Here is a 55,697-nt window from a genome sequence, read left to right as displayed (position 1 = left end):
GGTCAGGGTCCGGCTGATCACCCGCTCGCTCGACGACGACCCGCCCGGCGACCGCGCCGGAGCGGACCGTCCCGGGCAGGACGACCCGAGGGAGGAGACCCGATGAGCGACCCCCTGGTCGTCCTCCTCGTCACCGCGCTGCTGATCGTCCTCAGCGCCTTCTTCGTCATCATCGAGTTCGCCCTGCTCGGCGCCCGCCGCCACCGGCTCGAGGCCGAGGCCGCCACCTCCCGGTCCGCGAGGGCAGCGCTCAAGGGCGTCAACGAGCTCACCCTCATGCTCGCCGGCGCCCAGCTCGGGATCACCGCGGCCACCTTCGCGCTCGGGGCGATCACCAAGCCGGCCGTGGACCGGTGGCTCGGCCCCGCCCTGCAGACCCTGGGGGTCCCCGGCTGGCTGGCTGGCGGGACCTCGTTCGCCCTCTCCCTGCTGCTGGTGACCTTCCTGCACCTGGTCGTCGGCGAGATGGCCCCCAAGTCCTGGGCGATCGCCCACCCGGAGAGGGCGGCCAAGCTGGTCGCCATTCCCGGCCGCGCCTTCATCTGGGTCGTCCGGCCTCTGCTCGTGGGAGTGAACAACCTGGCCAACCGGCTCGTGCGGGCCAGCGGGGTCACTCCGGTGGACCGTGCCGCCGTCGGCGGTCAGGACGCGGAGACGATCCGTCACCTCGTCGAGCAGTCGGCGGCCAAGGGCGCGCTCGACGAGTCCTTCCAGACCCAGATCTCCGACGTCCTCGAGCTGGAGCGGCTCACGGTGGGCGACCTGGTGCCCGAGGGCCAGGAACCCGTGACCGTCGGGGTCGACGCCACCGTGGACGAGGTCCAGGTGGCCGCGGCCACCAGCGGGCACATGCGCATCCTGCTGTCGACCGCGGACGGTGGGCTCCCGGGTGTGGTGCACGTGCGCGACACCCTGACCCAGGACCCCGGACAGCCGGTCCGCCCGACGGCCCGGCCGGCGTTCGTGCTGGCCGGGGACGTCCCGGTCTACGAGGCGCTCGGTCGCATGAGGGACAGCGCCGAGCAGCTCGCGGTCGTCGCCGACGGGAACCGTGTCGTCGGGCTGGTCAGCGTGGCGGACATCCTCCACCGGGTGCTGCCCGCGCCCCGGTCGCCCGCCGACACGTGACGTCCGGCACGGGACACGACGGCCCCCCGACGGGCACGATGGCCCCATGGACCTGACCATCGTCGGCTGCTCCGGCTCCCTGCCGGGACCCTCCTCGCCGGCCAGCTGCTACCTGGTGAGCACCCGGGCGGAGGGGAGGGTCTGGCGGCTGCTGCTCGACCTGGGACCCGGGGCCCTCGGCGCGCTGCAGCGGCACATCGACCCGTTGGGGCTGGACGCCGTCGTCCTGTCGCACCTGCACCCCGACCACTGCCTCGACCTGACCGGGCTCCGGGTGCTCCGCTCCTACGGGCCCTCCCCGGCCACCCAGGACCTGCCCGTGCACGCGCCGGCCGGTGCCGCGGAGCGGATGGCCCGGGCCTACGGGGTCGCCGGACCCGAGCCGGTCACGGGGATGGACTTCGTCGACCTGGTCGACGGCCGGCCGTTCGCCGTCGGCCCGTTCACCGTCACCCCCTACGCCGTCCTGCACCCCGTCCCCGCCTACGGCCTGCGGGTCGAGGCCGACGGCCTCGTCCTCGCCTACACCGGGGACACCGACACCTGCCCCGGCCTGGAGCCGATCATGGCCGGTGCCGACCTGGTGCTGGCGGAGGCGTCCTACCTGGAGGGCCGCGATCCCGGACGTGGAGTCCACCTGACCGCCCACCGGGCCGCGCAGGCCGCGCGCGACGCCGGCGCCCGCCGGTTGATGCTCACCCACCTGCCGCCCTGGACCGACCCCCAGGAGGCGCGTGCCGAGGCAGCACGGGTGTGGCCGGGGGAGGTCGAGCTGGCCGTGCCCGACGCCACGGTCCCGGTCGCCGGCACCCCGCGCGCCGGGCGGTGACGGAGGTGGAGGGGCCGGGACCGTGGCTGGAGGGGCACCGCCGGGTGGTCGGGCTGGGCGGGGCCGCCGCGGCGCTGACCCTCGCCGGGATCTGGACGGTGGTCGTGCCCGACCGGGCGGACACCGCCGCCGGCCTCCAGGCCCTGGCCGTGCGCTGGGGGCATCCGCTGTGCTGGCTCCTGCTCGCGGTCAGCGGGGTCCTGTATGCCGTGCGCGCCCCCTCCGCGGCCGTCGCCGGGGCCGCCTGGGCGGCGCTCGCGGCATACCTGGTCTTCCTGGGCACGACCCTCCTCTGAGCGGCGGCAATCCATGGAGGTCCCCCCGGACGTACTCTCAGACATGGCCGCCGTCTCCCGGGCGGACCGCGCCGACGACGGCGCGCTGCTGGCCGGGCTCGCACTGGACGACCCGGCGGTGTCCGCCGCCTTCGTCCGGCGCTTCCAGGCGCCCGTCTTCGGCATGGCGGTGGGGATCACCCACGACCCCGCGCTGGCCGAGGACGTCTGCCAGGAGGTCTTCGTACGGGCCTGGGGCGCGGCCGCCGGCTACGACCCCCGACGGGCCTCGGTGCTCACGTGGCTGCTGACGATCACCCGCAACGCGGCCATCGACGCCGTGCGTGCGCGCCGCAGCAGCCCCACCGACGACGAGATCCTCAACCAGCTGCTGCAGGACTCGCTGCGCTCCTCCCCGGACCTGCAGGAGGGCGCCCTGCACCGGATCGAGGCCGAGCAGGCGGTCCGTCAGCTGCACCGGGTGGCCCCGGAGCAGGCCCGGGCCGTCGTGCTGGCCGTGCTCGGGGGCTGCACCGCGGCCGAGGTGGGGGAGCGGGAGGGCATCCCGCTGGGGACCGCCAAGACCCGCATCCGCACCGGGTTGCGCCGCCTGCGCGCCGCCAAGGAGATGGAGCATGACTGAGCCGTCCGTCGGTCAGGACCTGCACCCCGAGGAGGACCTCCTCGTCGCGGTCGTGCTGGGACAGGCCGATCACGCCGCCCGCGACGAGGTGGTGCGGCACCTGGGCGTGTGCCGCTCCTGCCGCCGCGACTACGACGACCTCGCCGGGGCCGTCGAGCTGGTGCTGCCCGCGGTCCCCCGGCTGGCTCCGCCCCCCACCTTCGAGTCCAGGGTGCTGGCCCGGCTCGACGCTCTGCGCCACCCGGTGACGGTGGACGCGGTGGACGCGGCGGAGCAGGTCGGCGCAGGTGCGGCCCCCCGACCCGGCCGCCGCGCGGTCCTGCAGCTGGCGGCGGCCGGTCTGATCGGCCTGGTGGCGGGAGCAGGCGTCACGGCCGCCCTGGTGCGGCCGGACGAGGAGCCGGCCGACACCCCGTGGTCCGCCGCACTGGTCACGGGGGAGGGGGTCCGGGTGGGCAGGGTCTCCCAGAGCTACGACAGCACGGGGGACGTGCTCGTCGTGGAGGTCGAGGACGGCCCGGTGGGACGGCGCTACACCTGCCGCCTGCTCCTCGCCGACGGGTCCGTCGAGGACGTCGCCGAGTGGAGCCTGTCGGCCGACCACGCCAACAGCTGGGTCGTCCCGGTCGCCGGCACCGAGCCGGTCGCGGTCGAGCTCGTCGCCGAGTCCGGCCGGGTCTGGGCGACCGCCGACGTCGGGCGCAATCCCGACTGAGGCGTGGGACGTACCACCCCCATGAACGCCAACGCCCAGCCCCAGGTCCGCAGCCTTCCCCGCCTCCCCGTCCGTGCCGGCGCGTTCGCGCTCGCGCTCGGCCTGCTCACCGCGTGCGGCGGTGACTCCTCCACCCCCACCGCCGAGGAGGACACCCCGTCGGCCTCCACCCCCGCGGCCACCGAGGACACGACCGCCGAGGAGACGGGCGAGGAGTCGATGACGGAGGACTCCAGCGCCGAGGAGACCACCGAGGAGTCCACGCAGGGCGCGGCAGCGACCAGCGACGACGACGATGATGACGACGACGACGACCTCATCATCGTCATCGAGGACTTCGAGTACGAGGTGCCCGACTCGGTGATGCCCGGGGCCGAGATCACCGTCCGCAACGAGGACGGCGTGGGCCACACCGTCACCGCCGACGAGGGGGACGCCTTCGACGTGGTGGTCGGGCCGGGCGAGGAGGTCACCTTCACCGTGCCGGACGAGGCGGGGGAGTACCCCTTCCACTGCACGCCGCACCCGAACATGACCGACACGCTCGTCGTGGAGGGGTGAGCAGGATGCGCACGCTCGCCCGGTCGCCGGGACGCACCGAGACCCCGGGCACGACCCGCCGCACCGAGCTCGTCGTGCGGGCGCTGGTCGTCCTCGGGCTGGCGGTGGACGCCTTCGTCCACCTGCGGATGGCCCCGGTGATGGACATCGCCGCGCCGGGCGGGATCGGCGGCGGCAACCTCTTCCGTGCCCAGGGTGCCGCGGCTGCCGTGGTCGCGGTGCTGGTGCTGGTCACCGGCCGGTGGTGGGCCTACGCGGTCGCTCTCCTGGTCGCGCTGTCGGCGCTGGGACCGGTGCTGCTCTACCACTTCGTCGACGTGCCGGCCATCGGCCCGATCCCCTCGATGTACGACCCGCTCTGGTCGCCGGAGAAGGTCGTCAGCATCCTCGGTGAGGCGCTGGCGGCAGGAGCGGCCGCGGTCGGCCTCATGCTGACCCGCCCGCAGGGCGGGACGAGCCGCTCCTGAGCGGGACGAGCCGCTCCTGAGCGGGACCCGCCGTTCCTGAGCGGGTGGGGCCTGCGCCCCCGGTCGTTCCCGCGACGGCCTACGCTGGCTCCATGACCACCGGAACCCGCCACGACGGCCGCGCCCCCGACGAGCTGCGGGAGATCAGGATCACCCGCAACTGGCTCGACCACGCCGAGGGCAGCGTGCTCGTGGAGTTCGGAAAGACCCGCGTGCTGTGCGCCGCGTCGTTCACCCAGGGCGTCCCGCGCTGGCGCAAGGGCAGCGGCAAGGGCTGGACCACGGCGGAGTACGCCATGCTGCCGCGGGCCACGCACACCCGCTCCGACCGTGAGTCGGTCAAGGGCCGGATCGGGGGCCGCACGCACGAGATCAGCAGGTTGATCGGGCGCTCCCTGCGCGCGGTGGTCGACCTCGGCGCCCTGGGTGAGAACACGATCCAGATCGACTGCGACGTCCTGCAGGCCGACGGCGGGACCCGCACCGCGGCCATCACGGGTGCCTTCGTGGCGCTCGTGGACGCCGTCGAGTCGGCCCGCAGCCAGGGCCTCATCAAGGCCACGGCCGAGCCGGTCGTGGGGTCCATCTGCGCGGTCAGCGTCGGCGTGGTGGACGGTGAACCCGTCCTGGACCTGGACTACGAGGAGGACGCGACCGCAGACACCGACATGAACGTCGTGATGACCGGCGACGGCCGCTACGTCGAGGTCCAGGGCACCGCTGAGGGGGTCCCCTTCGACCGCGAGCTGCTCGACGCGCTGCTGGACGTCGCCGCCGAGGGCTGCGCCGAGCTGACGGCCCGGCAGCAGGCGGCGTTCGGGGCCGACGACATGGGCGGGTCGGACTCCCACGAGGCCGGGGCCGACGTCGACCAGGGCCCTCCGACCTGGTGAGCGGTCCGGAGCGTCGCCTCGTCCTGGCGACCCGCAACGGGCACAAGGTCGTCGAGCTGCGCGAGATCCTGCGCGACGCCCTGGACCGGACCGGCCTGGAACTGGTCGGGCTGGACGCCTTCGAGGGGCTGGCCGACGTCGTCGAGTCGGGGGTCACGTTCGCGGAGAACGCCCTGCTGAAGGCCCGGTATGCCGCCTCCGCCACCGGGCTCCCGGCGCTCGCCGACGACTCCGGGCTGGCCGTGGACGTCCTGGGCGGGTCCCCTGGCGTGTTCTCCGCGCGCTGGGCCGGGCCGCTGGCCCGCTCTGCCGGCATCCCGGTCGACGAGGCCAACAACCAGCTCCTGCTCGCGCAGCTGGCCGACGTGCCCGACGAGCACCGGGCGGCGGGGTTCGTGTGCGCCGCCGCGTTGGTGCTCCCCGGGGAGCGCTCGGGCACGAGCGGTCACCACGTGGTGAGGGAGGGTCACTGCCGCGGTGTCCTGGGCCGGGAGCCGGTGGGGGACAACGGTTTCGGCTACGATCCTCTGCTGGTGCGCCCCGACGGTCGCACGCTCGCCGAGCACTCGGCGCAGGAGAAGAACGCCGTCAGTCACCGGGGCGAGGCCTTCCGGGCCCTGGCTCAGGACGTCGAGACCCTCCTGGCATAGCCCGGCCGCCGCAGCGGGGGTCTGTCGGGTTCGGCCGCGGCGTGGCAGGGTGGGGTGGTATGCGTGTCCTGCTCCTGGGGGAGCGGGCCGTCGTCCCCGAGGACGGTGACCCGGTGACCTCGCTGCGGGCCGTCTCGCTCATCGCCTACCTGGCGGCGCACGCCGAGATCCCGCAGCACAGGGCGGCGGTGGCGGCCGCCCTGTGGCCGGACACCCCGAGCGCCCAGGCACTGACCAATCTGCGTCGCGAGCTGCACCACCTGCGTCGCCACCTGGCTGAGAACGCTTGCCTGGAGGTGGGCTCGACCCACCTCACCTGGCACGACAGCCCGGGATGCCCGGTGGACCTGGTCGAGCTGCGTCGGACCCGCCGGGTGCTGGTGCTCGCGGGGGACGACTCCAGCACCTCGGAGGAGGCTCTTGCCGCGCACGGCCGCGCGCTGCTGTCCCTCTACCGGGGGGAGCTGCTGCCTGGGGTGGACCAGTCGTGGGCGGTCGACCTGCGGGAGCAGGTGGAACGGGAGTTCGTCGACGCGTGTGACGCCTTGGTCGCGGCGGGAGCCGTGTCGTCCCCTTCCTCGCCCCTGCAGGCGCCGGCGCTGGACGCGGCGCGACGGCGCGTGGGGCTGCGTCCGCTCGAGGAGCGCGGCCATCTCGCGCTGATCGACCTGCTGCGCCGCCGCGGCGACCTGCCCGGGGCGCTGGAGGCGTACCACCGGTGCGTCCGGGTGCTGCGGGAGGAGCTGGGGGTGGATCCGGCACCGCCCACCAGGGCTCTGCTGGAGGAGCTGCTCGACCAGGACGAGGCCGCCGGCGGAAGCGGTGCTGCCGACCGCCGACCGGACCGTCGCGCGATGCAGGGCCGCACCTCCGGGACGGCATGTGCGGAGAGTTGGGAGGATCCGGACCCCATGGTGGGGCGGCGGCAGGAGCTGGCGGTGCTCAGCGCCGAGCTGGACGCCGCCCTGGCCGGTGGGCTCAGAGTTGCCGTCGTCCACGGTGAGGCCGGGTCGGGGAAGAGCCGGATGGTGGAGGAGCTGCTCGGGTGGGCTCACGACCGCGGCCTGCGCACGGCGGTCGGGGGCGGCCACGAGATGGCCGGCGCCGTCGCGCTCGCCCCGGTCCTCGACTGGCTGGGTGGGGACGGGTTCGGGGTCCGGGAGGACTCCGAGGAAAGGGATCAGGCCCGTGCCTGGGGTCGGCTCATGTTTGTCCGCGACCTCGCGCACCAGGTCGCGACGATCGCTCCCGGGATGCTGGTCCTGGAGGACGTCCAGTGGGTCGATCACGACACCCTGGACCTGGTCTCCGCGCTCGCCCGTTGGGAGGCGGAGGCGCCGCTCCTCCTCGTGGTCACGGCACGCTCGAGCGCCCTCGAAGAGCGGACCGACCTGAGCCGGTGGGTGACGGGCCTGCAGGCTCCCGTCAGCAGCGTCCGGACCGGGCCCCTGTCCCTGGGCGACGGAGCCGTCCTGCTGCGCCGCCACGGTGACCCGGGGTGGGACGACGGACGCTGCTCGGACCTGCACTCCGCCACCGGCGGTTTCCCCCTGCACCTGACCGAGGTGGCCCGGCTCGTGGCCCGGCACGAGCGGATCGGCGCACACCCCTCGACACACCTGCCGCCCGGGGGTCTGAGCGGAGTGCTCGCCTCGCGCCTCACCTCACTCAGTGAAGCAGCTCAGCAGCTCGCCGGTGTCGCGGCAGCCGTGGGCCGGTCGGCCCCGCTGGCGCTGCTGCGTCTGGCCGGCGGCCTGGAGGACACGGCCACGGTGCGGGCCGTCGACGAGCTGTGCCGGGCGGCCGTGCTGGCCGAGCGCAGCGGGGGGTACGACTTCGTCCACGACCTGGTGCGGGATGCCGCCTACGAGCTGCAGCCGCCCGCCCTGCGCGCGCTGCTGCACCTGCGCGTGGGCGAAGCGCTCGAGGAGCTGCACGGCGCGCACCTGGACGACGTCTCGGCCCTGCTGGGTGAGCAGTTCTCCCGGGCGGGCCTGCCCGAACGGGCGGTCGGCCACCTGCGGTCGGCTGCCCGTGGGGCCCAGCGCGTGTTCGCCGCCGACCGGTGCATCGAGCTGCTCCGGGCCGCCGTGGCCCAGCTGCGGTCCCTGCCCCCCGGCCCGGCGCGCGACGCCGAGGAGCTGGAGTGCCTGCACGACCTGGCCGCGGTGCTCAACGCCCGCGACGGCTGGACCGCGCCCTCGTTGCGCTCCACCCTGGAGCGCGCGCAAGAACTGGCAGAGCGCCTGCACGACGACCCGGCGCTGGCCGACGTGCTGACCAGCCTGTGGGGCACCGAGTACGTCGGCGGGGCCAACAGGGCGGCCCTGGCGGCGGCACGGGCGGCGCAGACCGCCGCGCTGCGCACCGGCGACCGGGCCCGGGCGGCCGTGGGGCGGTTCGCGGTCGGCGCGACCCTGCTGCAGATGGGGCGCCCGCGGGAGGGTCTGGCCGAGCTGGAGGGGGCGATCGCGGTCGACATGTCCGCCCTCCGGCTGGCGATCGGCTCCCGGCCCGAGGTGCACGCCCGTGCCTGGGCCGCGCACGCCCACGCCCTGATCGCCGATTCCGCGAGCGCTGGGTCACTGAGCGGGGAGGCGCTCGAGCGGGCAGGGACCCACCCCTACGACCGGGCGCTGGCGCTCGCCTACGCGGCCGTCACCGCCCACCTCCTGGGCGACCGCGACGGACTCGGGTCGTTGGTGGACGAGCTCGCGCACCAGTGCGCGCGGTACGAGCTGGGCTACTACGGCAGCTGGGGGGAGGCGCTGCACGGCTGGCTGGAGGGCGGCCCGGACGGAGCCGTCCAGGTCCGCCGGGCCATCAGCGAGCTGCGGGCCACGGGAGCGGGTGCCCGGTCGAGCTACTTCCTGTGCCTGCTGGCCGACGCGCTCGAGGACCCCCCGGAGGCGCGTGCCGTGCTCGACGCGGCCGCCGCGACCGCCCGGGCCCAGGAGGACCTGTGGTGGTTGCCGGAGATCGAGCGGCGGCGCGCGCTGCTCCGGCCGGAGGGGGAGCGCCGCCCCCACCTCGAGACCGCCCTCGACCAGGCGCTCGATCAGGAGAGCTCCCTGCTCGTCGAGCGCTGCCGACGGTCGCTGTCAGCACTGCCCGGCGACTGAGGGACGTCGGACGAACGCTGGGCGAACGCTGCCCTCCCTAGCGTCGCACGTGGGCACGTCCGACCGACCCGGTCGGCCCCCGACCCGTCCGGGAGGACACCATGACCGCGACCCAGACCGCCGTTCCGCTGCACACCCTCGCCCCGCTGCTGCGCGGCACGGTGGTCCTCCCCGCGGACGCGGAGTACGACGCTGCCCGGGCCGTGCACAACGGCATGATCGACCGTCACCCCGCGGTGATCGCCCGGTGCGTCGACGAGGTCGACGTCGGCCGGGCGGTCCTCTTCGCCCGGGAGCACGCGCTTCCGGTCGCCGTCCGTGGGGGCGGGCACAACGCGGGCGGGCTGGGCGTCTGGGACGACGCGCTCGTCGTCGACCTGTCCGGCCTGCGTGGCGTCCACCTGGACCGGACTGACGGCACCGTCCTCGTGCAGGGCGGTGCCACCTGGGGCGACGTGGACCACGTGACCGTTCCGGCCGGTCGGGCCGTTCCGTCGGGGCTGGTGAGCACCACGGGGGTCGGCGGCCTGACGCTCGGGGGCGGCATCGGCTATCTCTCCCGCCGCTACGGTCTGACGGTCGACAACCTCCTCCAGGCCCAGGTCGTGCTGGCCGACGGGTCGCTGGTCACCACCTCCGAGGAGGAGCACCCCGACCTGTTCTGGGCGCTGCGCGGCGGTGGCGGCAACTTCGGTGTGGTCACCAGCTTCCGCTTCCGGTCCCACCCCGTGGGGGAGGACGGCGTGATCCTCGGCGGCCCGGTGCTCTACGACTCGGCGGACGCCGGCGCGGTGATGCGGTGGTACCGCGAGGTGCTCCCCGCCCTTCCCGAGGAGATCAGCGGCTGGCTGGGGATGCTGCGGGTCCCCCCGGGACCACCGTTCCCCGAGGGGCTCTGGGACCGTCCCGTCTGCGGCATCGTCTGGTGCTGGACGGGGGCGCACGACCGGGGCCAGGAGGTGCTCGACGAGCTGGCCACCTTCGGGGAGCCGCTCCTCGTCGGCCTGCACGAGATGCCGTTCAGCCAGCTGCAGAGCGCCTTCGACGGCCTCTACCCGCCGGGCTACCAGTGGTACTGGAAGGCCGACTTCTACGACCGGATCACGGACGAGGCGGTCGAGACGCACCGGCAGCACGGCAGCCGTCCCCCCACCGCCCTGTCGACCATGCACCTCTACCCCGTCGACGGTGCCGTCACGAGGGTGGCCGAGGACGCCACCGCCTTTCCCCACCGCTCCGGCGGCTGGGCCGGCGTGATCGTGGGGATCGACCCCGACCCCGCCAACCGGGAGCTGATCACCCGGTGGAGCCGGGACTACTGGGAGGCGCTGCGCCCCTCGGCGGCCGGCGGTGCCTACGTCAACTTCCTCATGGAGGAGGGGGATGACCGGGTCCGGGCCGCCTACCGCAGCAACTACGACCGCCTCGCGCGTGTCAAGGCGCGCTACGACCCGGAGAACGTCTTCCGGGTCAACCAGAACATCCCCCCGGCGACGGGGGAGACGTCCCGGTGACGGGGCAGCTCCTGCCGCAGGGGCAGGAGCCCGGACGGCCCGGGACCGGGCCGGAGCAGCACGAAGGAAGGATCGACCATGCAGACCACCCAGCAGACCGGTCGTCGGCGCACCGCCGGCGTCGCCGCCGTGGCCCTGGCCGCCTCCGCGGGTCTGGCCTCCCTGGGCGCCGCCGGGGCGTCGGCCGACGACCCGGGGGCCTCGGCCGTCAGCACGGGGCCGGAGGTCACGGTCCTGGCGGGGCGGGCGGACTTCCCCGACGACATCGACGTCAGGATCAAGCGCTCGCTGGACGGAGGGCCCACCGAGGTGCTCAACCTCAAGGACCCGGGGGACATCATCGTGGCCCGGGTCGACCTGGCCCCGGGGGCAGCCTTCCCGTGGCACACCCACCCGGGACCGGTCGTCGTCTCCGTCGCGCAGGGGCAGCTGACGTACCAGCAGAGCACCGACTGCGTCGAACGGCTCTACGACGCCGACGAGGCGTTCGTGGACCCCGGCAACATCGTGCACACGGCGTGGAACGCGGGCAGCACCGACATCGTGCTGTACGCGACCTTCTACGACGTGCCCGCCGGGGTGCCGCCCACGATCCCGGAGGACCGTCAGGACGGGTGGTGCGACTGAGGGACCGAGCACGCGAGCCGGGAGGGGCCGGACGGGCGCATGGGCCCGCCCGGCCCTCGTCCGGACCACGCCCGCGCACGGCATACCCTTGTGCTGCCCCCTCCCCAGGACCCTCGAGGACAGCCCATGGCGCACCAGTGGCGCGGCGTGATCGCCGAGTACGCCGACCGACTCCCCGCGACGGTCACCGAGACCGTCGTCACCCTGCGCGAGGGCGGCACCCCGCTCATCCCCGCCGAGCACCTCTCCGAGCTGGTGGGAGCGCAGGTGCACGTGAAGTACGAGGGGCTCAACCCCACGGGCTCCTTCAAGGACCGGGGCATGACCGCGGCGATCAGCGACGCCGCACGCCAGGGGGCCAGGGCGGTCATCTGCGCCTCGACCGGCAACACCTCCGCCAGTGCGGCGGCCTACGCGACCAAGGCCGGGATGACCTGCGGCGTGCTGGTCCCCGAGGGCAAGATCGCGATGGGCAAGCTCTCCCAGGCGATCGCGCACGGCGCCACCCTGATCCAGGTCGACGGCAACTTCGACGACTGCCTGACCGTGGCCCGCAAGCTCGCCGAGGCCTACCCGGTCGAGCTGGTCAACAGCGTCAACCCCGCCCGGATCGAGGGGCAGAAGACCGCCGCCTTCGAGGTCGTCGACGCCCTGGGGGACGCCCCCGAGATCCACTGCCTGCCCGTCGGCAACGCCGGCAACATCACCGCCTACTGGCGGGGCTACACCGAGTACGCCGACCCCACCGCCCCTGGTGCTGACGGCACCGCGCCGGCCACCCGGAGGCCGCGGATGTTCGGTTTCCAGGCCGCCGGGTCCGCCCCGATCGTGCTGGGCCACCCGGTCGACCACCCCGAGACCATCGCCACCGCGATCCGGATCGGCAACCCCGCGTCCTGGGCGCAGGCCGAGGCGGCGCGGGACGAGTCCGGAGGGCTCATCGACAGCGTCACCGACGAGGAGATCCTCGCCGCGCACCGCCTGCTGTCCGCGCGGGAGGGGATCTTCGTGGAGCCCGCCTCGGCGGCGTCCGTCGCCGGGCTGCTCAAGGCGCACGCGGCCGGGCTCGTGCCGGCCGGGTCCACCGTCGTGTGCACGGTGACCGGCCACGGGCTGAAGGACCCGCAGTGGGCCCTCAAGGGGGCCGACGGTTCCGACGTCGACCCGGTGCGGGTTCCGGTCGACGTGGTGAGCGCCGCCCGCGCGCTCGAGCTGGAGTGATGGGCGCGCTGACCCCGGGGTCGACGGTGCGCGTCTCGGTCCCCGCGAGCACCGCCAACCTCGGTCCCGGGTTCGACGCCGTCGGTCTGGGGCTGGGGATCCGCGACGGGTATGCCGTGCAGGTGCTGCCCGCGGGCGCGGGCCTGGAGGTGGTGCTCGAGGGGGAGGGTGCCCAGGACCTGCCCGCCGACGGGCGTCACCTGGTCGCCCGCCACCTGCGGGAGGCCGTGGAGACCAGCGGGCACGGGTGGCTGGAGGGGTACGGGCTGCGGCTGACCTGCCGCAACCGGATCCCCATGTCCGCCGGCCTGGGGTCGTCGGCCACGGCCATCGTGGGCGGCCTGGGGCTGGGGTTCGCGCTGGCCAGGGGCGGTGAGCTCACCGAGGCCGACCTGGCGCTGGTGAACACGCACGCCGGGATCGCCGAGGGGCACCCGGACAACTCCTCGGCCTCGGTCTACGGGGGATTGACGGTCTCGTGGATGCCGAGCGCCGCGGTCGTGCGGACCGCGCGACCGGTGCCCCACCCGGACCTGGTGCCCGTCGTGCTCGTCCCCCGGGACACCCGGGTGGACACCGCCACGGCCCGCGCGGTGCTGGGGCCCCAGGTCCCTCGCCCGGACGCCGTGCGGCAGGCCGGGCGGGCCGCGCTGCTCGTGCACGCGCTGACCGCTGACCCGTCGGTGCTCCTCGACGCGACGCAGGACTGGCTGCACCAGGAGCAGCGACGGGACGTCTACCCGGTGACGATGGCGGCCGTCGACACGCTGCGCTCGCAGGGGCACGCCGCCGTCGTCTCCGGTGCGGGACCGACGGTGCTGTGCCTGACCACGACCGACCTGGTCGACGTGGTCGTGGCCGAGGCGCGCTCGTGGGGCCGGGGATGGAAGGTGCGCACGCCCGGCGTGGCCAGGCACGGCCTGACCGTCGTCGACCCGCCCGGCGCCGGAGCGGACACGGACCGGGAGGGAGCCCGGTGGTGACGGGTCCGCGGACCGGGGCCGGCCAGCGCCGGTTCAGCCAGGTCGACGTCTTCAGTGCCCACGGGCTGCGGGGCAACCCGTTGGCCGTCGTGCACGACGCAGACGGGCTGGACGAGGAGACCCTGGCGCAGTTCGCCCGGTGGACCAACCTGTCCGAGACCACCTTCCTGCTGCCGCCGACGGACCCGGCGGCCGACTACCGCGTGCGCATCTTCACGACCGGGGGCGAGCTGCCCTTCGCCGGGCATCCCACGCTCGGCAGCGCGCACGCGTGGCTCGAGGCCGGTGGCACCCCAGGCCGACCGGACGTGGTCGTGCAGGAGTGCGGCCTCGGTCTGGTGACGGTCCGTCGGGGGGAGCGGCTGGCGTTCGCCGCCCCGCCCCTGATCAGGGCTGGGGACGTCGAGCCCGCCCGGGCCCGGGAGATCCTGGCCGCACTGGACCTCGACCCCGCCCGGGTGCGTGGGATGGCGTGGATCGACAACGGCCCGGGCTGGATCGGCCTCGAGCTGGCGTCGGCGGAGGAGGTGCTCGCGGTCGAGCCGGTCCCGGCGCTCGCCGGCCTGCTCAAGGTCGGGCTGGTCGGGCGGTGGGCGGACCCCGGCACGGCCGGGAAGGACGTGGAGGTCCGGGCCTTCTACGGCGACGGCACGGACTTCGGGGAGGACCCCGTGACCGGGAGCCTCAACGCGGGGCTGGCCCAGTGGCTCGTCGGCTCGGGCCGGCTGCCGGACCGCTACGTGGCCGGTCAGGGAGTGCGGCGCCACCGTGACGGCCGGGTGCACGTCGAGCGGCGCGACGGGCAGGTCTGGGTCGGTGGCGACACGGTCACGACCGTCTCCGGCACGGTCCGGCTGCCCGGCTGAGCTTCGCCGCACCCCTCTCGCGTCGGTGCGCCCGGCGGGACTCGAACCCGCACGCCGGAGCACAGGAACCTAAATCCTGCGTGTCTACCAGTTCCACCACGAGCGCGCGGGGACAGCCTAACGGTGGGGCCCCGGCCAGGGGCCGGGGCCGGTGCGCGGGGGGGTCAGCCCAGCTCGACCCCCAGCTGCCTGGCCAGCATGGCGACGTGCCCCTTGGCCTTGACGTTGTAGCGGGCCAGCTCGATCCGGCCCTCCTCGTCGATCACGAACGTGGAGCGGATGACACCCATGACGGTGCGGCCGTAGTTCTGCTTCTCCCCGTAGGCACCGTAGGCGGTGAGCACCTCCTTGGACTCGTCGGCGACGAGCGGGAAGGTCAGCCCCTCCTGCTCGGCGAACCGCGCAAGCTTGTCGGGGGAGTCCGGCGAGATCCCGACGACGGCGTACCCGGCCTTCTCGAACACGCCGAGGTTGTCCCGGAAGTCGCACGCCTGGGTGGTGCACCCCGGGGTCATCGCCGCGGGGTAGACGTAGAGCACCACCTTGCGACCGGCGAGGTCGGAGAGGCTCAGCTGTCCGCCGTCGGCGGTGGGGAGGGTCCAGGCGGGAGCCGGCCGGCCGGCGTCGAGACGGGTCATGACGTGCACCTCCGAGATTCGGGAACAGGGGTTCTGAGTTATCGTCTCAGGTGATCAGCATGCCCACCCACACCAGGATGAGGACGACGCACATGGCCGACAAGAAGTCCGCGCGCTCCCCCAAGGAGATCGAGGCCGACATCGCGGCGACCCGCAGCCGGATGTCCCGCACCGTCGACGAGCTCACCTACCGGGTGAATCCTCAGACCCTCAAGGCCAACGCGGTCGCCTCCCTCAAGGGCAGGGCGAACGACGCGGCCTTCCAGGCCGACGGCACCCCCCGCTACGACCGCCTCGCGATCACCCTCGGCGGCGTCTCGGGCAGCGCACTGCTCCTGGGCGTGCTGCGCCGCACCTTCAACAAGGGCTGAGCATCGGGTGGGCCGGCCTGCCGTCGGCGGGGGCGTGCGGTGATCGTCGACCAGGCGGTCTACCGGTCGGGGGACCGGCACCCCTGCGGTGATCTCAGCGAGGAGCTGGCGGCCCTGCGCCAGGAGCACCGGCCCGACACCGACTTCCTCTGGGTGGGTCTGAAGGACCCCACCGCCGAGGAGTTCGACGTGGTCCGGCAGGAGCTGCAGCTCCACCCGCTGGCGGTGGAGGACGTGCTCCATGGCGACCAGCGCGCGAAGGTGGAGAGCTACGACGGCACCGTCTTCGCGGTCGTGAAGACCCTGCGCTACGTCGAGGCCACCTCCGACATCGAGACCGGCGAGGTCATGGCCGTCATCGGCGACCACTTCGTCGTCACGCTGCGCCACGGGGACGCTGCCCCGCTGCACAGCGTGCGAGCCCGGCTCGAGCGGCACGAGCAGCAGCTGCTGCGGGAGGGGCCCCTGGCCGTCCTCCACGCCCTGCTCGACAAGGTGGTCGACACCTACCGCGAGATCGACGTGGAGGTCAGCCAGGACCTGGAGGAGATCGAGCGCGACGTCTTCGGCGGGGGCAACCGCACGCACTCCAGCACGATCTACCGCCTCAAGCGCGAGGTGCTGGAGTTCCGGCGCGCCGCGCTGCCGCTGCGGGTCCCCCTCGCGATGCTGAGCGAGCCGGACGGGCCCGTGCGCTCCTCCGAGCTTCAGCTGCACTTCCGGGACGTGGCCGACCACCTCGACACCACCCTCGCCAGCATCGACAGCTACGACGCGCTCCTGTCCGACGTGCTCTCGGCGCACCTGTCCCAGATCGGGGTGCAGCAGAACGCCGACATGCGCCAGATCTCGGCGTGGGCCGCGATGATCGCCGTCCCCACCCTCATCGCCGGGATCTACGGCATGAACTTCGACCACATGCCCGAGCTGCACTGGGTGCTCGGGTACCCCCTGGCCGTGGTGCTCATGGCCACGGCCGTGCTGCTGCTGCGCCGGTCCTTCAAGCGGTCCGGCTGGCTCTGAGACACTGGGTCCCGTGACCACCAGCACGGACAGCACGCCGACCACCGCGAGCGGGATCGCCTACCGCGTGCAGGGCGCGCCGGACGGCATCCCCGTCGTGGCGCTGCACGGCACCCCCGGTTCCCGCTTCAGCGCGACCCCGGCCCGGGACGCCCTGCACGCGCTGGGACTGCGGGTGCTCACCCTCGACAGGCCGGGGTATGGCGACACGCCCGGCGGCGAGGCCCGCCCGGCCAGGGAGCTGGCCCAGGACGTGCTCGACGTGCTGGCGCACGCCGGTGTGGACGGGCCGGTCGGTCTGCTCGCCGCCGGCGGCGCCACCCCCGCCGCCGTGGCGCTGGCGGCGCTGCACCCGCAGAGGGTGGGCGCCCTGACCCTGGTGTGGCCGCAGGCCCCGGTCGCCGCGGACGCGGGCAGCCCGGCGATGGAGCAGCACGAGTGGCTGCGCGACATGGACGAGCAGCAACGGATGCTGCACTCGCTGGCGCTGCAGGACCCGGTCTTCCTGCGCGACCAGCTCGAGCTGGGACTGGGTGCCTACGCCGGTGCCGAGGGGGTTGTGCTGGACCTGGCCCAGGCGCAGGAGCCGTGGGGCGTCGACCCCGCCGAGGTGCGCGGCCCCGTCGACGTGTGGTGGGGCACCGACTCCGCCGTGAGCCCCGCCGGCCACGCCGCCTGGCTGGCCGACCGGTTCACCCGGGCCCAGGTGCACCGGCACGAGCTGGACGAGCACCAGTGGCACGTGCGCCGGCTGGTCGAGGTGTTCGCCCGGCTGGGGGAGTGGCTGGGTGCCCGGCCACTGACGGACCAGGAGCTGCGGGCGGCCTCGGCCGCCGTCGACACCGACGGCTGCGGGGGCGGTGGGAACGGGGCCCTCGGCGGCTGCGCCTGCGGGGCGGGTGGCTGCGGGGCCTGAGGTCAGCCGACCTTCTCTCGCGCCGAGACGAACGCGGCCACGCAGGCGCGCACGTCCTCCTCGGAGTGGGCGGCGGAGAGCTGGACCCGGATGCGGGCCCTGCCCCGGGGGACGACGGGGTAGGAGAAGGCGATGACGTAGACGCCCTCGGCGAGCATGGCGTCGGCCACCTGGCTGGCGCGGCGGGCGCCGTCCTCGCCGGGGAACATGACCGGGACGATGGGGTGCTCTCCGGGCAGCAGCTCGAAGCCCTCCTCGCTCATGAGCGTGCGGAAGAGCTCGGCGTTGCGGCGCAGGTCCCTGCGCGGCTCGTCGGAGTCGCGGGCCAGCCGCAGCGCGGCCAGTGAGCCGGCGACGACCGAGGGGGCGACCGCGTTGGAGAACAGGTAGGGCCGGGCGCGCTGCTTGAGCAGCTCCACGATCTCGGTGGGGGCCGCGACGAAGCCGCCGGAACCACCGCCGAGCGCCTTGCCCAGGGTTCCGGTGACGACGTCGACGCGGTCCATGACGTCGAAGTGCTCGGGCGTGCCGCGGCCGCCGGCGCCGATGAAGCCGGTGGCGTGGGAGTCGTCGACCATGACCAGGGCGCCGAACTCCTCGGCCAGGTCGCAGATCTGCGGCAGCGGCGCGAGGTAGCCGTCCATCGAGAACGCGCCGTCGGTGACGACCAGGGTCCGTCGGGCTCCCTGGTCGGTGGCGGCCTGCAGCTGGGCGCGCAGGTCGTCCATGTCCCGGTTCTTGTAGCGGTAGCGGCTGGCCTTGCACAACCGCACCCCGTCGATGATCGAGGCGTGGTTGAGCTCGTCGGAGATCACCGCGTCCTCGGCCCCGAGCAGCACCTCGAAGATGCCGCCGTTGGCGTCGAAGCAGGAGGGGAACAGGATCGAGTCCTGCGTGCCGAGGAAGTCGGCGATCTCGCTCTCCAGCTCGCGGTGCTGGGTCTGGGTGCCGCAGATGAAGCGCACCGAGGCCATCCCGAAGCCCCAGTCGTCCAGGGCGGCCCGGGCCGCGTCCACGATCTGCGGGTGGTCGGCCAGGCCCAGGTAGTTGTTGGCGCAGAAGTTCAGCGCCTCGCCCTGGGTCGTGCCGATGTGGGCGGACTGCGGCGTGGTGATCAGCCGCTCGTGCTTGGTGAGCCCGTCGGCCTCGATCGCTTCGAGCTCGGCGCGCAGCTGGTCCTTGACGGCGTACATGGGTTCTCCTTCAGCTCCAGTCCAGAATGACCTTGCCGACCTCGCCGGAGCGGGCCGCGTCGAAGGCGTCCTGCCACTGCTCGGCCGGAAAACGGTGGGTGATGACCGAGCGGACCCGGTCCCGCAGCACCTGCGAGGTCTGCAGCATGGCGGTCATCTTGTACCAGGTCTCGTACATCTCCCGGCCGTAGATGCCCTTGAGCGTGATCATGTGCGTGATCACCTTGCCCCAGTCGATCGCGTAGGGCTCCGAGGGCAGGCCCAGCATCGCCACCCGGGCCCCGTGGGTGCAGTTGTCGATCAGCTCGGCCATCGCCTGCGGGTTGCCGGACATCTCCAGCACCACGTCGAAGCCCTCGGTCATCCCCAGCCGCTCCTGGGCCTCGGCGATCCGTTCCCGCGACACGTCCAGGACCAGGTCCGCGCCCGCCGCGGCGGCCAGCTCCAGCCGGGGGGCGGAGACGTCGGTGACGACCACGTGCCGGGCTCCGGCGTGCCGCACGACCGCCGCGGCCATCACCCCGATCGGGCCGGCCCCGGTGATGAGCACGTCCTCACCCTCCAGCGGGAAGGACAGGGCCGTGTGCACCGCGTTGCCCAGCGGGTCGAACACCGCACCCAGGTCGGGGTCGATGAGGTCCGGCTGCACCCACACGTTGGAGTGCGGCACCACGACGAAGTCGGCGAAGCACCCGTCCCGGTTGACCCCTAGGTTGGAGGTGTTGACGCACATGTGCCGCCGCCCCGCCCGGCAGTTGCGGCAGTGCCCGCACACCACGTGCCCCTCCACCGAGACCCGCTGACCGGGCCGCAGCCCGTACCGCTCGTCCGCCGGCACCCCCTCGCCGACCTCGACGACCTCACCGTAGAACTCGTGCCCCACGACCAGGGGCGGGCGCAGCATCGAGGCCGCCCACTCGTCCCAGCTCTCGATGTGCAGGTCGGTGCCGCACAACCCGGCCCGCAGCACCCGGATCTTCACCTCGCCCAGCCCGGGGGAGGGCTCGGGCACCTCCACCAGCTCCAGACCGGGACCGGGACGGGGCTTGACCAGGGCGCGCATGCGCCCATCCTTGCGTATGCCGTTCCGCGCGCGGGTGCGGGTGCGCCCTCGGCCGTTTTGAGCAGGGGCTGCCCCCGGTGCTAAAGTCGTCGGCTGTCGCGCCTATAGCTCAATTGGCAGAGCAGCTGACTCTTAATCAGCGGGTTCGGGGTTCGAGTCCCTGTGGGCGCACCGCGAGAAGGGCCAGGTCCGCACCGGACCTGGCCCTTCGGCATACCCGAGGGCGGGGCGGACCGACCTGCCGGGGTCGGACCCGCGTGCCACACTGGGCGCGTGAGTGAGACGCAGCACCGGAAGACGATCGAGCGCGACCAACAGGAGGGGGAGTTCGAGCAGGCCGGCGAGCAGGGACCCGACAGCCCCACCGAGCTGGACAAGCCGGACTGGAAGGCGGTGGCCAAACGCGTCTTCGCCGAGTTCGGCGAGGACGGCGGGCCGGACCTGGCCGCCGCGCTGACCTATTTTGCGATCATGTCGCTGGCGCCGATGCTGCTGGCCCTGTCCACGGCGCTGGGCTTCCTCGGTCAGAGCGAGGCGACCCAGACCGCCATCGAGGACCTGGGTGCCGAGCTGGGGCTGCAGGCCGGCACGGTCGACACGGTCGTGAGCTACCTCAACAGCATGGGGGAGGCCGGTGGCGCCGGGATCCTGCTGGTCGTCGGTCTGCTCGGTGCCCTCTGGTCGGCGTCCAACTACGTCAACGCGTTCAGCCGGATGATGAACAACGTCTACGAGGTCGAGGAGGGCCGGCCGGTCTGGAAGCTGCGTCCCTGGCTCGTGGGGCTGACCGTGGTGATCCTCCTGCTGCTCATCACCATCGTGCTGTCGGTGACCCTCTCCGGGACCGTCTCGGAGCTGGTGTTCGGGGCGATCGGTCTCTCCGGGACCGCCACCACGGTGTGGAACATCGCCAAGTGGCCGGTGATCCTGCTCATCCTCGTCGTCATCGTGGCGCTGCTCTACTGGGGCACCCCCAACATCAAGCAGCCCAAGTTCCGCTGGCTCAGCCCGGGTGCGGGTCTGGCCGTGGTCGTGTCGATCCTGGCGGCGGCCGGCTTCGGCTTCTACGTGGCCAACTTCGGCAGCTACAACGAGACCTACGGCGCCATCGGTGGTGTCATCGTCCTGCTGCTGCTGATCTTCATCATCAACAACGTCCTGGTCCTCGGCGCCGAGCTGGACTCCGAGCTGGAGCGCGGCCGGGAGCTGGCCGCCGGGATGGCCGCGGAGGAGACGATCCTGCTGCCCCCGCGTGACAGCAAGGGCACCGAGAAGAAGGCGGAGAAGTCGGCCAAGCTGGTGCGGGAGGCCCGCGAGCTGCGGATGAAGGCCGCCCGGGGGCTGCGGGACTCGGGCAAGAAGTCCGGCCTCCCGGGACGGGGACGCGACCCCAAGGCCTGACGACGACGGAGCGCGCACCACGAGAAGGACCCCCGGGCCGGAGGGCTCGGGGGTCCTTGCGTGTCCTCGTCGAGGACCTCGGGGTGAGTGACGGGAGTATAACCCGCAGTCGCCTGACCTGTGAATATAGGCGAAACGCTCCGAGTGTGCCAGCAGTGTGACAGTTGAGACTGCTACTGACGCCCGTCGCCATGGTGACTGTCACAGCGCACGGCGTGCCCGCTTTCGGGCCAGCAGGATCAAGAGCCACCCTCGACCAGGAGCCGATGCCCTGCGCTTCCCGTCGGTGGCCCGGTCACACTGGCCCCTGCAGCCGACCAGGTTGCGTACCGTCTTGGCGCAAACCCAGCGCCTCCGCCGGCCGTCAGGACCTCAAATCCATGACGTGGACGAGAGTGCTAGCGTCCCAGGCCACGCTTAGATCGGCGTAATCGGCGGCTTTTGGCGCAACCAGTGTCGGAGGGGGCCATGCTGTGTTGGCCAAATGGTGGCCACGATGGACTTTGCACAGCCATTCCCTGGGTCAGGCGGGCAGGTGCTCCTGGACCTGCACGAGCAGGTCGGTCGGTGACAGCCACATGGAGGGGTACTCCCCGTACCAGCGCTGCTGGCCGTCACGGTCGATGAGGACGAAGCTGTGGCCGGGCAGGCCGGCGTGCATGCCCTTGCCCAGGGTGCCGTAGGCGTCGGACACGGTGCCGTCGTCGAGGAGGAACGGTGTGCGCACCCCGTTGCGCTGCATGTCGCGGGTGATCTGGTCGCGGGTGTTCATGACGATGGGCAGGACGGTGAGGTCCAGGTCCGCGAACAGGTCCTCGTCCTTCTCGATCTCGGCCATCTGAACCAGGCAGGACTGGCAACCTGCCCCCTCGTTGAAGTAGAGGAGAACGTTGCTCCCGCGGAACTGCTCCAGGCTGACCACCTGGCCGTCGGTGTCGGTCAGGGCGAAGGTGGGCGCCGGGCGGGTCTGGGCGTCGGAGGCTGGGCGTGAGGTCAGCAGCATGGCCGAGACCACGGTGACCAGTGCCAGGAGCGCGACGCTGACGACGGTGAACCTGCGGCGTCGTCGGCGCTTCTCGGCCTCTTGCTCCTGCGCCTCGATCCTGGCGAGACGGGACTCGCGGGCTGCTCGGGTGGACATGTCTTCTCCTCAGCGGTGCTCTGCGTCGTCGGGGACGGCACCGGTACGCAGCGCCGGCGCGTGGTGGCAGGTGTCGGCGGCGGCGCCGAATCCGGTGGTGTGGTCGTCGGGACCGGGGGGACCCTGGGGGCGGCGGCGGTCTCGCAGGGTGGCGACGACGAAGACGGCCGCCAGCACCATCACGCCCATGCCCAGCAGGGGCTCCGGCAGCGGGGAGACCCACTGCTCGAAGCGGTCGAACAGACCGGCGAGACCCTGGCCGATCTCGACCTGGAACTGCGGGCCGCTGGTCATCGTCCCGGTGCCGGCGAGGTAGATCACGAAGACGCCCATCGCGGTGAAGGTGGCCGCCACCACGATGTTGATCGAGTTGGTGAACAGGACCCGGCCGCCGAGCTGCAGCCGGACGGGGCGTGCCTGTAGGAAGCGTCGCTCCCCCAGGCGGAAGCGGTCCCAGAACAGGGCCATGACGAACAGGGGGGAGACCATCCCGAAGGTGTAGGCAAGACCGAGGGCGAAACCTCCGACGGCGGATCCGGAGAGAGCCGAGAGGGTCATGACCCCGGCCAGGACGGGGGCGCAGCAGCTGCTGGCGATGCCGGAGAACACGCCGAGGCTGAAGAAGCTGAGCCCGTCGCCACTTCGGGTGTCGGGGGCGCGCAGTGATGCGGGGAGGGTGAGCATGCGCCCGGAGATGCTGATTGCGGCGAGTGCCAGCATGAGCGCGCCGCCGGCGTAATACAGCGGGGTGTGGTAGTTCGCGACCGCGGAGGCGACCAGGCCGATGCCCAGGGTGATCGGCACCATGACCAGGCCCAGGCCGGCTGCGAACAGGAAGGTGAGGGGCAGCAGCCGCCACCGCCGGTTCTTGACGGCCGCGGCGAGGTAGCTGGGGGCCAGGAACACGATGCAGCAGGGGGCGAACAGGGCCACCCCTCCTGCCAGGAACGCGGCCAGCACCGAGCCGGTGGTGAGCAGCTCGCCCATCTCAGCTCTCCAGCAGGGTGATCAGCTCGCGGCGCGAGACCCCGCCCTGGCTGAAGAAGGCCCCGTCGACGAGCACCAGCGGGGTGAGCCCGGCCCGGTGCTCCTGCATGAGGTCCTGCCCCTGCGGGGTGCGCGCGTCGAAGGACCTGACCTCGATGAGGTACCCGTCCTCCTCGAGCGCGGCCAGCACGCGGTGCGTCTCGTCGCACGAGTGGCATCCAGGGCTGTCCACGACCTCGATCTGCACGGGTCGGGATGTACTGGTGGTCGTCACGCGTGTTCCTCTCTGCGCCTCAGGCTGGACACGGACCAGCCTCACGTGCCGAGGCAGCGGATCTGCGGCGATCCCATGGAGAATTGATGTGCGGTCCGCAGGTGCCTCCAACCGACCTCCACAAAGTCACAGCACCGCTACCGGCGCCGGCACCGCCTACGGCTGCCAGACGAGTGGGAAGTCCGAGATAGGCAGTCGGCTGCATTCGTGGCTGACCGTAGCTCCTCGTGCAGCGGCCGGACGGCGACCGGAGCTTCCCGCGGCGCGTCGACCATCACCCTGGGCGGGGCCGGACGGGGACGCGGAAAGCGTCCTTGAACCCGATCACGAAGGTTTGATGGAGAAACCTGTCCACGGCCCACCTAACACCGCCGGGGATGTCACGATCGGGTGGTGGCGGCGGATCGTCTGCCACCCATTCATGGAAAGGGAACCGATGCACAAGCTCGTCAAGCTCATGGCTGTCTCCGCACTGGCCGTCCCCGGGCTGCTCCTCGCCGGACCCGCCCAGGCGGACGGCGACAATTCCGCATTCGGCCAGCACGTGCAGATGCACGCCAAGGGCGACATGGGGTTCGACGGCTCGCACAATCCAGGTATGCACCAGGGCAAGTCGGGCTGGGAGCCCCACACGCACCCGATGATGCCCTGACCCTGCCCGCGCACCCTGCACCGCCCTCACCCGGGGCGGTGCAGGCCCGGCACCCCGGACGCTCGAATGGCCGGATTCTCCAGGCAAACGCCACAGAAGCGCCATACCGACACCGTGTGTGTCCCGCACACTGGTGCCATGTCAGCACCAGCGGCCTCCCTGTCGGTGCAACCCCATGGCGGACGTCGCAACCTCTGGGCCACGATCCGTGCGGGCTTCGGTGTCGCACTGGGGATCCTGCCTCACCTCCTGCACCACGTCGGTCTGGTCGCCGGAGCCGCCCTCCTGACCGGAGCGTTCGGCAACGGGGTCCTCTTCCTCGTTGGCCTGCTGTTGAGCATCCCGCTCCTTCGACGGCTGCGGTTGAGGTTCCACAGCCGCTGGGCACCCGCGACCGGGGTCGCGGTCTTCACTGCTCTCTTCGCGCTGTCGGCTTTCGTCATCGGTCCAAGGATCGGCAACATCGGATCATTGGAGCAGACACCCTCCGCCCCCTCGCCGTCGGTGACGAAGCCGGCCGACCACGAGGAGCATCACTGAGGGGCGTCGGCATGCGCGGAGGCGCGGGCAAGGCACGGAGGATGAGGCGCGCCTCGCGCTTGTCCCGACCCTGGGATCTCCATCGAATCTCCATCGAACCTGATGCTCTTCGGCAGGTGAGCGGTGCAGGGTGGACCCTCGTGACCTTCTCAGCACCGCGACCAGTCCTGACCGCCGCCCTCGCGCTGACCCTGGCGCTCGGTGCCTGCAGCACCAGCACCGAGCCGGTGTCCGAACCGCCGGCGAGCCCCACGACCTCGAGCCCGACGAGGGATCTCGAGGGCACCACCGCAGAAGATCCGGCAGGAGCGACGGCGGCGCAGACCTCGCACAACTCGATGGACACCCAGTTCGCCCAGCAGATGATCGTGCACCACGAGGGCGCCGTCGAGATGGCCCAGCTGGCCCAGGAACGCGCCATCACTCCTCAGGTGCAGGACCTGGCCGGGCAGATCGAGGCGGCTCAGGACCCCGAGATCGAGCTTATGCACACCTGGCTGCAGGCATGGGGTGAGCCTTCCATGCCCGAGGACGACATGGCCGACATGGGCCACGGAGACATGGGCACGACGATGCAGATGGAGGGGATGACCCAGCAGGAAGCGATGGCCGAGCTGGAGTCGCACTCCGGGCAGGAGTTCGACCGCCGGTTCCTGGAGCTGATGATCGAGCACCACCGTGGAGCCATCCTGATGGCCGAGGGGGCTCTGACCGAGGGACAGGACCCGCAGGCTCAGGAGCTGGCGCAGCAGGTGGTGGCCGACCAGGAGGCCGAGATCGATGTGATGGAACAGATGCTGGAGGACCTGTGAAAGGACCTGACATGCATTGTGGAGCACTTCGGCGACGGCGGAGCCTGACCCGGTGACCTGGATCTGGCTCATGCTGCTGGTCGTGGGTCTGGTGCTGTTGGGGTACACGGTGGTGCGGGTGCTGCTCGGTGGCCTGGCAGACGGTTCCGGCGGCGCGGACCTGCGGGCTCCTTCCAGCTGGCCGCGGGCGCAGCAGGTCCTGGACGAGCGTTACTCGGCCGGGGTGCTGAGCACGCAGGAGTACGAGCACCGGCGGGGCGTGCTGGCCCGGGGCGAGGACGGGTCGTGAGGCCGGTCAGCCGTCGCACCGCGCTGACGATGGGTGGCGTGGGACTGGCGGGGACGCTCGTCGGTGGGACGGGTTTGTGGCGCGAGCTGTCCGCCCCCGACGCCGACGGGGCCTTCGGGGGTCGGGGCGACGAAGGCGGGGACGACGAGCTCGTTGAGCCCGAGGTGCTCAGCAGCAGCGACGGGCGGCTCGAGGTGCAGCTCCAGGCCCGGTTCGGCACGCACGAGGTCGCCGGACGGTCGGCCAGGACGATGGGTTACAACGGGGGCGTGCCGGGCCCGACGCTGCGGCTGCGGCCCGGGGACCTGCTGCGGATCGCGCTGGAGAATCAGCTGGACCACGTCACCAACCTGCACGTGCACGGGCTGCACGTCACCCCCGAGGGGAACGGTGACAACGTCTTCCTCGAGATCGGGCCCGGGGAGAGCCGCCAGTACGAGTACCGGCTGCCCGAGGACCATCCGCCGGGCGTCTACTGGTACCACCCGCACCATCACGGCACCGTGGCCGACCAGCTGTTCGCCGGGCTCTACGGGGCCATCGTCGTGGAGGAGGACGATCCTCCGGCCCTCGACCGCGAGCGAGTCCTGGTCGTCTCGGACATCACCCTGACCGGGGACGGGTCCGTCGAAGCTCCCTCGATGCCGGAGCGGATGATGGGCCGCGAGGGCGAGCTGGTCCTGGTCGACGGCCAGGTCGAGCCCCTGCTGCGCGGCCGGGCGGGTGAGCGGGAGCGCTGGCGGGTCGTCAACGCCTGCTCCTCGCGCTACCTGTCGCTGCGTCTGGCGGGTGAGGGCACCGACGTGCAGGTCCTTGGCCGTGACGTGGGCCGCCTTGCCCGGCCGGTCGACCTGGACCAGGTGGTGCTGGCCCCCGGCAACCGGCTGGACCTGCTGGTCGACCTGGCCGAGGGCGGGAGCGAGCTGGTCGCCGTGCCCGTGGACCGCGGTCAGATGATGGGCGGGATGATGGGCGACGACGTCGGCCCGGAGGACGCCGAGCGGGTCCTGGCGCGGCTGGAGGTCGGGCGGGGAGGCGGGTCGAGCGCCGGTGGCTCCGGCGACGGCACCGCCGGTGGGGCTCCTGGTCCCGACGGACCGCTGGCGGACCTGCGCGAGGCCCGCGTCGACCGGCGACGGGAGCTGACCATGGAGATGTCCATGGGCGGGATGATGGGCGGCGGTGGAGGCGGCAAGATGATGGACTTCACCATCGACGGGCGGTCCTTCGACGTCGACCGCGTCGACCAGCAGGTGCGGCTGGGCACCGTGGAGGAGTGGACGATCGGCAACGTCGGTCCCCTGGACCACCCGTTCCACCTGCACGTGTGGCCGATGCAGGTCATGGACGTGGACGGACGCCGCCCCCAGGACCCGCTGTGGCTGGACGTGGTGAACGTCCCCGCCGAGGGCAGCGTGACCGTGCGGATCAGGTTCGCCGACTTCGGCGGGCGGACCGTGTACCACTGCCACATCCTCGACCACGAGGACCTCGGCATGATGGGGACGATCCTCGTCGAGTGATCCCACCGATCGACAGCTGACCCGACCACCACCGGAAGGAGAAATCATGTACGGCAACGGATGGGGCATGGGTATGGGCATGGGCTGGATGTGGCTCGTGTGGCTCCTGGTCATCATCGCCGTCGTCGCCCTCGTGGCGCTGCTGGTCCGCTCCGGCGGCGACCGGGCCCGCACGCGCGGGCCGGTCGACCAGCCACACCCGCAGCCACCCGCGCACGAGGCCGACGAGGCGAGCACGTCCGGCGGCAGGTCCGCGGCGCGGCGGATCCTCGACGAGAGGTATGCCCGTGGGGAGATCGACGAGCAGGACTACCAGGAACGGCGCCGACGCCTCAACGAGCCGGACGGCTGAGACCACCTGCCACCCTGCCCTCGCGCCGTCCCCCCCTGACCGCACACCCTGACCGAACCACCCCTGACCGATCAGGAAGGAACCGATGATGTCCAGCCCGCACGAGCAGCACGACCAGCACGAGTCCTCCGGGCAGTCCGAGCAGGATCACCAGCAGCACAGGAAGCACGAGCGGAAGATGTACCTGATCTTCGCCGCGATGATCACCACCTCGACGGTGACGATGTTCCTGCTGACCTACACCAACGCCTGGACCTGGGGGCACATGACGTTCAGCGAGGAGCGGGTCTACATGGCCCTGCTGATGGGCTCGGCCATGGCCATCATCATGCTCGCCTTCATGTGGGGGATGATGTACAAGAACGTCACGGTCAACCTGGCGATCATCGCCGGCGCGCTCGTCCTGGGCCTGACCGCGCTGTGGCTCTCCCGCTCGCAGACCTTCGTGGAGGACCAGGCGTACATGAACGGGATGATCCCGCACCACTCGATCGCCATCCTCACCAGCGAGCGTGCTGACATCGACGATGTGCGCGTGCGCGAGCTGGCCGACGAGATCATCGAGGCCCAGCGCAAGGAGATCGCCGAGATGAAGTGGCTCGTGGAGGACATCGAGCAGAACGGCGCGGTCACCACCACCGAGGAGGCCGAGCAGCGGCCGGTACCGGAGCTCGGGACCAACCCGTGAGGTTCAGCTCCCGCGGGACAGGGGATGTGCCCTTCCTCCGCCCCTGCCGACGACAGACCGGGGGGCCTACCACCGGGGGAGGCGCCTGGTGATGGAGGTGGTGGCGACCGTCGCCGGGATCGTGGTGATCGTGATCGGTCTCCACGACATGTTCCACACCCTGCTGCACCCGACCGGGCAGGGGCGTCTGAGCCGCTTGGTGCTGGTCGGGGCGTGGCGGATCTCCAGGGCGACCGGGCACCGCCTGGGCTCGACCGTGGGGCCCCTGGCGATGGTCGTGGTCATCCTGCTGTGGGTGCTGCTGCAGCTGCTCGGGTGGGCATTGATTTATCTGCCGCACGTCCCCGAGGGGTTCATGTACTCCTCCGGGGTGGATCCCTCGGACTACCCGGACGTCCTGGAGGCCGTGTACCTCTCGGCGGTCACGCTGTCCACCCTGGGCTACGGGGACATGGTGGCGACCGACCTGTGGATCCGGACGGCTGCACCCCTGCAGGCCCTCACCGGGTTCGCCCTGCTCACCGCCGCCCTGACGTGGTTCACCCAGATCTACCCGCCCCTCTCCCGTCGCCGCTCCCTTGCCCTGGAGCTCAAGGGCCTGGCCGACAGCGACTGGGCGCAGAGCGTGGACGCGGAGGACCCGGCGGTGCTGAGCCGGGTGCTCGACACTCTCGCAGCCGAAATGCTTAAGGTGCGCATCGACTTCGCCCAGCACAGTGAGGGCTTCTACTTCCAGGAACGCGAGCCCGACTTCGCCCTGGCACGTCAGCTGCCCTACGCGCTTCAGCTGCGCGACGTTGCCCTGGCCTCGTCGCAGACGGTGGTGCGACGCAGCGGGCGTCAGCTGTCACTGGCCATCGAGGAGCTCAGCTCGGAGCTCGACGACAACTTCTTGCACACCGGGGGCGACCCCGAGAAGGTGTTCGCCGCCTACGCGGCCGACCATGGCCAGGAACCGCGCGCCTGAGTCCGTACCGCTCCCGTGGGAGCAACCCCCACGGGAGCGGGCCCCGGGGCGCCGGCACGATCGCCCGTAGCCCTGTTCAGCTCAGGGTGGTGAGCAGGTCGGCGCACGCCTGCTCGCAGCGGCGGCAGGCCTCGGCGCAGACCCGGCAGTGCTCGTGCATCTGGGCGTGCTGCTCGCACTCCTCGCCGCATACCGTGCAGGCGGTGCGGCAGGCCTCCAGCGCGGCCCGGGTCGTCTCCACGGTGTTCCCGGTCTGCCGTGACAGGACGTTGCCGGTGGCGGCGCACACGTCGGCGCAGTCGAGGTTCTTGCGGATGCAGGTGACCAGGTCGGCCACCATGTCCTCGGCCAGGCAGGCGTCCGCGCAGGCGGTGCAGGTCTGGGCGCACTCGAAGCACGCCTCGATGCACTCGGCGAGCTTCTGCTGGTCGACCGACCCCAGGTCCTTGGGGTAGGTCTGCAGCATCGTGGTCACGTGGTGGGTCATCGTGTTGCTCCCTTGCGTCGTGTCCGGCGTCGGTGCCGGTGTCTGGATCTGGTGCAGGGCCGGCCTGGGAGCCGGCCACGTCCGACGGTAGGCCCGGGGCTAGGAGGTCGCGACCGGAACCGGCCCGTGCGGGGCGAGGGGGCCGTGGGATCTGCTCGTCGAGCCGTCGGCCTCGCACCGTCCGGTTTCACGGCTGCCGGACTCGAGGTGCGCAGGGGGAGGCTCACGGGGAGAAGGAGGCCCAGAGGGCTCCGGACCCGATGCCGAGAAGGAGACTCAGGGCTGCGGTCGCGATCGCGGTGGTGCGCGACCAGTGGCCGGGTGTGCCGGCGTCGTCCTGGTGCTGCTCCGGTGTTTCGGGGCGGGCGTAGAGGGGCGCGATCCAGCGCAGGTAGTAGAAGAGGCTGACGACGGTGTTGACGAGGACGAGCACGGCAAGCCAGGCGTACCCGGCGTCCCAGGCCGCGGCGGTGGTGGTCAGCTTGCCGACGAAGACCACGGTGGGCGGGGTGCCGACGAGTCCGAGGAGCGCCACGACCAGGGCTGCGCCGAGCCACGGATGGGATCTTCCCATGCCCCGGTAGGAGCGCAGCTCGCGCCGTCGGGGGAGGGCGGTGGTGACGGCGAACGCGGAGAGGTTGGTGACGGTGTAGCCGGTCAGGTAGAGCAGCAGCGAGGGCAGCGCGAGGTCGCTGCGTCCGGCGACCGCGACCGGCACGAACAGGTAGCCCACCTGGCTGACGGTGGACCAGCCCAGCAGTCGCCGGGGGTCGGTCTGCCAGTAGGCGGCGAGGTTTCCCAGCGTCATGCTGATGCCGGCCAGCAGCGCGACCAGCAACGGCCAGGCGAGGGTGTCGGGAAGCATCGCGACGAGCCGGTAGGCGGCGATCACCGCCCCGATCTTGGGCACGGTGGTGAGGAATGCCGCGACTGCTCCGCCGGCACCCTGCGCCGCGTCGGGGACCCAGAAGTGCCCTGGGACACCTCCGGCCTTGAACAGCAACCCGCCCAGCACCGCCACGACGCCGGCGGCGACCACCCCTGCCGGCGCGTCAGCGAGCCGGTCGCTCAGCTCGGCGTAGGACGTGGTGGCTGACACGCCGTAGAGCAGCGTGACCCCGGCCAGCAGGAGAATGCCGAACAGGGCACCCAGCAGGTAGGTCTTCATCGCCGCCTCGGCGCCCAGGGGCGTGCGCGCGATCCCGATCAGGCCGTAGAGGGGGACGCTGGCCAGCAGGAACCCGACGGTCACGACGAGCAGGTCGTCCGCCCCGGCCAGGATCAGGGTGCCGGTGGTCGAGAACAGCAGCAGCGCGTAGGTCTCGCTCTCCCGGGGTGTGTCGGCGATCTCGTCGGAGGCCAGCGCCAGCACGACGAGGGTGCCGAGCGCGGCGACGATCCGGGCGACCCCGGTGGTGGTGTCGACCGTGAAGGTGCCTTCCATCGCCACCTGCGCCGGACCGGGCAGGTCGAGGGCGGCCAGGGCGGCCGCCACCAGCAGGACGGCCGCGGCGACGGCACGGGTGAGCCACTGTCGTGTCCGCGGCAGGAAGGACCCGCCCATCAGCACCGCGAGCCCGCCGAGGAACAGCACGATCTCCGGTGCGAGCAGGGCAGGCCGCATGGCCATGGACTCCACCGCGGCCTACCTCCCGACGAGCTGGACGAGGACCTGCGCCGCGGGCTCGATCACCTCGAGCAGCGGGCGGGGGAGGACACCGATGAGCAGCGAGAGTGCCAGCAGCGGAGCGATGCCCCACAGCTCGGCGGGGCGCAGGTCGCCGAAGCCGGCGGAGGCGCCCCTCGTCGGACCGGTGAAGATGCGCTGCAGAGCCCGCAGGAACAGCGCGGCGGTGATGAGGATGCCCACCAGCGCGACCGCGGTGACCGGTGCCGCGGCGATGCTGCCGGTGAAGATCTGGAACTCGGCGATGAAGCCCGACAGGCCGGGCAGGCCGAGCGAGGCGAACGCACCGACGGCGAACAGGGTCGCGAGCCTGGGGGCAGGACCGGCCAGACCTCCGTAGGAGGCCATGTCGTAGGTGCCGGCCCGGTCCCACATCACCCCCGCGAGGAGGAACAGGGCAGCGGTGATCAGGCCGTGGCTGACCATCTGGGTGACGGCGCCGGTGACCGCCACGGACCGCGCCTGCGTGGTGTCGTCGGCGACGATCCCGGCGGCGCCGACGGCCAGGACGACGTAGCCCATGTGGTTGACCGAGGTGTAGGCGACCATGCGCTTGAAGTCCGTCTGGGCCAGCGCCACCAGGGCGCCGTACACGACCGACACGATCCCGACCACGACGACCGCCCAGGCCCAGGCCCGCCAGGCCTCGGGCAGCATCGGCATCGCGATCCGCACGAATCCGTAGGTGCCCATCTTCAGCAGGACGCCGGCCAGGACGGCCGAGCCGATGGCCGGTGCGTCGGTGTGCGCCGGGGGCAGCCAGGTGTGGAACGGCACCGTGGGTGTCTTGACGGCCAGCCCGACCAGGATCGCGGCCAGGACCAGCCCCCCGGCCAGCGACGACCCCTCCAGCGGGGTCTGCTCGGCCAGCTCCACCATGTCGAACGTGTGCGGGTCGGCGGCGATGTAGAGCCCGATGAAACCGGCGAGCAGGGCCAGGGAGCCCAGGAAGGTGTAGAGGAAGAACTTCATCGCCGACCGGCCGGCCTCGCCGTGGCCCCACCCGGCGATCACGAAGTACATGCCGACGATGGACAGGTCGAAGAAGAGGAAGAACAGGATCAGGTCGGCGGCGACGAAGAGCCCCAGGCTCACGCTCTGCAGGAACAGGAACAGCGCCGCCTGGGTCCGGGGCCGGTCGCTGCTGCGGAGTGAGAAGACCGAGCAGGCCAGGAAGATCACCGCCGTCATCGCCACCAGAGGCAGGGACAGCCCGTCCACCCCGACGTGGTAGCTGCTGTTCACCCCGGGGATCCACTCGGCCCGCTCCTCGAACGCAAGCCGACCCGCCCCCGGTGGCTCGTAGGTCAGCCACAGCGCAGCGACGAGCGCCAGGTCGCCGGCGGCGACGACCACCCAGACCCACCGTGCAGCGCCGTCGCCCAGGCGTGACAGGGCCATCAGGGCCAGCGCGGCGGCCATGGGCAGGAAGACGATCAGACTGAGCACGTTCACCTCACCGTGAGCAGGAGCAGGACGCCGACCGCGAGGACCGCGACGGCCTGGACGTAGTAGTGGTGCAGCTGCCCGCTCTGCGGGCGACGTGCCATGCGACCGAGCTGGCGCACCCCTGCCGCGAGCTCCTCCGTGGCGCCGTCGAACCAGCGGTCGTCCGCCCGCCCGGCCCGCTGCGCAGCCTTCACGGTCGCCCGGGAACTGAACTCGACCGCACCGTCGAGCACCCGGTCGTCGAACCTCGCCGCCCGGCGCGCCAGGCCCAGGGTGCCCGACGCAGCCCCGGTCACGACCCGGTCCAGGACCCGGTCGTCGAAGCGGGCCAGCACCTGGGCCAGCGCCAGGGTCGGCAGGACGACGACGGTCCGCGTCGCCGGTTCCAGACCGAGCCAGCCGCGCGCCCACCGGGGCTGCGGCGCAGGCCGCCACCACAGGAGCGCGAGCACGGCGAGAGCGATCCCCGCCGAGGCCAGCATCTCCAGGAGGGTGGGGTGCAGCGGTTCCTCCCCGAGAGCGCGGGAGAGCGTGCCGCCCACCGGCGGCAGCGCGAGCAGGCCCAGCACCAGCGCACCCAGGGCGAGCAGGACCATCGGCGCGCGTTCGAGCGCTCCGACATGGCCGGTGCCCGGCTCCTCCTCATCCAGGTGCCCCTCGACCAGGGCGCGCTCCGCAGCAGGGACTCTCCGCCACACCGCGACCAAGATCTTGCCCGCGTAGGCCGCCGACAGGGCGGCGGCGGCCAGGCCGACCGCATACAACCACGGCGACTGCGCCAGAGCCGCGGCCAGGACCGCGTCCTTGGTCGCCCACAGGGCCAGGGGCGCGACCCCGGCCAGCGACAGCACGCCGAGCGTGCTGGCCCAACCCACCAGCGGCCAGCGCCGGGCGACCCCGCGCAGGCCGCTCAGGTCCTTGGTGCCCAGCGCGGTGAGCCAGGCCCCGGCGGCCAGGAACAGCAGCGCCTTGGTCGCGGCGTGCGCCACCAGGTGTGCCGCGCCTGCGCCGACCGAGGCCAGCCCGGCACCCATCACCACGAACCCCAGCTGGGCCGAGGTGGAGGCGGCGAGCAGCTGCTTGAGGTCCTGCTGGGCCAGGGCCACGGCACCGAGCAGCAACGCGGTCAGCGCGCCGATCCAGGCCGCGGTCGGCGCGGCCCAGCCCGTGGAGGTGAGCAACGGTTCGGTCCGCAGCAGCAGGTAGCCGCCCATGGCGACCATCGCGGCCGAGTGCAGCAGCGCACTGACCGGGCTCGGGCCCTCCATCGCCCGAGACAGCCAGAACGAGAACGGCAGCTGGGCCGCCTTGCCCAGCGCCGCGACCAGGACACCGGCCGCCACCACGTGCCGCCACCCCTCGCCGCTGGCCGACAGGTCGGCCAGCGCCAGCCCGCCGCCACCGGCGAGGGCGGCCCCGGCCGCGAGGTAGAGGCCGACGTCGGCTCCGCGGGTGGTCACGAACGCGGTGATGCCGGCGGAGACCCGGTGCTGCTCGCGCCACCAGAACCCGATCAGCGCGAACGACGTCGCACCCATGACCTCCCAGGCGAACAGCAGAGCGGGCAGGGTCTGCGCGGTCGCGGTCATGAGCGCGCTGGAGGCGAAGAGCAGCATGAGCCCGTGGAACCGTGCCCGCGACCGCCGGATCTCACCGGCGGAGAACAGCAGCACCAGCAGGGTGACGACCGCCACGGTCGGCACGACCAGGGCCGACAGGGCGTCCACGCCCAGGGCCAGGTCGCTGCCGGCCATGAACGGCACCGACACCTGCGGCCGGGCCACGGCCACGAGCACCGACAAGACGGCGGCGAGGCAGGCCGTGGCCAGTGAGATGGGCACCACCACACGCTCGAGGCGTGAGAGAGCCAGCGCGCCGCCGACGACCGCGGGCAGCAGCACGAGCAGCCACAGCGCGACCTGGGCCGTGGCCTGGTTCATCGGGACAGGTCCGTGGCCATGTCGGTCATGTCGGCCTGCCGTTCCCGGTGCAGCAGGGTGGCGACCGCGAAGCCCATCGCCATCTCCAGGGTCATCGCGGCGATGATCACCAGGAGCAGGACCTGCCCGGTGGGGGCCGGAGCCAGGAACCACCAGAACCCGGCGGCGGCCAGGATGACCGCGTTGATCATCAGCTCCAGGCCCATCATCACCATGACGACGACCTGCTGGGAGATCGCGCCGTACAGACCGACGGAGAAGATCGCCGCGGCAATGAGCAGGGTCGCCTCCAGGGTCATCGGCCCACACCTCCGGTCTGGGGGTCGTCGGGGGTGCGCCGCTTCAGGTCCTCGCCGAACCGGTCGTACCGGGTGCGGTGAGCCGCCAGCACGACCCCGGCCACGATGGTGGCCACCATGACCGGGCTGATCACGGCCATCACGAGCATCTTCGGGCCCATCAGCGCCTCGCCGAGGGCCACCGTGACGTCCGGCGGTGGGCTCCCCCGACGGGTGGGCCAGTCCACCAGCAGGATGCCCGCCGCCAGCACCATGAACGTGACCACCGCCGCGGCGGCGGCGGTCCTGTTGCTGTGCACCATGCTCATCGGCATCAGGGCGGGGTTCATCCCCATGAACATGACCATGTAGACGGCCATGACCGCCATCTCCATGACCATCATCAGGATCGTCACCACGCCCACGTAGTTCTGCTGCAGGAACAGCACCTGCAGGCCCACCGCGACGAAGGACAGCGCCAGGGCGTACGTGGCCCGGGCCATCGAGTCGACGTAGAAGACCGCGGCGCCGCTGAGGACCGCGACCAGCCCGAGGCCCCAGAAGGCGATGTCGGCGACCATGGTCAGGACCTCCACACGGCGACGACGGCGACAAGCAGGTCTTGGGCCAGCACGGCCGGAAGCAGCACCAGCCACCCCACCTCCATGAACGTGTCCGGCCGGAAGGCCGGCAACCGCCGACGCAGCCAGACCAGCAGCGAGAGCACGGCCACCGTCTTGACCAGCACCCAGGCCCAGTCCGGCAGCAGCGGACCGGCACCTCCGCCGAGAAACATCGGGACCGCGAACGCCGCACCGGCCGCCAGCAGGGCGTAGCGTCCCGTCTCGAACACCAGCCGGTCCACACCGGACAGCTCTGCCCGCACGCCACCGGCGACGTCGCTGCCCAGCGCCGGGGCGAAGGGCCCCCACACCGAGAAGGCCGCGACCCCGAGCAGGTAGACCAGAAAGGCCACCGGCATCCACACCACGAACCACAGCCCGTCCTGGGCCGCGGCGACCCTGCCCACGTTCAGGCTCTCCGCGGCGATCGCCGGGGCGACCAGGGCGAACATCAGCGGCAGCTCGTAGCCCAGACCGTGGGCCAGGAACCGGTAGCCCCCGACCAGCGAGTGCGCCGAGTTGGCGCCCCACCCGGTCAACCACACCAGGGCCCAGACCATGACGTCCATGGCGTTGAACCACATGACGCCCACGTCCAGGTCGAAGATCGTCCACCGGCCCAGCGGCACGACCGCCACCATCAGCGCGGCCGCGACGAGCAGCCCCGCACCACCGATGCGCCAGAGCAGGCTGTCGGCCTGCACCGTGGTGCGACGCCGTTGCCGCATCAGCCGGGCAGCCTCGCCGAAGGGCCGGGCAGCTCCGCCGGGTGCACCCCCCGGCCCGCCGCTGGAACGTGCGGAGAGGGCACCGTCGAGCATCGCGGCGACCACGACGAGGCCCCCGAGAACGGTGACCGCGGCGAACGCCCAGCCCGGCGCCACCGTGACGACCGGCGAGTCCGACCCTGCGACGTTCGGCATCGCCATCGGGTCAACCATGGGACACCTCGTGCTCGGCCTGGCCGACCCGCAGCCCGTGCACGTCGAGGCTGGCCAGGACCAGACGCGCCGCTGCCAGATCCAGCCCGACAACCAGCTGCGCCAGGTGGTCGGCCCAGACAGCTGGGCGGACGTCGTGCCGCCCTTCCCCGCCGCCGGAAGAGGTCGCGCGGTCCACCATGCGGAGCAACCGGTCGTAGGTGTCACCCACGACGTCCACGGGCAGCCCGTGGTGGCGGACCTCCTCCTCGGTCAGCGGGCACAGCCCCCGCAACGACCAGCGCAGCGCCCACGAACGACGCAGCCTGCGCCGGAGCCGTTCGACGCCCGGGTCCGAAGGCCCGCCGCCAGTCTCCAGTGCCGCGTCCCGGATCCGTCGGGCCTGGGCCGCAGCATCGTCCCACCCGGCCAGCGCGAGCACGGAGACGAGATTGTCGAGCCCGCGTGCCCGCGCGTCGGCTTCGTCCCCGCCATCGTCTCCGGCCCCGAACACCTCGGCACGGGCCTGGGTCAGGAGGTCCCCCTGCAGCGAGCAGTGCAGCACCAGGCCCGCAGGCCAGTGAGGCAGCACCGGGCCCAGCCGGACCCTCAGGACGTCCATCTCCAGCCCGTCCCGGTCCGCACCACCCTCGGCCAGGGGGATCCCGCCCGGAGCCATGTCCATACCCCCGTGCCCGCCGTGACCCGCGTGGCCCTCGTGCCCGCCATGTCCTTCGTGGCCCCCGTGACCCTCGTGGCCTTCGTGGCCGCCGTGACTCTCATGACCCTCGTGGCCTTCGTGGCCGCCGTGACTCTCATGGCCCCCGTGGCCTTCGTGGCCGCTGTGACTCTCGTGGCCTTCGTGGCCGCCGTGACCCTCGTGGCCTTCATGCCCGCCATGTCCCTCATGGTTGCCCTGGCCCTGACCTCCGCCGGGGTCCTGGTGCCCATCGCCATCGCCGTGATCGCCATGACCACCGGGATCCTCGTGCCGACCCTGATCCTCTGGCCGGCGGTGCCGACCCTGGGTATGGGCACCGTGCTGTGCGTCGGGGGCCTCCCGGTGACCACCGTGTCCCGGGTGGTCCTGTCCGGCCTCGGTGTGGCTCACCTCCGCCTGTTCCCCTGGCAGAGACTCTGTTCCCTCCGCGGCACGTTCTGCGTGGGCGGCGGGGTCGGCGTGGTCTTCGTGGTCTTCGTGGTCTTCGTGGTCGCCCCCGGCCTCGGCGTCGTGAGGCTGGTGGGCCAGCAGATCGTCGGCTCCGGGCCGGTGGAGCGCGTCACGCTGGTGGTGAGCGAGCTCGAGGAGGCGGGCGTGCGCGTCGTCGAGAACGCCCACGGTGTCGCTGTGCTTGAGTACCTCGACCCGCACCCGTGGCCCTGGCATCTGGTGCCACACGAGGTCGACGGCCTGTGTGAGCCGCGACCCGGGTACGCCGCACACGATGAGAACGTCGGCGTCTGCCGGGGACTGGGCCAGCTGCCATCCCCGCGCGAGCACGGCGCGCTCGACGTGCATCCGCGTGCGCCCCCATCCGGGGACCTCGACCACGAGGGCGTGCGCATGCCGTGCGGCGAGCCTCGAGGTCGCCGTGCTCAGACCCATCGCAGGGCACCTTCCCGCCACGCCCACAGGACGGCGACGAACAAGGCAGCGAGGAAGAGGAACATCTCGACGACCGCCGTGGCTCCGATCTCGGCCACCACCACGGCCCATGGATACATGAAGAGCATCTCGACGTCGAAGGCCAGGAAGAGCAAGGTCGCCAGGTACCACCGCACGTGGTAGCGGGACAGCGCGTGCTGGTGCGGGGTCCAGCCCGACTCGAACGGAAGCACCTCCAGGGGATCCGGCGTCACCGCCGTCCTCCGGTGGAGCCCGTACAGCACGAGGACGGGCACGACCGCGGCCACGGCCATCACGGCCACACCCACGTACATGAGCCTCCTCTCGGCACCAAAGATCCTGCACTGCCGTCGCGGACCTGTCGATCCGACACGCGCCCACCCAGCCCAGACAACCACCCACCAATGTTGGAAGAACCACCCCTCGACCCGGGCGGCGGGTTGCCGTCCCCCGACAGCGAGGCGGTGTCCGATGCCCGCATGCGACCTCCCGGGAGTGGTGGGAACGCGTGAGTGCCGCTCAGGGCCCAGTCTGCGGCGAGCCCGGAACGTCGTCCGGAAAGGGGCAGCACGGCCCCCGACGACTCAGGAGACGCCGTTGCCGCCGTCCGCGGCGAAGTAGTGGACCTGAGTCAGCCGACCCCTGGCGCGGGCGTGCCTGGCGACGGCGCGGCCGATCGGGTGTTCGGAGGCGTCCTCCAGCGCACCGTCCACGGCAAAGACCTGCTCGAGGAGACTCACCCTCGGCGGCGTGCACGGTGGTGACGCCCACCCGGCCGGCGGTGACGGTGCCGGTCTTGTCCAGGACGACGGTGTCCACGCGCCGGTGGACTCCAGGATCTCCGGGCTCCCGATGACGATGCTCAGCGGGGCCCCGCGGCCGGTGCCTACGAGCAGTGGGGCGGGGGTCGCCGGGCCGAGGGCGCAGGGGGGCAGGGGGGCAGGGGATGATGAGCACGGCCGTGGCTGCGGTGAACGCCGCGGTGGTCGAGGCGCCCAGCAGCAGCCAGGTGCCCAGGGAGAGCAGGATGAGGGGGACGAACACCGCCGAGATCCGGTCGGCCAGTCGCTGGACCTCGGCCTTGCCGTTCTGCGCGTCCTCAACCAGGGCGGGCCATCTGCGCCAGCTGGGTGTCGGCACCGACGCGGCTCGCCCGGGCCACGAGCCGGCCTCCGGCGTTGACGGTGGCGCCGACAACGCTCACCTGCGAAGAGCATCAGGTCCGATTCGATGGAGGTTCGATGAAGATCCCAGGGTCGGGACTGAGAAGGAGGTATACGCCCATGCTGGGGACGCCGCAGGCCGGTGCAGCAGCCGTACCCGTGCCGGTCCAGCGTGGTTCCGTGGGCTTGGTGTCTTCCCCGGGGTCCTGTGACAGGGGGACGCACCCGCTTGACACCGGATCTGGGCGTCCGTCTGGGGGGAGGACCTCACCGATCGGCTCCGATGCTGGCTGGCCCTCGACGAGCAGACTTCCTTGACGAACAGGCTTCCTGTTTGCGGGGGTGGCCCCCCGCCATTCCCGTTCGTACCGGGCCCACACTGAGCGTTCCGCGAACGTCCCTCGTGGTGTCAACCAGAAGCGTCCCCGTCGATCTGCCCCTCCCACGGCTGGGCCACGCCTCGGGTGGGCGTCCAGTTGGCCGCCTATCCGCGAGCCTCCACGGGGTAACCGATCCTGCCTCGTGCCGTCGCCGTCCGCACCGCAGTTCCAGGATGCGCTAGTCCCCGCGAACGGCATCCTGCCGTGCGAGGAGAGCCAGCAGCAGGCCCGGGAGCGACCCCCGCCCGGTGCGACCCTCGCCCTCGCGGGGCGACGGCACGCAGGGGACCCACGCCCCGCCCCGGCGTGATCACGTCGTGGGCGCAGCCAGGCTCTTCTCCATCAGACCCGGAGCCTGGGCGAACCGGCCGCTCAGCACGAGCGCCCCGCCGACCAGAACGCTGACCAGCGCCCAGAGCTGGGGTTGGGTGAGCCCCGCCAGGACCGGGTCGTTGATCCGGACGAACTCGACCGAGAACCGCGCCATGCCCGACAGCACGAGGTAGGCGCCGAACACGGGGACGGGGGCCCAACGCGGGCCGATGTGGACCAGGACCGCGACGATCAGCACGGCGGCGGCGACCTCGTAGAGGGGGGTTGGGTGCACGGGGACGTCGGTGGGCACGACCCCGTTGGGAAACGCCATTCCCCACGGCAGGTCCGTGGGGCGGCCGTACGTCCCGTCCCCCGACAGGAGGCATCCCAGGCGCCCGATGGCGTACGCGAGGGTGAGGGGGACCGCGACGGCCCCGGCGACAACCCCGCCCGGCAGCCTGTGGCGTCGGACGACGACGAGGGCGGCCACGGTGCCGCCGACCAGCCCGCCGTACCAGGTGAAGCCCATGCCGCCCAGGTCGTGCAGGCTGATCGACGGGAGCTGCTCGAGCAGGTAGTAGATCTTCGCGCCGAAGAATCCCCAGACGGTGGACCATAAGACCAGAGCATGCGCGGAGTCCTTGCTCAGGCCCCGTCGTTCGAAGGCCCGGCCCAGCAACCACGCCGCGACCAGCGCAGCTGCCGCCTTGCTCAGGCCGTAGGTCTGTACGTCGAACCCGAGGATGGTGAACAGCACCGGACTCACAGTGTCTCCCGTCGTGGACCGAACTTAAAAGCCGTCCGTCGACCGAGGCGGCCGGCGAGGCGACCACGCCATCCTCATGGGTGAAGGCGAAGGGCGGGTTGGCGTTCGGTCTCGGTTTGACGAAGAGGCCCCGAGGTCAAGACCAGGGCGGACGGCTCCATCGAATCTTCACCGTCTGCGTGGAGGACCCATACCTCTCTCTGGTTTGGTCGGAGGCCTAGTGCTCCCTTGGGGGTAGGTGGAGGTGGACAATGATGGTGACTCGGAGCTATCAGGTCTGGGGACTGACCTGCGGTGCCTGCCTGGCGCTGGTCCTGGACGGGGTTCGAAGCCTGTCCGGAGTCCGGTCGGCGGCAGTTGACCTTGTCCGGGGTGGTGGGTCTCGACTCGTCATCACCGCCGGGACGGTACTTCCCACCGCGACCGTCCGTGCAGCGGTGGAGCGGGTCGGGTTCGCCCTGGTCGAGATCGGAGGGGTCCAGCACGAGGAAGGTGGTCCCACCAGCACCGTGTCGGCGAGCGGTCAGCCGTTCTAGGCCGCTGGCAGTCCCGTCACGATCGTGTTCCCCGACGCCGCCGGCCAGGGAGTACGGGAGCCGGCGACTGGACGAAGGGTTGAGGCCAACGGCGGAGCACGATGGCCCAGGGCCTCCCCGGCCCCTCCCGGGAGCAGCTGCGTGGGCGTCGTTGGAAGGGCCGGTGCCGTCGTAGACCAAGGCACGAGGAGGGGTGGCGACGCGAGCGTCCCCGTCGATGGTCCCGGCTCGAACGTCCCCGTCGATGGTCCCGGCTCGAACGTCAAGGGGATCGCTGATGCGGTCCGCAGCCCGCCCGACAGGGGTTCATCGGGCTCCCGACAATCCCAACCGGGTGGCACTGGTCACCGGCGCCGGGTCAGGGCCGTCGAGTACGGCCGGGCGGTAGCGCACGTCAGCAACGTGGGCGTCTCGGGCCTAGAGGGCGTCGTGTAAGAGCGCACCGCCCTCTTCACCCACGCCACCCTGCTCGGGCAGCTGCCTGGGCGCACCGAGGTGACGCCGGCCGCACGGACCGGTCCCTGGGTTCTGCCTGTGGGGGCCCTCGTCGTCAACATGTTGCGGCAGACGTGGTTCGGCCGGCAGACACCCATCCGCCAGGCCCCGCGCTGCCGGCACGGTCACCATCACCGGTGAGGCTGTTGGCGCTCGTCCTCCTGCGGGTGCGCGACCACACCCGGACGCCGCCGCTGCCGTCACGCCCCGGGGCCGGAGCTGCTCAGGCCCGGTCGGGTCCGGACAAGGCCCCTCCTGGTCCTGGTGGTCGTGCCTGAGCGGCCGCCTCGGTCACGGCCTGGGGTGCTCTACCGGCGATTCCGGACGGGGGAGGGGCGGCGAGCGGCGGTGCGCCGGGCGGTCGCGCAGGGAGTCCCTGACCAGGGAGGCGGCCAGAACGCCCAGACTCCCCGCACCGGCGGCCACGAGCGGACCCCGCCACGCCTTCCACCCTCCGCCCTCGCCACCTACTCCGCGTCCCACGGCGTCGATTAGTGAGGCTGCGATCACGCCGGCGACGATCCGGTTGCCGATGCGGTGGATCTCCCGGACGATCTCCTGCAGCTCGTCGGCACTGAGGTGAACGTCGAAGCCGCCCCGTTCCAGCACCTGCGCCAGGTCGCGCAGGCCCTGCGGCGCGTGGGAGCTCGCCGCAAGCAGTTCACGTGCCACGTGAATGATCCGCTCGGCCACGGCGTCGGGGGAGTGGCGCCGCAGCGCGAGACGCTCGGCGTAGGGGGCCAGCACCGTGGCCAGCTCGAAGTCCGGGTCGAGGCGACGCCCCAGCCCCTCGGCCATGAGCAGCATCTTGAACAGCAGCGCAAGGTCGTGGGGCAGCGTCAGCTGGCGCCGCCGGGCGACCCCCAGGACCTCGGTGATCAATCCGGTCAGCGCGAGCTCTGCCAGGGGCACCCCGCCGAACCGTTCCACGACCGGCCCCAGGTCGACCTCCAAGGCCCCGCGGTCGACGTCGGGAGGGTGGCCGACCAGGCTCAGCAGGGCGTCGGAGGTCCCTCCCAGGTCCCCGCGAAGCAGGTTGATGAGCAGCTCGACCAGCTGCTCACGAAGGCTCGGTCAGCTCGCCAACCATGCCGAAGTCGATGACGGCCAGGCTGCCGTCGGGGGCGACGAAGAAGTTGCCGGGGTGCGGGTCAGCATGGAAGAGGCCGTCCTCGAAAACCATCTGGCACAGGACGCCGGTGGCGCGCACAGCCAGCTCCCGTCGGTCGATGCCGGCGGCATCGAGGGCCTGGAGGTCGTCGATCTTCATGCCGTGGACGCGTTCGAGGGTCAGGACCCGTGGCGTGGTCGTGGTGCGGTACACCACCGGGATGTGCACCTGCGGGTCACCGGCGAACGAGCGTGCGAACCGTTCGGCGTTGGCCGCCTCCGTGAGGTAGTCTAGCTCGGCACGCAGGGTCCGGGAGAAGTCCTGGACGATGCCCACCAGGTCGTAGCCGCGTGCGAGCTCGGAGTGCCGGCTCGCGGTGGCGGCGAGGCTCTGCAGGATCTCCAGGTCCCTGCTCACCGTCTCCACCGCCGCCGGTCGGCGCACCTTCACCACGACCTCGTCGTCCCCGATCCTGGCCGTGTGCACCTGCCCGATCGAGGCGCTGGCCAGTGGTCGACCGTCGAAGCGATCGAACGCCCCTGCACCTCCGAGCTCCTCCGCCAGCGTTTGCATGATGACGTCGGTGGGTACCGGCACTGCCGCGTCCTGCAGCTTGGCCAGCTCGGCGGTGTAGGCCAGCGGCAGAAGGTCCGAACGGGTCGACAGGATCTGGCCGAGCTTGACGAACGTCGGACCGAGCTCTTCCAGAGCCAGCCGCAGGTGCTCCGGCTGACTGTACCGACGGCCCCGCTCTGCCCCGGCAGCCCACGGCGGAACGGGATGCGTCCCTGCAACCCCGCCACTCCCACGGCGAACCCGAAACCGTGGACCGACAACGTCTCGACGATCTCCCGGTAGCGTCCCGTCGGAAACCCACACCCCACCTCCGCGCTCCATGACGGATTTTACTCCCCCTGCCGGAGGTCCACCACAGTCTAGATGGCGGAGGTCGACATCCACTGCTCGACGTCCCCGAAGCAGCTCCCGGCCGCTACGAAGGCTGGCGTCGGTGGCTGTGACCCTGTTCCTGCGGACCACCAGGGTGACTGTCCGGCAGAGCCGAGCAGCCCTCAGGTGCGGACACGGTCGATCTGGCCGCCGGCGAGGAAAGCCCTGCAGGTCGACCTCGCCGGGCGTGTGCCAGCCGATACAACCCCCCACCGCGGGATCGCACGAGCGCGGGGCCGGCAGATGATGCAGCCTGACCCCTGATCAATGCCGCAGAGGACGGGGGACCTTCACCTGGCCAAGACCGGGGACCGGCAGCTGACGCTTGACATCGTGGGTTGGGGCAGAATCGGATACCAGCCTCTCCGTCCCGTCGCAGGGATCGCGATCGCCCGACGGTCGACAACACGGAAACGACAGCAGTCCTGAACGTGATCTCCATGGAGCAAGCACAGGGTGGGAGCTGAACAGGCAGCGAAGCCCTTCGGTGGGGGCTGAACAGGCAGCGAACCCCATCGGTGGGAGCTGAAGAGGCAGCGGACCCCTTGCAGATGATGGAGGTGAGCGAGCCGTGTCTGTCCGCGAAGAGGCTGGCGCTGGCCCTGCACGGAGCACCGAGCTGCAACGGTCGCAGCCGCTCCTCGTGACCCGGGACGTGGCCAAAGCATACGGACGCTGGGGGCTCACGGGGCGGCGGTCGGTGCGCGTCCTGACGGGTGTGGATCTGACCCTGCGCGGCGGAGAGGTCGTCGGGCTGGTGGGGGAGAACGGGTCAGGAAAGTCGACGCTGATGCGCATCCTCGTCGGCGACCTGGCCCCGGACGAGGGCACCGTGGACCTGTCCGGCTCGTTGGGCTACTGCCCGCAGCAACCGGTGGTCTACCCCAGGCTCACCTGCGACGAGCACTTCGAGCTCTTCGGCTCCGCCTACCGCATGGCCCCCCCGGCACAGGCTGACGCCCGGCGCCTGCTGTACGAGGAGCTGGGGTTCTCCCGATTCGCCTCGGCCCGTGCCGATCAGCTCTCCGGCGGCACGCTCGCCAAGCTGAATCTCGCGCTGGCGCTGCTGCCCGACCCGAAGGTGCTCCTGCTGGACGAGCCCTACGCCGGCTTCGACTGGGACACCTACCAGAAGTTCTGGGGTCTGGTCGCAGCGCGCCGCCTCCGCGGGTGCGGGGTGCTCATCATCAGCCACTTCATCGCCGACCAGCAGCGCTTCGACCGGGTCGTCACCCTCCGGGACGGCAGGGCGTGGTCCACGTGACCCCGCTCCTGCTGGAGCGCAGGTTCCTGACGGACTATGCCCGCAACGGCACCAACCTGCTGCTGCTGGCGATCGTCCCGGTGACGTTCGTCCTCCTCGCCGCTCCCCGTCTCGCCGGCTACGCGGCGCTCATGGGGGCAGCGCAGGCCGGGCCTGGCGTCGAGACCGTCACCGCCGGCTGGGCGGCCGGCTTCCTGACCGGGATCGCCATGTACTTCCAGGTTGCGTCCTCCCGGGCCGGTGACCGGCGACTGGTGGTGGCGGGCCAGTCCCGGGCACGACTGGCCGGGGCCCGCCTCCTTGCCGGGGCAGCACTGGCTGCCCTGGCGACCGGTGCAGCCGTGGCAGCTCTGGGGCTGCGTCAGGGGCTGGACCGACCGGTCCCGACCATCATCGGCACCGCCATGTTCGCGGTCGTGTACCTCGCGATCGGCGCGGCGGTCGGGGCGCTGGTCCCCACACCGGTCAACGGCACGGTCCTGCTCCTGTTCGTCTGGATCCTGGACGTCTTCTTCGGTCCGGCGGTGAGCGGTTCCACCTCCGCGGTGCTGCGTCTGCTGCCCACGCACTTCATCTCGCTGTGGATCGTGGACCGGCCACCGGGCCATGGTGGACCCGGAGCACTCGCGTGGTCCGTCGCCTGGGTGGCCGCCGCGCTGGCCATCGCATACGTGATCGTTACTGTCGGCTCGGCACCGCACCGGTCCAGGGCGGACACGGACCGTCCCGACCAGCTGCAGGTCGCGGTGCTTATGGGACTGAAGGACTGGCGACGGACCCCGCTGCTGTGGCTGTTGCTGGCGGCCGTGCCTGCAGTGTTCATCCTTCTGGCGGACGTCATCACCCCTCCCGGAAGCACGCCCGTCCTCGTGCGGGAGAACGGTCTTCAGGTCACCCAGGTGATGGATCCCGCGGTCATCCACTCCGGGACGATGGCCCCGGAAGCGATCGCCTCCCTGGCTGCGCTGGTGGGCGTGTTCGTCGTCCTGGACGCTCGGGCTGGGGACCGGCGGCTGGTGCTGGCAGGACAACGTGTTCTCGTCGCCGTGGCCAGCAGGATGATCCTGGTCATGCTCGCGGCCGTCCTGGTGAGCCTGGCCTCTCTGGCGGTGACGGCAACGGTCTTCACCGCCGACCAGTGGCTCGTCTACGGGCTCGGGGGAGTGGTCCTGGCCCTCACCTACGGCCTCGTCGGCATGCTGCTGGGTCCGGTTCTGGGCCGGGTGTCCGGTGTCTTCCTGGCCTTCCTCCTCCCATTCGTCGACCTCGGACTAGGACAGAGCCCGATGCTCGGTGGTGAGCCCACCCGGTGGTCGCGGTGGATGCCTGGGTACGGCGGCATGCGTGTGCTCATCGACGGTGGACTGACCGCCGGCTTCGACGAGACGGCCAGCCTCGCCATCGCCGTGATCTGGCTGCTGCTCCTGGGCGCCGCGGTGGTCCTGATGCTCATGCGGACGCTGAAGGTCCAGGGGCGGCACGCCGGGGCGGGACGCCTCAAGGGTCGCGACGTCGTATCGCCTCACTGACCGGGTCGACGAGGCTGCCCCCACGGCCCCCGGCGGACCGGGTCGACCCGCAGCGGCACTCTCCGGGCCCAGGACGGGCGGCCGCGGCGGACGGGAGCCCCGGTGGGACGTCGGAGGTGTGCGAGCGTGCCCCCCCGTCGCGTCGGGGCCGGTGGGGGCCAGGTGCTGCGTGGCACCGGACGGCCCGGGAGAGCCCCGGGGGCCAGACCATACTGGCCATGTCGGGCGGCGTGGAGGGGCTAGCTCTTGTGGGGGGTCGATGGAGACGCGGGGCCCTCGGACCGTGTGTGCACCTCATGCTGCTGTGGTTGTGGCGCGGGGAGAGCGATCTGGAAGGTCGTACCCGTGCCCGGGCCGTCGCTGGTGGCGCTGATGGTCCCGCCGTGCGCGTCGACGATGGCCTTGCTGATCGTCAGCCCGATCCCGGAGCCGGAGCGGTCCCGACCGCGGGCGCCGTCCCCGCGGTAGAAGCGCTCAAAGATGTGGGGCAGCTGGCTGGCGGCGATCCCCTCGCCGTCGTCCCGGACCTGCAGGACGACCTCGGGCCCCTCCCGGTGTGCGGTCATCGTCACGGTGCCGTGGGGGCCCGTGTGTCGCAACGCGTTGCTGAGCACGTTCGTCAGGACCTGTCCGACCCGGGTCGGGTCCACGTCCGCGACGAGCTCCGTCGCCTGGCCGGGATCGATGCGCAGGTCCACGCCCTGGCTGAGATAGGGATCGTGCACGGTGTCCGCAGCGGCGCGCAGGAGGTCGAGCACATTGACCGGGGAGCGGGTCAGGGCCAGCCGCCCCTCCTCGGCCCGGGACACCTCGTCGATGTCGGCGGCGAGCCTGGCCAGCCGCTCGGTCTGCTGCGCCAGGACCGTCGCCGTCTCGGGGGTCAGGGTGATGACGCCGTCGCCGAGCCCCTCGTGGTAGGCGGACAAGGTCGCGATGGGTGTCCGCAGTTCGTGCGCCAGGTCTGAGAGCAGCTGCCGGCGCGTGTCTTCGACCCCTTCGAGGCGGGAGGCCATCAGGTTGAACGACTCGGCCAGGGTGTCCAGCTCGGTGCCCGATCCGACATCGGGGACCCGGGTGGCGTAGTGGCCGCGGGCAAGCTCACGCGCGGCGTCGCTGAGCTGTGCGAGCGGGCGGCGCAGCAGCCGTGCCAGGAACCATGACACGGCGCCGGCGGCGAGCAGGGAGATGGCAAGACCCAGGCTGAGGGAGACGAGGGAGGCGTCGCGGTAGGCCAGCTCGATGTGGTCCAGCTCGGGGGAGTCGGGCGGGTGACCGGCCTGCAACAGGTGCTCGTGGAAGATCGGTGGACCCACCAGGGCGGCGACCAGTCCCACGGTCAGGGCGCCCGCGACCAGCACCACCGCCTGTCCGGCAAGCAGGCGGGTCGCCAGAGCACGTCGCCTCGCGCGGCGTGGGGATGTCATCCCGGTCCCATGCGGTAGCCGACCCCGCGCACGGTAGTGACGTAGCGCGCTGTCTCCGGGTCGTCGCCGAGCTTCCTGCGCAGGTGGGCGATATGGCTGTCCACCAGGTGCTCGTCACCCACCCATCCGCCGCCCCAGACCTCCTCGATGAGCTGGCCACGGGAGAAGGCGGTCCTGGGCCGGGAGGCCAGGGTGATGAGCAGGTCCCGCTCGGTGGGCGTCAGGTCCACCCGCTGCCCGTCCAGGTGCACCTCCAGCCCCACCGAGTCGACGCGCAGGTCGCCGAAGACCCATACGGGTTCCTGCTCGAAGGCCCGGGCGGCCGAACCGGTCCGCGGGCGGCGAAGCACGGCCTGGACGCGGGCGACGAGCTCGCGCACGCTGAACGGCTTGGTGACGTAGTCGTCCGCGCCGACGGAGAGTCCGATCAACCTGTCCACCTCATCGGTGCGGGCCGTGACGACGATGATGTAGCAGTCGGTGAAGGTGCGGATCGTGCGACAGACCTCGACACCATCCAGGCCCGGGAGTCCAAGGTCCAGGACGACGACGTCCGGGGCCTGCTTCCGCACGGACTCCACGGCCGCCGGGCCCGTGTGGACCACCGTCGTCTCGTACCCGGCCCGGGACAGGTAGGCGGCCACCATCCCGGCCAATGCTCGTTCGTCCTCGACGACCAGGACACGGGCTGCTTGTGCGGTGGAGGTTGCTGGGGGCATGGGCCCATAGTCCCCCACCCGAGACGCCCCGGCGTCCGGGCCTGGGCCTGCGGTGACATCTCCACCGAATCTCCATCGATCTCGCGGGGCACCCCGACGTAGGCACCGAAGGATGAGGACCACCGACGAACGATCCGTTCAGGGAGTGAGGTCTGGTGATGTGGTTAGGCACCATGGGTTGGGCGATGTTGGTGCTGATGGGCCTGAGCACCGCGGCCCTGTGGGCCGTGGTCTTCCTCCTGGTCCGCCAGCTCCTGCCCGGAGCGGACACGCCCCGCGGGAGGGGGACCCCGGTTGACGCAGCGTCCCGCCCCCTTTCGAGGAAGCCGTGACCAGACCATCCCGGCGCAGGTCGCCGATCGACGGTTCGGGCGCAGGGAGCACCGTATGCTGGCGCCCGTGCAGGCGGCATGGACACGGCAGCTCCGGGTGACTGGCTCGTCGACGTCTACACCCGTCCGCACCGAGGCCGCGACGATGGTCGACCTGAGGTACGCATGAGCACCCCGTGGCGACGGCGTCGGTGGCACCCCCCTGCCGCGGTGGTGGGCGTGGCGGGTCTGGTCCTGACCGGCTGCTCGGTCCCCAGCAGCACGTCCGCCGGTCAGGACGTCGCGATCACCCACATCCACGCCGCCCAGCGCGACCCCGGCAGCGGTGATCTGCTCCTGGCCACCCACCAGGGCCTGTTCCGGCTGGACGACGGTGCGCTGCGTCCCGTCGGGCCGGTGATGGACCTGATGGGTTTCACCATCGACAGCGACGGCACCTACCTCGCCTCGGGCCATCCCGGGCCGCAGAGCGACCTGCCCGAACCTCTGGGCCTGATCACCTCCGAGGACCGGGGGGCCACGTGGACGGTGGCCTCCCGGGGCGGGCAGTCCGACTTCCACTCCCTCACCTCCTCCGGCGCCACGCTGACCGGGTTCGACGGGACGCTGCGCTCGACCCGGGACCGCACGACCTGGCAGGAGCGCCCCATACCCTCGCCCCCGCGCGTCCTGGCCGCCTCCCCGGACGGGACGCTGCTGGCGACCACGGCGGCCGGGTTGCTGCGCAGTCAGGACGACGGGGCCACCTGGGCGACCCTGACCCCGCCCCGTCCTGTAGTTCTTGTCGCCTGGGCCGATCAGTCCACGGTGGTCGCCGTGACCGCTGAGGGCACCATCGCCACCAGCACCGACTCCGGTGAGTCCTGGACGCTGGGGGCCACGGCCCTCGGGGAGGTCACGTCGCTGTCTGCGGGTCGCACCCCCGAGGGTGCCCTCGAGGTCATCACCGTGATCGAGGACACCGTCGTGGCCACCTTGGACCAGGGCAGGACGATCAAGGTTCTCGTGCAGTGACGCAACCACGGCAAGAGGAGAAGACGCCATGAACAACCGTGAGCGCCCGACGTTCCGGACCGCATCAGCACCGGTCGCGCAGCCACCATCTCTGCCTGTCCCGGGGCAGCTGCCGGCGGACCAGAGGTCACCCGAGCGGCCGCGCCACGGTCACGGTGTGCTGATGTGGCTGATGTGCCTGCCGATGCTCACACTCGTGGGTGTCCTGATCGCCACCGGGACGCTGGGTACCGGCGCGCTGGTCTACGCCCTGGCCTGCCTGGGCATGATGGCCGTCATGATGGGCTGGATGAACCACGGGACGGGCGGCTCCGGGCACCGATGAGGTCACCCGGGCTATCCGCATCGACCGACATTCTCCATCAGATCTCCATCGTCCCGCCCCCCGACCCGCCACCTCGACACCTACGCTGAAGATACCCCCACGGGGTAACACACGGGGCAATACCCGACCAGGTTCGAGAGGAACAGATCATGGACATCGTCGTGACACTCGCCGTCGCGCTCGTGCTGACCGCCCTGACGGGCTGGTACTTCTTCGGCCCCAAGGCCTCCCGCCGTGCCCAGGTCGAGCACGGCCGCCAGGTCGTTCGCGTGACCGTCAAGGGCGGTTACAGCCCCGACCTCCTCGAGGTCGTCCAGGGCGTGCCTGTGCGGATCGTCTTCGACCGCCAGGAGTCCGGGGACTGCTCCTCCCGGGTGGTCTTCCCCCACTTCCGGGTGAACGAGGCACTGCCGGCGTACGCGAGCACCGCGGTCGACTTTACGCCCCAGGACGTCGGGGAGTTCGGCTTCGCGTGCGGGATGAACATGCTCCACGGGAAGGTCCGGGTGGTGGCAGACGAGACGACCGGTGCGCCAGGTGCCGGAGGCGCTGCCGACACGCTCGTCACCGGGTCAGGACCCTTGGCCGACCGGGGTCTCGACGACGCTCCGGGGCCGGTGGCCACCACGGCGTCCCAGGAGTCACGCCCGGTGAACGGTGCCGGTGACGACCCGGCCGACCCGGAGGCGGCCGAGCGGGCCGCCGAGATCGCCGACCTGCGCCGCAGGGTGGTGGTGGGGGCGGTGCTCACCCTTCCTGTCCTCGTAGCGGTCATGGCGCACGAACTGTTCAATGTCACCTGGGTGCCGGGTCTGCTGCTGGAACCGCTGGTCCAGCTGGTCCTGATCGCACCGGTCATGCTGTACACCGGGTGGCCGATCCACCGCACCGGGTGGTTGGCGCTGTCCCACCGCACGGCCGAGATGAACTCGCTCATCACCCTCGGCACGATCGCGGCGTTCGGGTTCAGCCTGGTCGCGACCTTCGCCCCGGGCCTGCTGCCGGCCGACGCCCGGGAGGTGTACTACGAGGCGGTCGGGGTGATCCTGACCCTGATCCTGCTCGGCCGGCTGCTGGAGACCCAGGCCAAGGCCGGCACGGGTGAGGCGATCCGGACGCTCATCGGCCTGCAGCCGCGTACCGCCAACGTCGTGCGCGGCGGGGATGAGGTCGAGGTCCCGGTCGAGGACGTCCAGCAGGGCGACGTGATCGTCATCCGCCCGGGGCAGAAGCTGCCCGTGGACGGTGAGGTCAGCGAGGGCACCTCCGCAGTGGACGAGTCGATGGTCACCGGCGAACCGATCCCGGTCACCAAGGGCGTCGGTGACAACGTGATCGGGGCCACGATCAACCAGACCGGGGCGTTCCGGTACGTGGCCACCAAGGTCGGCTCGGACACCATGCTGGCCCAGATCATCCGGCTGGTCCGCGAGGCGCAGGGGTCCAAGGCCCCGATCCAGCGGCTCGTGGACATGGTCTCCAGCTACTTCGTGCCCGCGGTCATCCTGATCGCGGTCTGGACCTTCGCGGCCTGGTCCGTGTTCGGACCCCCGCCTGCCCTGGTCTTCGCCCTCGTCGCCGCGGTGTCGGTCCTGATCATCGCCTGCCCCTGCGCGTTGGGGCTGGCCACCCCGCTCTCGATCACGGTCGGTACCGGAAAGGGAGCGACCCATGGCATCCTCATCCGCTCCGCCGAGGCACTGGAGACCGCGCACAAGCTGACCACCGTCGTGCTCGACAAGACCGGCACCATCACCAAGGGCGCCCCGTCCCTGACCGACGTCCTGCCCGCCGACGGGGTCGAGGAGACCGAGCTGCTGAGCCTCGTCGCCGCCGCCGAACGCAGCTCCGAGCACCCGCTGGCCGCAGCCATCGTGACCGGTGCCCACGACCGGGGGATCGACTCCGCCCCGGCGCAGGAGTTCGACTCGGTCACCGGTCAGGGCGTGCGCGCGCTCGTAGGAGGGCGGCAGGTGCTCATCGGCAACCAGCGCCTGCTCACCGGCGCCGGCATCGACCCCACGATCCTCCTCGGTGACCTCGAACGCCTCGCCCAGGACGGGAAAACTCCGATGCTCGTGGCGATCGACGGACGCCCCGGAGGTGTCATCGGCGTCGCCGACACCGTCAAGGAGGGTTCCGTAGAGGCCATCGCCGCACTGAGGGCCCGCGGTCTGGACGTGGTCATGATGACCGGTGACAACCGCGACACCGCCGCAGCCATCGCCCGCCAGGTCGGCATCACCCGGGTCCTGGCCGAGGTCATGCCCGAGCACAAGGCCACCGAGGTCAAGCGGCTGCAGGCCGAGGGGCGGATCGTCGGAATGGTCGGCGACGGCATCAACGACGCCCCTGCGCTCGCCCAGGCCGACGTGGGGTCGGCCATCGGCACCGGCACCGACGTCGCCATCGAGTCCTCAGACATCACCCTGATCTCCGGGAACCTCTCGGGCCTGGTCACCGCGGTCGACCTGTCCCAGGCAACGATGCGCAACATCCGCCAGAACCTCGTCTTCGCCTTTGGCTACAACGCCATCGGCATCCCCATCGCCGCCGGGGTCCTCTACCCCGCCTTCGGTCTGATGCTCAGCCCGATCATCGCCGCTGCCGCCATGGCCCTGTCTTCGTTGTCCGTGGTCACGAACGCCAACCGCCTGCGGGGATTCACACCGGCACCCCTTCCCGCAGCCGGCGTGGTCCCGGTTACGGAGCCGGTGGTCGAGCTCGGACACGAACCAGCCCAGGAGGAGACCGACATGACCCACCATGACCACGCAGCGCACCAGGACGGCGCGACCGTGACCGACCCGGTGTGCGGCATGAGCATCGACCCCACCACCGCGGCCACCACCCGCGAGCACGACGGGGCGACGTTCCACTTCTGCTCCAAGCACTGCTCGGCCACCTTCGACGCCCACCCCGAAAGGTTCAAGCACCCAAGCCCGACACCCTGACCGAGACCCCTCTACCCCCGGACGGACAGGAGAAGTGCGATGGTCCCCGGCAGTCGGACCAGCCCCGCCGCCATCCAGGTGCGCCTGCACCGGGTCGAGGGACAGGTCCGCGGCATCAGCCGCATGATCGAGGAGGATGCAGCCTGCATCGACATCCTCACCCAGGTCGCGGCAGCGACCAGGGCGCTGCAGTCCGTCGCCCTGCTCCTGCTCGACGACCACCTCCACCAGTGCCTCCACCAGCCCGGGGACGACCACCGGGTTCGTGAGGAGCGGGTCCAGGATGCCGCACGAGCGATCGCCCGGCTCGTGCGCAGCTAGGGACTGTCGTACCCGGTCGTTTCTTGGTGATCAGACAGGCGGATAGGGCGCTCGTGCAGCCCGTCGGGCGGTGCTGCGGACGCAGCACCCCCAACGGCTCGACCCAGGGCCAGGAGGACATCGGGGTCGCGGACATCAGATTGGCGACGCCAAGCGTGCGCCGAGTGCCTAGCAGCCTTCCACCTCCGACTCCGGGGGCGTGTTCCAGGGATGGCACTGGTGGCGCCCCACCACCCCTGCCGGTACAAAGCATGGACAGGGACCCGGCGCTGACGAGCCGTCCAGAGGACCGCCACGGTGCGGGGAGGGGCACCTCGGGGCGTGTCGTGGGCGCGGCGATTTGGGTGGCCAGCGCGCAGGGCTGGATAGTGGATCCGGTGAGTGAGCCGAACCGTCTTCAGATCAACTGGGTCACTTCTGCAGGTGGCGCCCTGGGCGCCGTGTCGTCGGCCGTGCTCCTGTCCAGCCTCGGTGCGGCCGGCACCCTGGTGGGCGCCGCGCTGGGCAGCTTGTGCATCACGGTGGGAGGCGCCGTCTACTCCCACTACCTGACCCATGACCAAGGAGCGCGTCTCGGCGCAGGCCCGCGCGGCTCGGCGCTCCGGCCGGGTGCGCGAGCTGGTCCCGGCAGAGGCGGTCAGGCAGCCCGAGGTTCCTCGGCGCGCCGGGGACCTGGGCCACACCGAGGTACCGGACGAGGAAAGCTCCGGGGGCCAGCTGGTGCGGGGCCTGCCCTGGAAGCGGATCGTCGCCGTCAGCGCAGCACTCTTCGGGATCGCGATGGCCCTCATCGTGGCCTTCGAGCTCTCGACCGGGCGTGCGGTGTCCACGTACACGGGTGGGACCAGCAACACCAACGTCGGTACCTCGGTCCCGGGCTGGAGCGGCACGGGGCAGGAGTCGCTGGACGCGGAGCTCGACGTGCCGGTGCCGGGGGACGTCCGGGACGGCGACGTCCCGCAGGAGCAGGCGCCCGGGGATGCTCCGCAGGAGGAAGCTCCGGCCGAGGAGGCGCCGCAGGAGCAGGCGCCACCGGCCGATGTTCCCCAGGAGCCGGCACCGGAGGCCCCTTCCCCCTAGGGCCCCTCGGGATCGACAGCGGCCACCGTCGTGGGCGACCGAGCGGGTCCCTGGGCCTGACGGCCCTCCGCTGTTCGCCCCGTCCTGGCTGAGTCCCCCGGGTCATACCCGTGCAACGTCAACCGGCCGGTGCGGGCACGGCGGGTGCGGATCAGGGGGTTGGTGAGGTACCTCACATAACAGCAGGTATGGCAATAGATGCTGCCACCGTATGGTTCCACCTGCCGTCAGCAACGACTTGCTGAGACCCCACCCCGCCACACGCCGGTTCCCGGCGCGTCGAACTCGCACAAAGGACCTCCATCGTGAGTATGAAGACACTCATCGCCCTTGCCGCTGCCGCTTCCCTGACGCTCACCGCGTGCGGTCAGGGCGGTGAGAGCGACGCCACTGCCGAGGCGGGGTCCGGGTTGGGTCTGGCGCAGGAGGGGGTGCTGGTCGTCGGGACCGAGGGCACCTACCGGCCGTTCAGCTACCACGAGGACGGCAGCGGCGACCTGGTCGGGTACGACGTCGAGGTGGTGGAAGCTGTCGCGGAGCGTCTCGACCTGGAGGTCCAGTTCCAGGAGACGCAGTGGGACGCGATCTTCGCCGGCCTGGAGGCCGGCCGCTTCGACGTGATCGCCAACCAGGTCTCGATCAACCCCGAGCGCGAGGAGGCCTACCTCTTCAGCACGCCCTACACC

The 55,697-nt window shown here is 71.7% G+C and carries 56 protein-coding genes, 2 tRNA genes and 1 pseudogene (2 of these 59 running past the window's edge); 37 read left to right on the top strand and 22 right to left on the bottom strand.

What is annotated here, in order from left to right:
• The 16 genes from ACWHYA_RS01270 to ACWHYA_RS01195 form a co-directional block, all read left to right on the top strand.
• Window positions 1-106, top strand: partial view of a hemolysin family protein gene (locus tag ACWHYA_RS01270; RefSeq protein ID WP_425939625.1) — the end only. 1,322 nt of this gene lie to the left of the window's left edge; 106 of the gene's 1,428 nt are visible here — the last part of the coding sequence; the start codon falls outside the window, past its left edge; the stop codon is at window positions 104-106.
• Window positions 103-1,128, top strand: a complete 1,026-nt coding sequence (locus ACWHYA_RS01265) for a CNNM domain-containing protein (RefSeq protein WP_425939627.1) — start codon at window positions 103-105, stop codon at window positions 1,126-1,128. Before ACWHYA_RS01270 ends, ACWHYA_RS01265 begins: the two co-directional genes overlap by 4 nt.
• A 46-nt stretch (window positions 1,129-1,174) precedes the next feature.
• A complete protein-coding gene (locus tag ACWHYA_RS01260) occupies window positions 1,175-1,957 on the top strand; it encodes an MBL fold metallo-hydrolase (RefSeq protein ID WP_425939629.1) in 783 nt (260 codons plus the stop codon).
• A gap of 5 nt (window positions 1,958-1,962) precedes the next feature.
• Window positions 1,963-2,253, top strand: a complete 291-nt coding sequence (locus tag ACWHYA_RS01255; protein ID WP_431473564.1) for a hypothetical protein — start codon at window positions 1,963-1,965, stop codon at window positions 2,251-2,253.
• Window positions 2,254-2,296: 43 nt separating this feature from the next.
• Complete coding sequence (locus tag ACWHYA_RS01250) at window positions 2,297-2,875, top strand: RNA polymerase sigma factor (RefSeq protein ID WP_425939632.1); 579 nt, start codon at window positions 2,297-2,299, stop codon at window positions 2,873-2,875.
• Window positions 2,868-3,590, top strand: a complete 723-nt coding sequence (locus ACWHYA_RS01245) for a hypothetical protein (RefSeq protein ID WP_425939634.1) — start codon at window positions 2,868-2,870, stop codon at window positions 3,588-3,590. The genes ACWHYA_RS01250 and ACWHYA_RS01245 overlap by 8 nt, the downstream gene beginning before the upstream one ends.
• 21 nt (window positions 3,591-3,611) lie before the next feature.
• Window positions 3,612-4,151: a cupredoxin domain-containing protein gene (locus ACWHYA_RS01240; RefSeq protein ID WP_425939636.1), complete on the top strand. Its 540-nt coding sequence runs from the start codon at window positions 3,612-3,614 to the stop codon at window positions 4,149-4,151.
• A 5-nt stretch (window positions 4,152-4,156) separates the two neighbouring features.
• Window positions 4,157-4,618: a hypothetical protein gene (locus ACWHYA_RS01235; RefSeq protein ID WP_425939638.1), complete on the top strand. Its 462-nt coding sequence runs from the start codon at window positions 4,157-4,159 to the stop codon at window positions 4,616-4,618.
• Window positions 4,619-4,710: 92 nt separating this feature from the next.
• The gene (gene rph / locus ACWHYA_RS01230; protein ID WP_425939640.1) at window positions 4,711-5,511 is read left to right on the top strand and encodes a ribonuclease PH; all 801 of its coding nucleotides are present in this window, start codon (window positions 4,711-4,713) and stop codon (window positions 5,509-5,511) included.
• On the top strand, window positions 5,505-6,161 hold the full coding sequence (rdgB, locus tag ACWHYA_RS01225; protein ID WP_425940029.1) for an RdgB/HAM1 family non-canonical purine NTP pyrophosphatase: 657 nt from the start codon (window positions 5,505-5,507) through the stop codon (window positions 6,159-6,161). The genes rph and rdgB overlap by 7 nt, the downstream gene beginning before the upstream one ends.
• 59 nt (window positions 6,162-6,220) lie before the next feature.
• Entirely contained in the window at window positions 6,221-9,283 is a 3,063-nt protein-coding gene (locus ACWHYA_RS01220; RefSeq protein ID WP_425939641.1) for an ATP-binding protein, read from the top strand.
• 101 nt (window positions 9,284-9,384) lie between these two features.
• Complete coding sequence (locus ACWHYA_RS01215) at window positions 9,385-10,797, top strand: FAD-binding oxidoreductase (protein ID WP_425939643.1); 1,413 nt, start codon at window positions 9,385-9,387, stop codon at window positions 10,795-10,797.
• A gap of 78 nt (window positions 10,798-10,875) precedes the next feature.
• Entirely contained in the window at window positions 10,876-11,424 is a 549-nt protein-coding gene (locus ACWHYA_RS01210; RefSeq protein ID WP_425939645.1) for a cupin domain-containing protein, read from the top strand.
• 126 nt (window positions 11,425-11,550) lie between these two features.
• Complete coding sequence (gene thrC / locus ACWHYA_RS01205; protein WP_425939647.1) at window positions 11,551-12,645, top strand: threonine synthase; 1,095 nt, start codon at window positions 11,551-11,553, stop codon at window positions 12,643-12,645.
• Window positions 12,645-13,628, top strand: a complete 984-nt coding sequence (locus tag ACWHYA_RS01200; protein ID WP_425939649.1) for a homoserine kinase — start codon at window positions 12,645-12,647, stop codon at window positions 13,626-13,628. Before thrC ends, ACWHYA_RS01200 begins: the two co-directional genes overlap by 1 nt.
• A complete protein-coding gene (locus ACWHYA_RS01195; protein ID WP_425939651.1) occupies window positions 13,625-14,494 on the top strand; it encodes a PhzF family phenazine biosynthesis protein in 870 nt (289 codons plus the stop codon). The genes ACWHYA_RS01200 and ACWHYA_RS01195 overlap by 4 nt, the downstream gene beginning before the upstream one ends.
• Before the next feature lie 26 nt (window positions 14,495-14,520).
• Here the strand turns inward: ACWHYA_RS01195 and ACWHYA_RS01190 are convergent.
• A tRNA-Leu gene (locus ACWHYA_RS01190) sits at window positions 14,521-14,600 on the bottom strand.
• Between the two features lie 58 nt (window positions 14,601-14,658).
• Window positions 14,659-15,132, bottom strand: a complete 474-nt coding sequence (gene bcp / locus ACWHYA_RS01185) for a thioredoxin-dependent thiol peroxidase (protein ID WP_425939652.1) — start codon at window positions 15,130-15,132, stop codon at window positions 14,659-14,661.
• 59 nt (window positions 15,133-15,191) lie between these two features.
• Between bcp and ACWHYA_RS01180 the strand changes: the two genes are divergently transcribed.
• From ACWHYA_RS01180 to ACWHYA_RS01170, 3 genes are read left to right on the top strand one after another with little or no spacing between them, the layout of a single operon-like run.
• Window positions 15,192-15,503 carry a DUF3618 domain-containing protein gene (locus tag ACWHYA_RS01180; protein WP_448095490.1) on the top strand — a complete coding sequence of 104 codons (312 nt, stop codon included), beginning with the start codon at window positions 15,192-15,194 and terminating at the stop codon, window positions 15,501-15,503.
• A 39-nt stretch (window positions 15,504-15,542) separates the two neighbouring features.
• Window positions 15,543-16,526: a magnesium/cobalt transporter CorA gene (gene corA, locus ACWHYA_RS01175; RefSeq protein WP_425939656.1), complete on the top strand. Its 984-nt coding sequence runs from the start codon at window positions 15,543-15,545 to the stop codon at window positions 16,524-16,526.
• 13 nt (window positions 16,527-16,539) lie between these two features.
• Window positions 16,540-17,442 carry an alpha/beta fold hydrolase gene (locus ACWHYA_RS01170; protein ID WP_425939658.1) on the top strand — a complete coding sequence of 301 codons (903 nt, stop codon included), beginning with the start codon at window positions 16,540-16,542 and terminating at the stop codon, window positions 17,440-17,442.
• 2 nt (window positions 17,443-17,444) lie between these two features.
• Here ACWHYA_RS01170 and ACWHYA_RS01165 read toward each other — a convergent pair whose 3' ends face one another.
• Window positions 17,445-18,635 (bottom strand): glycine C-acetyltransferase, encoded by a 1,191-nt coding sequence (locus ACWHYA_RS01165; protein ID WP_425939660.1) that lies wholly within the window; start codon window positions 18,633-18,635, stop codon window positions 17,445-17,447.
• A gap of 10 nt (window positions 18,636-18,645) precedes the next feature.
• The gene (gene tdh / locus ACWHYA_RS01160) at window positions 18,646-19,698 is read right to left on the bottom strand and encodes an L-threonine 3-dehydrogenase (RefSeq protein WP_425939662.1); all 1,053 of its coding nucleotides are present in this window, start codon (window positions 19,696-19,698) and stop codon (window positions 18,646-18,648) included.
• Between the two features lie 98 nt (window positions 19,699-19,796).
• On the opposite strand from tdh, the gene ACWHYA_RS01155 reads away from it, so the two are divergent.
• A tRNA-Lys gene (locus ACWHYA_RS01155) sits at window positions 19,797-19,869 on the top strand.
• A 102-nt stretch (window positions 19,870-19,971) separates the two neighbouring features.
• Window positions 19,972-21,099 carry a YihY/virulence factor BrkB family protein gene (locus ACWHYA_RS01150; protein ID WP_425939664.1) on the top strand — a complete coding sequence of 376 codons (1,128 nt, stop codon included), beginning with the start codon at window positions 19,972-19,974 and terminating at the stop codon, window positions 21,097-21,099.
• Between the two features lie 523 nt (window positions 21,100-21,622).
• Here the strand turns inward: ACWHYA_RS01150 and ACWHYA_RS01145 are convergent.
• The 3 genes from ACWHYA_RS01145 to ACWHYA_RS01135 are packed head-to-tail and all read right to left on the bottom strand — an operon-like array spanning window position 21,623 to window position 23,501.
• A complete protein-coding gene (locus tag ACWHYA_RS01145) occupies window positions 21,623-22,240 on the bottom strand; it encodes a peroxiredoxin family protein (protein ID WP_425939666.1) in 618 nt (205 codons plus the stop codon).
• Between the two features lie 9 nt (window positions 22,241-22,249).
• Window positions 22,250-23,227, bottom strand: coding sequence for a cytochrome c biogenesis CcdA family protein (locus ACWHYA_RS01140; protein ID WP_425939668.1), 978 nt, complete (start codon window positions 23,225-23,227; stop codon window positions 22,250-22,252).
• Window position 23,228: 1 nt separating this feature from the next.
• The gene (locus tag ACWHYA_RS01135) at window positions 23,229-23,501 is read right to left on the bottom strand and encodes a thioredoxin family protein (RefSeq protein WP_158288593.1); all 273 of its coding nucleotides are present in this window, start codon (window positions 23,499-23,501) and stop codon (window positions 23,229-23,231) included.
• Between the two features lie 436 nt (window positions 23,502-23,937).
• Here ACWHYA_RS01135 and ACWHYA_RS01130 point away from each other — a divergent pair, with 436 nt between their 5' ends.
• From ACWHYA_RS01130 to ACWHYA_RS01095, 8 genes are all read left to right on the top strand, one after another.
• Window positions 23,938-24,153, top strand: coding sequence for a hypothetical protein (locus ACWHYA_RS01130; protein ID WP_134772568.1), 216 nt, complete (start codon window positions 23,938-23,940; stop codon window positions 24,151-24,153).
• A gap of 138 nt (window positions 24,154-24,291) precedes the next feature.
• Window positions 24,292-24,693 (top strand): hypothetical protein, encoded by a 402-nt coding sequence (locus ACWHYA_RS01125; protein ID WP_238695340.1) that lies wholly within the window; start codon window positions 24,292-24,294, stop codon window positions 24,691-24,693.
• A 140-nt stretch (window positions 24,694-24,833) separates the two neighbouring features.
• Window positions 24,834-25,505 (top strand): DUF305 domain-containing protein, encoded by a 672-nt coding sequence (locus ACWHYA_RS01120; RefSeq protein WP_134772570.1) that lies wholly within the window; start codon window positions 24,834-24,836, stop codon window positions 25,503-25,505.
• A gap of 52 nt (window positions 25,506-25,557) precedes the next feature.
• Entirely contained in the window at window positions 25,558-25,794 is a 237-nt protein-coding gene (locus ACWHYA_RS01115; protein WP_425939673.1) for a hypothetical protein, read from the top strand.
• Window positions 25,791-27,317 (top strand): multicopper oxidase family protein, encoded by a 1,527-nt coding sequence (locus tag ACWHYA_RS01110; protein WP_134772571.1) that lies wholly within the window; start codon window positions 25,791-25,793, stop codon window positions 27,315-27,317. The genes ACWHYA_RS01115 and ACWHYA_RS01110 overlap by 4 nt, the downstream gene beginning before the upstream one ends.
• A 46-nt stretch (window positions 27,318-27,363) precedes the next feature.
• Window positions 27,364-27,669, top strand: a complete 306-nt coding sequence (locus ACWHYA_RS01105) for an SHOCT domain-containing protein (protein ID WP_134772572.1) — start codon at window positions 27,364-27,366, stop codon at window positions 27,667-27,669.
• An 85-nt stretch (window positions 27,670-27,754) separates the two neighbouring features.
• Window positions 27,755-28,357 (top strand): DUF305 domain-containing protein, encoded by a 603-nt coding sequence (locus tag ACWHYA_RS01100; protein ID WP_425939676.1) that lies wholly within the window; start codon window positions 27,755-27,757, stop codon window positions 28,355-28,357.
• A 91-nt stretch (window positions 28,358-28,448) separates the two neighbouring features.
• Window positions 28,449-29,324: a potassium channel family protein gene (locus tag ACWHYA_RS01095; RefSeq protein WP_134774733.1), complete on the top strand. Its 876-nt coding sequence runs from the start codon at window positions 28,449-28,451 to the stop codon at window positions 29,322-29,324.
• 76 nt (window positions 29,325-29,400) lie between these two features.
• On the opposite strand, the gene ACWHYA_RS01090 is transcribed toward ACWHYA_RS01095, so the two are convergent.
• The 13 genes and pseudogenes from ACWHYA_RS01090 to ACWHYA_RS01030 all read right to left on the bottom strand — a co-directional run bounded on the left by ACWHYA_RS01090 (window position 29,401) and on the right by ACWHYA_RS01030 (window position 43,998).
• Window positions 29,401-29,811, bottom strand: coding sequence for a four-helix bundle copper-binding protein (locus ACWHYA_RS01090; RefSeq protein WP_134772573.1), 411 nt, complete (start codon window positions 29,809-29,811; stop codon window positions 29,401-29,403).
• Between the two features lie 223 nt (window positions 29,812-30,034).
• Window positions 30,035-31,441 carry an NADH-quinone oxidoreductase subunit N gene (locus ACWHYA_RS01085; protein ID WP_425940031.1) on the bottom strand — a complete coding sequence of 469 codons (1,407 nt, stop codon included), beginning with the start codon at window positions 31,439-31,441 and terminating at the stop codon, window positions 30,035-30,037.
• 15 nt (window positions 31,442-31,456) lie between these two features.
• On the bottom strand, window positions 31,457-32,947 hold the full coding sequence (locus ACWHYA_RS01080; protein ID WP_425939678.1) for a complex I subunit 4 family protein: 1,491 nt from the start codon (window positions 32,945-32,947) through the stop codon (window positions 31,457-31,459).
• A gap of 2 nt (window positions 32,948-32,949) precedes the next feature.
• Entirely contained in the window at window positions 32,950-34,887 is a 1,938-nt protein-coding gene (locus tag ACWHYA_RS01075; protein WP_425939680.1) for a proton-conducting transporter transmembrane domain-containing protein, read from the bottom strand.
• A complete protein-coding gene (locus ACWHYA_RS01070; protein WP_075957358.1) occupies window positions 34,884-35,186 on the bottom strand; it encodes an NADH-quinone oxidoreductase subunit NuoK in 303 nt (100 codons plus the stop codon). The genes ACWHYA_RS01075 and ACWHYA_RS01070 overlap by 4 nt, the downstream gene beginning before the upstream one ends.
• Window positions 35,183-35,746: an NADH-quinone oxidoreductase subunit J gene (locus ACWHYA_RS01065; RefSeq protein ID WP_431473569.1), complete on the bottom strand. Its 564-nt coding sequence runs from the start codon at window positions 35,744-35,746 to the stop codon at window positions 35,183-35,185. The genes ACWHYA_RS01070 and ACWHYA_RS01065 overlap by 4 nt, the downstream gene beginning before the upstream one ends.
• 2 nt (window positions 35,747-35,748) lie before the next feature.
• Window positions 35,749-36,729 (bottom strand): complex I subunit 1 family protein, encoded by a 981-nt coding sequence (locus tag ACWHYA_RS01060; protein ID WP_425939684.1) that lies wholly within the window; start codon window positions 36,727-36,729, stop codon window positions 35,749-35,751.
• Window positions 36,722-37,393, bottom strand: a complete 672-nt coding sequence (locus ACWHYA_RS01055) for a hypothetical protein (RefSeq protein WP_425939686.1) — start codon at window positions 37,391-37,393, stop codon at window positions 36,722-36,724. Before ACWHYA_RS01055 ends, ACWHYA_RS01060 begins: the two co-directional genes overlap by 8 nt.
• A gap of 911 nt (window positions 37,394-38,304) precedes the next feature.
• Complete coding sequence (locus tag ACWHYA_RS01050; protein WP_448095638.1) at window positions 38,305-38,628, bottom strand: NADH-quinone oxidoreductase subunit A; 324 nt, start codon at window positions 38,626-38,628, stop codon at window positions 38,305-38,307.
• A gap of 297 nt (window positions 38,629-38,925) precedes the next feature.
• Window positions 38,926-39,536, bottom strand: a pseudogene (locus ACWHYA_RS01045) (P-type ATPase); the annotation flags it as partial.
• A gap of 652 nt (window positions 39,537-40,188) precedes the next feature.
• A complete protein-coding gene (locus tag ACWHYA_RS01040; RefSeq protein ID WP_425939690.1) occupies window positions 40,189-40,950 on the bottom strand; it encodes a prolipoprotein diacylglyceryl transferase in 762 nt (253 codons plus the stop codon).
• 1,331 nt (window positions 40,951-42,281) lie between these two features.
• Window positions 42,282-42,944 (bottom strand): hypothetical protein, encoded by a 663-nt coding sequence (locus ACWHYA_RS01035; RefSeq protein ID WP_425939692.1) that lies wholly within the window; start codon window positions 42,942-42,944, stop codon window positions 42,282-42,284.
• A gap of 106 nt (window positions 42,945-43,050) precedes the next feature.
• Complete coding sequence (locus ACWHYA_RS01030; protein ID WP_425940033.1) at window positions 43,051-43,998, bottom strand: ABC1 kinase family protein; 948 nt, start codon at window positions 43,996-43,998, stop codon at window positions 43,051-43,053.
• A 769-nt stretch (window positions 43,999-44,767) separates the two neighbouring features.
• On the opposite strand from ACWHYA_RS01030, the gene ACWHYA_RS01025 reads away from it, so the two are divergent.
• Complete coding sequence (locus ACWHYA_RS01025; protein WP_425939693.1) at window positions 44,768-45,313, top strand: ATP-binding cassette domain-containing protein; 546 nt, start codon at window positions 44,768-44,770, stop codon at window positions 45,311-45,313.
• Window positions 45,310-46,842 carry an ABC transporter permease gene (locus ACWHYA_RS01020; protein ID WP_425939695.1) on the top strand — a complete coding sequence of 511 codons (1,533 nt, stop codon included), beginning with the start codon at window positions 45,310-45,312 and terminating at the stop codon, window positions 46,840-46,842. Before ACWHYA_RS01025 ends, ACWHYA_RS01020 begins: the two co-directional genes overlap by 4 nt.
• Window positions 46,843-47,081: 239 nt before the next feature.
• Here the strand turns inward: ACWHYA_RS01020 and ACWHYA_RS01015 are convergent, their stop codons facing one another.
• Together ACWHYA_RS01015 and ACWHYA_RS01010 are read right to left on the bottom strand one after the other, a co-directional pair.
• Window positions 47,082-48,266, bottom strand: a complete 1,185-nt coding sequence (locus tag ACWHYA_RS01015) for a sensor histidine kinase (protein WP_425939697.1) — start codon at window positions 48,264-48,266, stop codon at window positions 47,082-47,084.
• The gene (locus ACWHYA_RS01010; RefSeq protein ID WP_425939698.1) at window positions 48,263-48,985 is read right to left on the bottom strand and encodes a response regulator; all 723 of its coding nucleotides are present in this window, start codon (window positions 48,983-48,985) and stop codon (window positions 48,263-48,265) included. Before ACWHYA_RS01010 ends, ACWHYA_RS01015 begins: the two co-directional genes overlap by 4 nt.
• A 551-nt stretch (window positions 48,986-49,536) precedes the next feature.
• Here ACWHYA_RS01010 and ACWHYA_RS01005 point away from each other — a divergent pair.
• The 6 genes from ACWHYA_RS01005 to ACWHYA_RS00980 form a co-directional block, all read left to right on the top strand.
• Complete coding sequence (locus tag ACWHYA_RS01005) at window positions 49,537-50,331, top strand: F510_1955 family glycosylhydrolase (RefSeq protein WP_448095487.1); 795 nt, start codon at window positions 49,537-49,539, stop codon at window positions 50,329-50,331.
• A 157-nt stretch (window positions 50,332-50,488) separates the two neighbouring features.
• Window positions 50,489-50,656, top strand: coding sequence for a hypothetical protein (locus ACWHYA_RS01000; protein WP_425939702.1), 168 nt, complete (start codon window positions 50,489-50,491; stop codon window positions 50,654-50,656).
• A gap of 149 nt (window positions 50,657-50,805) precedes the next feature.
• Entirely contained in the window at window positions 50,806-53,610 is a 2,805-nt protein-coding gene (locus tag ACWHYA_RS00995; protein ID WP_425939704.1) for a heavy metal translocating P-type ATPase, read from the top strand.
• Window positions 53,611-53,649: 39 nt separating this feature from the next.
• Complete coding sequence (locus ACWHYA_RS00990; RefSeq protein WP_425939706.1) at window positions 53,650-53,931, top strand: metal-sensitive transcriptional regulator; 282 nt, start codon at window positions 53,650-53,652, stop codon at window positions 53,929-53,931.
• A 555-nt stretch (window positions 53,932-54,486) separates the two neighbouring features.
• Window positions 54,487-55,011, top strand: a complete 525-nt coding sequence (locus ACWHYA_RS00985) for a hypothetical protein (protein WP_425939708.1) — start codon at window positions 54,487-54,489, stop codon at window positions 55,009-55,011.
• Between the two features lie 311 nt (window positions 55,012-55,322).
• A protein-coding gene (locus ACWHYA_RS00980) for an amino acid ABC transporter substrate-binding protein (protein WP_425940035.1) crosses the window boundary here: on the top strand, window positions 55,323-55,697 show its 5' end (the start). Its footprint extends 420 nt past the window's final position; the window shows 375 of its 795 coding nt (coding positions 1-375); it begins with the start codon at window positions 55,323-55,325; its stop codon lies off the right edge, out of view.

Source organism: Ornithinimicrobium carbonis, assembly GCF_977012275.1.
This window is presented reverse-complemented; position numbering and strand designations above follow the sequence as displayed.

Excerpts from the sequence above, each read along its gene's own strand:
- ACWHYA_RS01015 (WP_425939697.1), bottom strand. The coding sequence starts at position 48,266 with ATGACATCCCCACGCCGCGCGAGGCGACGTGCTCTGGCGACCCGCCTG.
- ACWHYA_RS01030 (WP_425940033.1), bottom strand. The coding sequence starts at position 43,998 with ATGGAGCGCGGAGGTGGGGTGTGGGTTTCCGACGGGACGCTACCGGGA.
- ACWHYA_RS01100 (WP_425939676.1), top strand. The coding sequence starts at position 27,755 with ATGATGTCCAGCCCGCACGAGCAGCACGACCAGCACGAGTCCTCCGGG.
- ACWHYA_RS01265 (WP_425939627.1), top strand. The coding sequence starts at position 103 with ATGAGCGACCCCCTGGTCGTCCTCCTCGTCACCGCGCTGCTGATCGTC.
- ACWHYA_RS01105 (WP_134772572.1), top strand. The coding sequence starts at position 27,364 with ATGTACGGCAACGGATGGGGCATGGGTATGGGCATGGGCTGGATGTGG.
- ACWHYA_RS01095 (WP_134774733.1), top strand. The coding sequence starts at position 28,449 with ATGGAGGTGGTGGCGACCGTCGCCGGGATCGTGGTGATCGTGATCGGT.
- ACWHYA_RS01075 (WP_425939680.1), bottom strand. The coding sequence starts at position 34,887 with ATGAACCAGGCCACGGCCCAGGTCGCGCTGTGGCTGCTCGTGCTGCTG.
- tdh (WP_425939662.1), bottom strand. The coding sequence starts at position 19,698 with ATGCGCGCCCTGGTCAAGCCCCGTCCCGGTCCCGGTCTGGAGCTGGTG.
- ACWHYA_RS01245 (WP_425939634.1), top strand. The coding sequence starts at position 2,868 with ATGACTGAGCCGTCCGTCGGTCAGGACCTGCACCCCGAGGAGGACCTC.
- thrC (WP_425939647.1), top strand. The coding sequence starts at position 11,551 with ATGGCGCACCAGTGGCGCGGCGTGATCGCCGAGTACGCCGACCGACTC.
- ACWHYA_RS01085 (WP_425940031.1), bottom strand. The coding sequence starts at position 31,441 with ATGGCCATGCGGCCTGCCCTGCTCGCACCGGAGATCGTGCTGTTCCTC.
- ACWHYA_RS01070 (WP_075957358.1), bottom strand. The coding sequence starts at position 35,186 with ATGACCCTGGAGGCGACCCTGCTCATTGCCGCGGCGATCTTCTCCGTC.
- ACWHYA_RS01260 (WP_425939629.1), top strand. The coding sequence starts at position 1,175 with ATGGACCTGACCATCGTCGGCTGCTCCGGCTCCCTGCCGGGACCCTCC.
- ACWHYA_RS01250 (WP_425939632.1), top strand. The coding sequence starts at position 2,297 with ATGGCCGCCGTCTCCCGGGCGGACCGCGCCGACGACGGCGCGCTGCTG.
- ACWHYA_RS00995 (WP_425939704.1), top strand. The coding sequence starts at position 50,806 with ATGGACATCGTCGTGACACTCGCCGTCGCGCTCGTGCTGACCGCCCTG.
- ACWHYA_RS01210 (WP_425939645.1), top strand. The coding sequence starts at position 10,876 with ATGCAGACCACCCAGCAGACCGGTCGTCGGCGCACCGCCGGCGTCGCC.
- rph (WP_425939640.1), top strand. The coding sequence starts at position 4,711 with ATGACCACCGGAACCCGCCACGACGGCCGCGCCCCCGACGAGCTGCGG.
- ACWHYA_RS01220 (WP_425939641.1), top strand. The coding sequence starts at position 6,221 with ATGCGTGTCCTGCTCCTGGGGGAGCGGGCCGTCGTCCCCGAGGACGGT.
- ACWHYA_RS01060 (WP_425939684.1), bottom strand. The coding sequence starts at position 36,729 with ATGGTTGACCCGATGGCGATGCCGAACGTCGCAGGGTCGGACTCGCCG.
- ACWHYA_RS01065 (WP_431473569.1), bottom strand. The coding sequence starts at position 35,746 with ATGGTCGCCGACATCGCCTTCTGGGGCCTCGGGCTGGTCGCGGTCCTC.
- ACWHYA_RS00990 (WP_425939706.1), top strand. The coding sequence starts at position 53,650 with ATGGTCCCCGGCAGTCGGACCAGCCCCGCCGCCATCCAGGTGCGCCTG.
- ACWHYA_RS01165 (WP_425939660.1), bottom strand. The coding sequence starts at position 18,635 with ATGTACGCCGTCAAGGACCAGCTGCGCGCCGAGCTCGAAGCGATCGAG.
- ACWHYA_RS01200 (WP_425939649.1), top strand. The coding sequence starts at position 12,645 with ATGGGCGCGCTGACCCCGGGGTCGACGGTGCGCGTCTCGGTCCCCGCG.
- ACWHYA_RS01050 (WP_448095638.1), bottom strand. The coding sequence starts at position 38,628 with ATGGCCGTGGCCGCGGTCGTGCCCGTCCTCGTGCTGTACGGGCTCCAC.
- ACWHYA_RS01055 (WP_425939686.1), bottom strand. The coding sequence starts at position 37,393 with ATGGACATGGCTCCGGGCGGGATCCCCCTGGCCGAGGGTGGTGCGGAC.
- bcp (WP_425939652.1), bottom strand. The coding sequence starts at position 15,132 with ATGACCCGTCTCGACGCCGGCCGGCCGGCTCCCGCCTGGACCCTCCCC.
- ACWHYA_RS01145 (WP_425939666.1), bottom strand. The coding sequence starts at position 22,240 with ATGTCCACCCGAGCAGCCCGCGAGTCCCGTCTCGCCAGGATCGAGGCG.
- ACWHYA_RS01090 (WP_134772573.1), bottom strand. The coding sequence starts at position 29,811 with ATGACCCACCACGTGACCACGATGCTGCAGACCTACCCCAAGGACCTG.
- ACWHYA_RS01125 (WP_238695340.1), top strand. The coding sequence starts at position 24,292 with ATGTCAGCACCAGCGGCCTCCCTGTCGGTGCAACCCCATGGCGGACGT.
- ACWHYA_RS01010 (WP_425939698.1), bottom strand. The coding sequence starts at position 48,985 with ATGCCCCCAGCAACCTCCACCGCACAAGCAGCCCGTGTCCTGGTCGTC.
- ACWHYA_RS00985 (WP_425939708.1), top strand. The coding sequence starts at position 54,487 with ATGACCAAGGAGCGCGTCTCGGCGCAGGCCCGCGCGGCTCGGCGCTCC.
- ACWHYA_RS01240 (WP_425939636.1), top strand. The coding sequence starts at position 3,612 with ATGAACGCCAACGCCCAGCCCCAGGTCCGCAGCCTTCCCCGCCTCCCC.
- ACWHYA_RS01215 (WP_425939643.1), top strand. The coding sequence starts at position 9,385 with ATGACCGCGACCCAGACCGCCGTTCCGCTGCACACCCTCGCCCCGCTG.
- ACWHYA_RS01180 (WP_448095490.1), top strand. The coding sequence starts at position 15,192 with ATGCCCACCCACACCAGGATGAGGACGACGCACATGGCCGACAAGAAG.
- ACWHYA_RS01140 (WP_425939668.1), bottom strand. The coding sequence starts at position 23,227 with ATGGGCGAGCTGCTCACCACCGGCTCGGTGCTGGCCGCGTTCCTGGCA.
- ACWHYA_RS01130 (WP_134772568.1), top strand. The coding sequence starts at position 23,938 with ATGCACAAGCTCGTCAAGCTCATGGCTGTCTCCGCACTGGCCGTCCCC.
- ACWHYA_RS01235 (WP_425939638.1), top strand. The coding sequence starts at position 4,157 with ATGCGCACGCTCGCCCGGTCGCCGGGACGCACCGAGACCCCGGGCACG.